At 67.6% G+C, this 40,561-nt stretch carries 36 protein-coding genes and 2 pseudogenes; 14 read left to right on the top strand and 24 right to left on the bottom strand.

Annotation, left to right across the window (positions count from 1 at the left end; genetic code table 11):
* The first annotated feature begins 105 nt into the window (after window positions 1-105).
* The gene (locus ACTJJX_RS30665; protein ID WP_003121716.1) at window positions 106-1,287 is read left to right on the top strand and encodes an acetyl-CoA C-acetyltransferase; all 1,182 of its coding nucleotides are present in this window, start codon (window positions 106-108) and stop codon (window positions 1,285-1,287) included.
* 212 nt (window positions 1,288-1,499) lie between these two features.
* Window positions 1,500-2,924 (top strand): short-chain fatty acid transporter, encoded by a 1,425-nt coding sequence (locus ACTJJX_RS30660; protein ID WP_003100415.1) that lies wholly within the window; start codon window positions 1,500-1,502, stop codon window positions 2,922-2,924.
* Window positions 2,925-3,110: 186 nt separating this feature from the next.
* Here the strand turns inward: ACTJJX_RS30660 and bdhA are convergent, their stop codons facing one another.
* The 7 genes from bdhA to hmgA form a co-directional block, all read right to left on the bottom strand.
* Complete coding sequence (gene bdhA, locus ACTJJX_RS30655) at window positions 3,111-3,881, bottom strand: 3-hydroxybutyrate dehydrogenase (protein WP_003100413.1); 771 nt, start codon at window positions 3,879-3,881, stop codon at window positions 3,111-3,113.
* A gap of 33 nt (window positions 3,882-3,914) precedes the next feature.
* Window positions 3,915-5,306: a GntP family permease gene (locus tag ACTJJX_RS30650; RefSeq protein ID WP_003088575.1), complete on the bottom strand. Its 1,392-nt coding sequence runs from the start codon at window positions 5,304-5,306 to the stop codon at window positions 3,915-3,917.
* Window positions 5,307-5,567: 261 nt separating this feature from the next.
* The gene (hbcR, locus tag ACTJJX_RS30645; RefSeq protein WP_016851706.1) at window positions 5,568-7,013 is read right to left on the bottom strand and encodes a sigma-54-dependent transcriptional regulator HbcR; all 1,446 of its coding nucleotides are present in this window, start codon (window positions 7,011-7,013) and stop codon (window positions 5,568-5,570) included.
* 68 nt (window positions 7,014-7,081) lie between these two features.
* Window positions 7,082-8,434 carry an MFS transporter gene (locus tag ACTJJX_RS30640; RefSeq protein WP_016851705.1) on the bottom strand — a complete coding sequence of 451 codons (1,353 nt, stop codon included), beginning with the start codon at window positions 8,432-8,434 and terminating at the stop codon, window positions 7,082-7,084.
* An 84-nt stretch (window positions 8,435-8,518) separates the two neighbouring features.
* Window positions 8,519-9,157: a maleylacetoacetate isomerase gene (gene maiA / locus ACTJJX_RS30635; protein ID WP_003100402.1), complete on the bottom strand. Its 639-nt coding sequence runs from the start codon at window positions 9,155-9,157 to the stop codon at window positions 8,519-8,521.
* Window positions 9,154-10,452 carry a fumarylacetoacetase gene (gene fahA, locus ACTJJX_RS30630; protein WP_004343332.1) on the bottom strand — a complete coding sequence of 433 codons (1,299 nt, stop codon included), beginning with the start codon at window positions 10,450-10,452 and terminating at the stop codon, window positions 9,154-9,156. The genes maiA and fahA overlap by 4 nt, the downstream gene beginning before the upstream one ends.
* A 4-nt stretch (window positions 10,453-10,456) precedes the next feature.
* Entirely contained in the window at window positions 10,457-11,755 is a 1,299-nt protein-coding gene (gene hmgA / locus ACTJJX_RS30625; RefSeq protein WP_016851704.1) for a homogentisate 1,2-dioxygenase, read from the bottom strand.
* A gap of 160 nt (window positions 11,756-11,915) precedes the next feature.
* Here hmgA and ACTJJX_RS30620 point away from each other — a divergent pair, with 160 nt between their 5' ends.
* Window positions 11,916-12,719, top strand: a complete 804-nt coding sequence (locus ACTJJX_RS30620; protein ID WP_003111362.1) for an IclR family transcriptional regulator — start codon at window positions 11,916-11,918, stop codon at window positions 12,717-12,719.
* A 67-nt stretch (window positions 12,720-12,786) separates the two neighbouring features.
* On the opposite strand, the gene liuE is transcribed toward ACTJJX_RS30620, so the two are convergent.
* The 6 genes from liuE to liuR all read right to left on the bottom strand — a co-directional run bounded on the left by liuE (window position 12,787) and on the right by liuR (window position 19,831).
* On the bottom strand, window positions 12,787-13,689 hold the full coding sequence (liuE, locus tag ACTJJX_RS30615; protein ID WP_003100393.1) for a bifunctional 3-hydroxy-3-isohexenylglutaryl-CoA lyase/hydroxymethylglutaryl-CoA lyase: 903 nt from the start codon (window positions 13,687-13,689) through the stop codon (window positions 12,787-12,789).
* A gap of 20 nt (window positions 13,690-13,709) precedes the next feature.
* On the bottom strand, window positions 13,710-15,677 hold the full coding sequence (gene liuD, locus ACTJJX_RS30610) for a methylcrotonyl-CoA carboxylase subunit alpha (RefSeq protein ID WP_016851703.1): 1,968 nt from the start codon (window positions 15,675-15,677) through the stop codon (window positions 13,710-13,712).
* On the bottom strand, window positions 15,674-16,471 hold the full coding sequence (locus ACTJJX_RS30605) for a gamma-carboxygeranoyl-CoA hydratase (protein WP_003088598.1): 798 nt from the start codon (window positions 16,469-16,471) through the stop codon (window positions 15,674-15,676). The genes liuD and ACTJJX_RS30605 overlap by 4 nt, the downstream gene beginning before the upstream one ends.
* A gap of 13 nt (window positions 16,472-16,484) precedes the next feature.
* The gene (gene liuB, locus ACTJJX_RS30600; RefSeq protein WP_003100387.1) at window positions 16,485-18,092 is read right to left on the bottom strand and encodes a methylcrotonyl-CoA carboxylase subunit beta; all 1,608 of its coding nucleotides are present in this window, start codon (window positions 18,090-18,092) and stop codon (window positions 16,485-16,487) included.
* 122 nt (window positions 18,093-18,214) lie between these two features.
* Complete coding sequence (gene liuA, locus ACTJJX_RS30595) at window positions 18,215-19,378, bottom strand: isovaleryl-CoA dehydrogenase (protein WP_016851702.1); 1,164 nt, start codon at window positions 19,376-19,378, stop codon at window positions 18,215-18,217.
* Window positions 19,379-19,426: 48 nt separating this feature from the next.
* Window positions 19,427-19,831, bottom strand: coding sequence for a liu genes transcriptional regulator LiuR (gene liuR, locus ACTJJX_RS30590; protein WP_003124726.1), 405 nt, complete (start codon window positions 19,829-19,831; stop codon window positions 19,427-19,429).
* 192 nt (window positions 19,832-20,023) lie between these two features.
* Here liuR and ACTJJX_RS30585 point away from each other — a divergent pair, with 192 nt between their 5' ends.
* Window positions 20,024-20,953 (top strand): SdiA-regulated domain-containing protein, encoded by a 930-nt coding sequence (locus ACTJJX_RS30585; RefSeq protein ID WP_003088602.1) that lies wholly within the window; start codon window positions 20,024-20,026, stop codon window positions 20,951-20,953.
* 22 nt (window positions 20,954-20,975) lie between these two features.
* Here the strand turns inward: ACTJJX_RS30585 and ACTJJX_RS30580 are convergent, their stop codons facing one another.
* From ACTJJX_RS30580 to mexX, 3 genes are read right to left on the bottom strand one after another with little or no spacing between them, the layout of a single operon-like run.
* On the bottom strand, window positions 20,976-21,194 hold the full coding sequence (locus tag ACTJJX_RS30580) for a hypothetical protein (protein ID WP_003113507.1): 219 nt from the start codon (window positions 21,192-21,194) through the stop codon (window positions 20,976-20,978).
* Window positions 21,194-24,331 (bottom strand): multidrug efflux RND transporter permease subunit MexY, encoded by a 3,138-nt coding sequence (mexY, locus tag ACTJJX_RS30575; RefSeq protein WP_016851701.1) that lies wholly within the window; start codon window positions 24,329-24,331, stop codon window positions 21,194-21,196. Before mexY ends, ACTJJX_RS30580 begins: the two co-directional genes overlap by 1 nt.
* Window positions 24,332-24,346: 15 nt before the next feature.
* Window positions 24,347-25,537: a multidrug efflux RND transporter periplasmic adaptor subunit MexX gene (gene mexX / locus ACTJJX_RS30570; protein ID WP_003118551.1), complete on the bottom strand. Its 1,191-nt coding sequence runs from the start codon at window positions 25,535-25,537 to the stop codon at window positions 24,347-24,349.
* Between the two features lie 164 nt (window positions 25,538-25,701).
* Between mexX and mexZ the strand changes: the two genes are divergently transcribed.
* Entirely contained in the window at window positions 25,702-26,334 is a 633-nt protein-coding gene (gene mexZ, locus ACTJJX_RS30565) for an efflux pump transcriptional repressor MexZ (RefSeq protein WP_003088626.1), read from the top strand.
* Between the two features lie 5 nt (window positions 26,335-26,339).
* Here the strand turns inward: mexZ and ACTJJX_RS30560 are convergent, their stop codons facing one another.
* Window positions 26,340-26,564 carry a DUF3203 family protein gene (locus tag ACTJJX_RS30560; RefSeq protein WP_003100372.1) on the bottom strand — a complete coding sequence of 75 codons (225 nt, stop codon included), beginning with the start codon at window positions 26,562-26,564 and terminating at the stop codon, window positions 26,340-26,342.
* Between the two features lie 153 nt (window positions 26,565-26,717).
* Between ACTJJX_RS30560 and ACTJJX_RS30555 the strand changes: the two genes are divergently transcribed.
* Together ACTJJX_RS30555 and galU are read left to right on the top strand one after the other, a co-directional pair.
* The gene (locus tag ACTJJX_RS30555; RefSeq protein ID WP_016253509.1) at window positions 26,718-28,079 is read left to right on the top strand and encodes a UDP-glucose 6-dehydrogenase; all 1,362 of its coding nucleotides are present in this window, start codon (window positions 26,718-26,720) and stop codon (window positions 28,077-28,079) included.
* A gap of 47 nt (window positions 28,080-28,126) precedes the next feature.
* Window positions 28,127-28,966 carry a UTP--glucose-1-phosphate uridylyltransferase GalU gene (galU, locus tag ACTJJX_RS30550; RefSeq protein ID WP_003088639.1) on the top strand — a complete coding sequence of 280 codons (840 nt, stop codon included), beginning with the start codon at window positions 28,127-28,129 and terminating at the stop codon, window positions 28,964-28,966.
* Between the two features lie 180 nt (window positions 28,967-29,146).
* On the opposite strand, the gene ACTJJX_RS30545 is transcribed toward galU, so the two are convergent.
* Complete coding sequence (locus ACTJJX_RS30545; protein WP_003100368.1) at window positions 29,147-29,569, bottom strand: VOC family protein; 423 nt, start codon at window positions 29,567-29,569, stop codon at window positions 29,147-29,149.
* 144 nt (window positions 29,570-29,713) lie between these two features.
* Here ACTJJX_RS30545 and gorA point away from each other — a divergent pair, with 144 nt between their 5' ends.
* Window positions 29,714-31,069 carry a glutathione-disulfide reductase gene (gorA, locus tag ACTJJX_RS30540; protein ID WP_395549453.1) on the top strand — a complete coding sequence of 452 codons (1,356 nt, stop codon included), beginning with the start codon at window positions 29,714-29,716 and terminating at the stop codon, window positions 31,067-31,069.
* A gap of 54 nt (window positions 31,070-31,123) precedes the next feature.
* Here gorA and ACTJJX_RS30535 read toward each other — a convergent pair whose 3' ends face one another.
* Entirely contained in the window at window positions 31,124-32,125 is a 1,002-nt protein-coding gene (locus tag ACTJJX_RS30535) for a bile acid:sodium symporter family protein (protein ID WP_003100363.1), read from the bottom strand.
* 153 nt (window positions 32,126-32,278) lie between these two features.
* Window positions 32,279-32,671, bottom strand: a complete 393-nt coding sequence (locus ACTJJX_RS30530) for a hypothetical protein (protein WP_003088646.1) — start codon at window positions 32,669-32,671, stop codon at window positions 32,279-32,281.
* A gap of 132 nt (window positions 32,672-32,803) precedes the next feature.
* Here ACTJJX_RS30530 and ACTJJX_RS30525 point away from each other — a divergent pair, with 132 nt between their 5' ends.
* Both ACTJJX_RS30525 and ACTJJX_RS30520 read left to right on the top strand, forming a co-directional pair.
* Window positions 32,804-33,277, top strand: a complete 474-nt coding sequence (locus tag ACTJJX_RS30525) for an Lrp/AsnC family transcriptional regulator (protein WP_003100361.1) — start codon at window positions 32,804-32,806, stop codon at window positions 33,275-33,277.
* A gap of 23 nt (window positions 33,278-33,300) precedes the next feature.
* Window positions 33,301-33,600, top strand: coding sequence for a winged helix-turn-helix domain-containing protein (locus ACTJJX_RS30520; RefSeq protein WP_003118549.1), 300 nt, complete (start codon window positions 33,301-33,303; stop codon window positions 33,598-33,600).
* Between the two features lie 74 nt (window positions 33,601-33,674).
* On the opposite strand, the gene ACTJJX_RS30515 is transcribed toward ACTJJX_RS30520, so the two are convergent.
* Together ACTJJX_RS30515 and ACTJJX_RS30510 are read right to left on the bottom strand one after the other, a co-directional pair.
* Complete coding sequence (locus ACTJJX_RS30515) at window positions 33,675-33,932, bottom strand: hypothetical protein (RefSeq protein WP_016851700.1); 258 nt, start codon at window positions 33,930-33,932, stop codon at window positions 33,675-33,677.
* A complete protein-coding gene (locus tag ACTJJX_RS30510; RefSeq protein WP_003100355.1) occupies window positions 33,929-34,183 on the bottom strand; it encodes a DUF1127 domain-containing protein in 255 nt (84 codons plus the stop codon). The genes ACTJJX_RS30515 and ACTJJX_RS30510 overlap by 4 nt, the downstream gene beginning before the upstream one ends.
* 179 nt (window positions 34,184-34,362) lie before the next feature.
* Between ACTJJX_RS30510 and ACTJJX_RS30505 the strand changes: the two genes are divergently transcribed.
* From ACTJJX_RS30505 to ACTJJX_RS30495, 3 genes are all read left to right on the top strand, one after another.
* Complete coding sequence (locus tag ACTJJX_RS30505; RefSeq protein ID WP_003100354.1) at window positions 34,363-35,787, top strand: aminotransferase-like domain-containing protein; 1,425 nt, start codon at window positions 34,363-34,365, stop codon at window positions 35,785-35,787.
* A gap of 134 nt (window positions 35,788-35,921) precedes the next feature.
* Window positions 35,922-36,830: a siderophore-interacting protein gene (locus ACTJJX_RS30500; RefSeq protein WP_003100352.1), complete on the top strand. Its 909-nt coding sequence runs from the start codon at window positions 35,922-35,924 to the stop codon at window positions 36,828-36,830.
* On the top strand, window positions 36,830-37,504 hold the full coding sequence (locus ACTJJX_RS30495) for a class I SAM-dependent methyltransferase (protein ID WP_003100350.1): 675 nt from the start codon (window positions 36,830-36,832) through the stop codon (window positions 37,502-37,504). Before ACTJJX_RS30500 ends, ACTJJX_RS30495 begins: the two co-directional genes overlap by 1 nt.
* Before the next feature lie 7 nt (window positions 37,505-37,511).
* Here the strand turns inward: ACTJJX_RS30495 and ACTJJX_RS30490 are convergent, their stop codons facing one another.
* Window positions 37,512-39,170, bottom strand: coding sequence for a thiamine pyrophosphate-binding protein (locus tag ACTJJX_RS30490; protein ID WP_016851699.1), 1,659 nt, complete (start codon window positions 39,168-39,170; stop codon window positions 37,512-37,514).
* 734 nt (window positions 39,171-39,904) lie between these two features.
* Here ACTJJX_RS30490 and ACTJJX_RS30485 point away from each other — a divergent pair.
* A pseudogene (locus tag ACTJJX_RS30485) lies at window positions 39,905-40,036 on the top strand (hypothetical protein); the annotation flags it as partial.
* A gap of 7 nt (window positions 40,037-40,043) precedes the next feature.
* Here ACTJJX_RS30485 and ACTJJX_RS30480 read toward each other — a convergent pair.
* Window positions 40,044-40,561, bottom strand: a pseudogene (locus tag ACTJJX_RS30480) (IS3-like element IS222 family transposase); the annotation flags it as partial.

Below are 40,561 nucleotides of genomic sequence, written 5' to 3'. Positions count from 1 at the left end.
CGCGGACCGTCCTTTCCAGAGGGCGTAGGATAGGAGCCTGTCGCACCGCCTACGTCCACCCGCAGCGATTCGGCCCGGCCACGGGCGAATCCAGGAGAACCATCCATGCAAGACGTCGTCATCGTCGCCGCTACCCGTACCGCCGTCGGCAGCTTCCAGGGCTCGCTGGCCGGCATTCCCGCCCCCGAGCTGGGCGCCGCGGTGATCCGCCGCCTGCTCGAACAGACCGGTCTCGATGCCGGCCAGGTCGACGAAGTGATCCTCGGCCAGGTGCTCACCGCCGGGTCCGGGCAGAACCCGGCGCGCCAGGCGGCGATCAAGGCCGGCCTGCCGGTCGGCGTGCCGGCCATGACCCTGAACAAGGTCTGCGGCTCCGGCCTCAAGGCCCTGCACCTGGGCGCCCAGGCGATCCGCTGCGGCGACGCCGAGGTGATCGTCGCCGGCGGCCAGGAGAACATGAGCCTGGCGCCCTACGTCATGCCCGGCGCCCGCACCGGCCTGCGCATGGGCCATGCGAAGCTGGTCGACAGCATGATCGAGGACGGCCTGTGGGACGCCTTCAACGACTACCACATGGGCATCACCGCCGAGAACCTGGCGGAGAAGTACGGCCTGACCCGCGAGGAGCAGGACGCCTTCGCCGCCGCTTCGCAGCAGAAGGCCATCGCCGCCATCGAGGGCGGGCGCTTCCGCGACGAGATCACGCCGATCCAGGTCCCGCAGCGCAAGGGCGAGCCGCTGAGCTTCGATACCGACGAGCAGCCGCGCGCCGGCACCACCGTCGAGGCCCTGGCCAAGCTCAAGCCGGCCTTCAGGAAGGACGGCAGCGTCACCGCCGGCAACGCCTCCAGCCTCAACGACGGCGCCGCCGCGGTATTGCTGATGAGCGCAGCCAAGGCCAAGGCCCTGGGCCTGCCGGTGCTGGCGCGGATCGCCAGCTACGCCAGCGCCGGGGTCGACCCGGCGATCATGGGCATCGGCCCGGTCTCCGCCACCCGTCGCGCGCTCGACAAGGCCGGCTGGAGCCTGGAGCAACTGGACCTGATCGAGGCCAACGAGGCCTTCGCCGCGCAGTCCCTGGCGGTGGGTCGGGAACTGGGCTGGGATGCCGCCAGGGTCAACGTCAACGGCGGCGCCATCGCCCTTGGCCACCCGATCGGCGCGTCCGGCTGCCGGGTGCTGGTGACCCTGCTGCACGAGATGATCCGTCGCGACGCGAAGAAGGGCCTCGCCACCCTGTGCATCGGCGGCGGGCAGGGCGTCGCCCTGACCCTGGCCCGCGACTGATCCATCGACCTGCCGCTCGCGGCGTGATCGCGCCATGTCCTTTCGCGGGGGCATGGCGCGCTCGTGTCCAGGGAACGAGCGGCGGACGGCCTTGACCGTCCGACCGGCCCCGTACCGTTCCGCCCCTCGGGACGGCCGGGTGCCCAGGGAGCCGTAGCACACACAGGCGGCCCCGTAGTCGCCGAATAACAATAAAACCGAGAGAATCCGCGATGACCGCTATCCTTCCCATCCAAGAAAGCCGCTCCGCGCGCTTCGCCATGCGTTGCTCGAACTGGGCCGAGCGCTGGTTTCCCGACTCCTGGGTGTTCGCCGCCCTGGCCATCCTCATCGTCAGCCTGGCCGCGCTGGCCATGGGCGCCGGACCGACCGCCACGGCGAAAGCCTTCGGCGACGGTTTCTGGAGCCTGATCCCGTTCACCATGCAGATGGCCTTCGTGGTCATCGGCGGCTATGTGGTGGCCAGTTCAGGCCCCGCCTCGCGTCTCATCGACCTGCTCGCGCGGGTGCCGAAGAATGGCCGCTCGGCGGTCTGCTGGGTGGCGCTGGTGTCGATGCTCGCCTCGCTGCTCAACTGGGGCCTCAGCCTGGTCTTCGGCGGCCTGCTGGTACGCGCCCTGGCGCGCCGCAGCGACCTGCGCATGGACTACCGCGCCGCCGGCGCCGCGGCCTACCTCGGGCTGGGCGCGGTGTGGGCGCTGGGCCTGTCGTCGTCGGCCGCGCAGTTGCAGGCCAACCCGGCCAGCCTGCCACCGTCGATCCTGGCGATCACCGGGGTGATCCCGTTCACCGAGACCATCTTCCTCTGGCAGTCCGGGGTCATGCTGCTGGCGCTGATCCTGGTCTCGCTGGTGATCGCCTACATGACCGCGCCGAGCGCCGCCAGCGCCCGCGACGCCAAGGATTGCGGGGTCGACGTGAGCTTCACCGCTCCGGCCAGGCTGGCGCCGACCCGGCCCGGCGAGTGGCTGGAGCACAGCCCGTTGCTGATCATCCTGCTGGTACTGCTGGCCGGCGGCTGGCTGGTCCACGAGTTCTCGACCAAGCCGGCGATCCTGGCGATCTCCGGGTTGAACACCTATAACCTGCTGTTCCTGATGCTCGGCGCGTTGCTGCACTGGCGCCCGCGCAGCTTCCTCGACGCGGTGGCGCGCGCGGTGCCGACCACCACCGGGGTGCTGATCCAGTTCCCGCTGTACGGCTCGATCGCGGCGATCATGACCACGGTCAACGGCAGCGACGGCGAGACCCTGGCCCACCATATCTCGACCTTCTTCGTACAGATCGCCTCCCACGACACCTACGCGCTGCTGATGGGCGTGTACTCGGCGGTGCTGGGCTTCTTCATTCCCTCCGGCGGCGGCAAGTGGATCATCGAGGCGCCGTACGTGATGCAGGTGGCCAACGAGCTGCAATACCACCTCGGCTGGGCGGTGCAGATCTACAACGCCGCCGAGGCGCTGCCGAACCTGATCAACCCGTTCTACATGCTGCCGTTGCTCGGCGTGCTGGGGCTGAAGGCGCGCGACCTGATCGGCTTCTCGTTCGTCCAGTTGCTGGTGCACATCCCGCTGGTGCTGGGTCTGCTCTGGGCCCTGGGCAGCACCCTGGCGTACATCCCGCCGGTGATGCCGTAGCGCATCGCCCCCCCGATAACTTCCTCTCCCTTCAGGGAGAAGGTTGGGGCGAGGGTAGCCGCGCCGGGAAACGAGGTATCGGCGGANGCCTGTGGCGTTATCCGCCCTACGCAATGGGGCGGGCGAACTCCGGATGGTTCCCTCTCCCTTCAGGGATAGGGTCTGGGGAGAGGCAGGCCGCCCCGGCTACTGCGCCACCCAGCCGCCATCCATGTTCCAGGCCGCGCCGCGCACCTGGTCGGCGGCTTCGCTGCAGAGGAACAGCGTCAGCCCGCCGAGTTGCTCGGGGGTGACGAAGGCCAGCGAGGGTTGCTTTTCCGCCAGCAGGTCGTGTTCCGCCTGTTCGGGCGAGACGCCCTCGGCGATGCGCGCGTCGATCTGCTTCTGCACCAGCGGGGTCAGCACCCAGCCGGGGCAGATGGCGTTGCAGGTCACCGGCGTGCGCGCCGTTTCCAGCGCCACACTCTTGGTCAGGCCGAGCACGCCATGCTTGGCGGCGACGTAGGCGCTCTTCCCGGCCGAGGCGACCAGGCCGTGGGTCGAGGCGATGTTGACGATCCGCCCCCAGCCGCGCGCGAGCATGCCCGGCAGGGCCAGGCGGGTGGTATGGAACACTGAGGACAGGTTGATCGCGATGATCGCGTCCCAGCGTTCCGTGGGGAATTCCTGCACCGGCGCCACGTACTGGATGCCGGCGTTGTTGACGAGGATGTCGACGCCGCCGAAGGTCCGCTCGGCGAAGGCCATCAGTTCGCCGATCTGCTCCGGGCTGGAGAGGTCGGCCGGGTGGTGCTCTGCGCGCACGCCGCGGGCGCGGACCTGCGCCAGTGCCGCGTCGACCTCGCCGAAGCCGTTGAGGAGCAGGTCGGCGCCGGCCTCGGCCAGGCTCAGGGCGATGCCCAGGCCGATGCCGCTGGTGGAACCGGTGACCAGGGCGGTCTTGCCTTTCAGGGTCATGCTGTTTCTCCCGCTGGATGAAAAAAGGGCGGATCAGACCAGGCCGGTGGCGTAGAACAGCCCGATGACGAAGAACACCGCCAGGGTCTTGATCAGGGTAATACCGAAAATGTCCTTGTACGCCTCCCGATGGGTCAGGCCGGTGACCGCCAGGAGGGTGATCACCGCGCCGTTGTGCGGCAGGGTATCCATCCCGCCGCTGGCCATGGCGGCGACCCGGTGGAGGACTTCCAGGGGGATCTGCGCGGCGTTGGCGGCGGCGATGAAGGTATCGGACATCGCCGCCAGGGCGATGCTCATGCCGCCCGACGCGGAACCGGTGATGCCGGCCAGCAGGGTGACGGTGATCGCTTCGTTGACCAGCGGATTGGGAATGCTCTTGAGCGCGTCGGCCAGCACCAGGAAGCCCGGCAGCGAGGCGATCACCGCACCGAAGCCGTATTCCGAGGCGGTGTTCATCGCCGCCAGCAGCGAGCCGGCCACCGCGCTGCGGGTGCCTTCGGCGAGGCGGCTGCGGATCGCCGCGAAGCCGCTCGCCAGCACCAGCAGGATGCCCAGCAGCAGGGCCGCCTGCACTGCCCAGATCGCGGTGAGCTTGCCGACCTCGGTCTGCAACGGCGTGGCCATGCCGGCCAGTTGCAGGGTATGGACCTGGCCGTACCATTGCGGGATCCAGTGGGTGAACAGCAGGTTGGCGACCCCGACCAGCACCAGCGGCGAGAGCGCCAGCCAGGGATTCGGCAGGCGCAGGTCATCGGCGGTCTCCGGCTCGTTGCGCAGGTCGCTGCCGTAGCCTTCGCCGTTGCGCCGCGCCTTGTTCGCCTGGCGTCGCAGGTAGAGCATGCCCACGGCGAAGACGAACAGCGCGCCGAGGGTGCCGAGCCAGGGCGCGGCCCAGGCGTGGGTGCCGAAGAAGGTCGAGGGGATGATGTTCTGGATCTGCGGGGTGCCGGGCAGCGCGTCCATGGTGAAGGAAAACGCGCCGAGGGCGATGGTCGCCGGAATCAACCGCTTGGGGATGTCGCTCTGGCGGAACATCTCCGCGGCGAACGGGTAGACCGCGAACACCACCACGAACAGCGAGACGCCGCCGTAGGTGAGCAGCGCGCAGACCAGTACGATCACCAGCATCGCCTGGCGGGTGCCGAGCAGGCGGATCGCCGCCGCGACGATGGAACGGGAGAAGCCGGCCAGCTCGATCAGCTTGCCGAACACCGCGCCAAGCAGGAATACCGGGAAGTAAAGCTTGATGAAACCGACCATCTTCTCCATGAACACCCCGGTGAAGGTCGGCGCGACCGCGCTGGGATCGGTGAGCAGGACGGCGCCGAGGGCGGCGAGGGGGGCGAACAGGATGACGCTGTAGCCCCGGTAGGCGGCCAGCATCAGCAGGCCCAGGGCGGCAAGGGCGATGATCACGCTCATCGGGCATATCTCCACGGCGCTGCGGGGCGCGCTTCGCATGGGGAAGGCGCTCCGGGCCTGTTTCTTGTTGTCGAACGGTGCGGGCAACGGCGTGACGGCCTGGAACGGGGCAGGGCCGTCGGAAAGGCACGTTGCGATAACCGTGCCAGGCCCCAGAATCGCGGTTTTCGTGGGCTGCGGCGAGACGAAGGGGAGCGTGGGGAATAGCGTTGTCTCAAAATGGAGACGTAATCGAGCGAAAGTTCCGTGGCTATGCAGGTCTCAGTTCGTCTCTATTTCGAGATGAGTCCCGCTATCGAGACGCATGCCCAGCGCCACGATCTTCTTGTACAGGGTCGAGCGACCCAGGCCCAGGCGTTTCGCCGCTTCCACCACATTGCCGGCACTCTGCGCCAGGGCCCGTCCGATCAGGTCGCGCTCGAAGGCTTCGCGGGCCTGTTGGAAATCCCCGACCGGCCTGTCGTCCGCCGCTCGAGGCAGCTCCGGCAGCGGTTGCAGGGGCCCCAGCGCCGCGCCGAGGGCGGCGGCGTCCAGCAACCGTTGGTCGGCCAGCAGCAGCGCGCGTTCCAGCACGTTGCGCAGTTCGCGGACGTTGCCCGGCCAGGCATGCCGGGCGAGCAGCGCCAGGGCGTCGCCGCCGAGTTCGTGGAGACGGCCGTGGTCGAGGCTGTCGAGGATCGACTCGCAGAGCGCCGGGAGGTCGTCCAGGCGCTGGCGCAACGGCGGGATCTCGATCGGCAGGACGTTCAGCCGGTAGTAGAGGTCAGCGCGGAAACGGCCTTCGCGCATCGCCTGCTGCAGGTCGATGGAAGTGGCGGCGACCAGGCGGATGTCGCTGCGGATCACTTCGTTGGAACCCACCGCTTCGAACTCTTTCTCCTGTAGCACGCGCAACAGCTTACCTTGCAAGGCCAGCGGCATGTCGCCGATCTCGTCGAGGAACAACGTGCCGCCCTGGGCCACCTGCAACTTGCCTGGCCGGCCCTTGCGCTCGGCACCGGTGAAGGCCCCCGGGGCGGTACCGAAGAATTCGGCCTCCAGCAGGCTTTCCGGGATCGCCGCGGCGTTCACGCTGACGAAGGCCTTGTGCGCCCGCGGCGAAGCGCTGTGGATGGCGTGGGCGAGCAGTTCCTTGCCGGTGCCGGTCTCGCCGAGCAACAGCACCGGCGCTTCGCTGGCCGCGCCACGACGGGCGCGACGCTTGACTTCCAGGCTGACCGGACTGGTGCCGACGAAGTGGCTGAAGCTGTACTTGGCCTGGCGCGCCTGCAATTGCGAGCGGGTCGAGGCCAGTTCGCGCTGCATGCTCAGGTAGCGGGTCACCAGCGGCGACAGCGAACGCAGTTCGTCGAGCAGGGCGAAGCCGATGGCGCCGATCACTTCGCCGGCGTCGTCGTGGATCGGCAGGCGCATCACCACCAGCGGGTCCTTCGCGCTGTCCATCATGTCCAGCAGGATCGGCTTGCCGCTGCCTACCACTTCGCGCAGCAGGCTACCGGGGATCACGCTTTCGCAGGGCCGGCCGATGGCCTGCGCCGGGTCGGCGAGGCCGAAACGCTGGGCGTAGCGCTGGTTGATCCAGACGATGCGGGCCTCGCGGTCGACGATCACCGTGCCTTCGCTGGAGCCTTCGACGATCTCGAACAGCGAACGGATCGCCTGCTGGCGCACGCGTTGGTAATCCTGGAGGCTGTCGGCGTCGTTCATCGGCGGCTCCTGCGGCGGACGGCGAAACGGCCCGCCACTGTAGCCGGGAAGCCGCTCGCGGTGAAGGCTCAGGATTCCTCGACGGCCAGCGCGGCGGCGCTTTCCCGCTGCGCCTGGGCGGCGGGCGAGCGGACCTGGAGGATCAGTAGCGCGGCGAGCCCGGCGGGAAACGCCGCAAGCATGAAGATGTTCTCCACGGATATGTGCATGCCCAGCAGCAGGCTGCCGAACAGTGGGCCGAGGATCGAACCGAAGCGGCCCACGCCCAGCGCCCAGCCGGTGCCGGTGGCGCGTACCTGGGCCGGGTAGAAGTTGCTGGCGAAGGCGTTCAGGGTCAACTGCCCGCCGATGATGCAGAAGCCGGCGGCGAAGACGAACGCCAGCAGCCAGCGCGGCTGGTCGTGGTTGAGGCCGAGGAGCAGGGTGAATAGCGCGGCGCCGGCGAGAATCGCCGCCAGCAGGCGGACCTTGCTGCGCAGGCGGTCGGCGAGCCAGGCCAGGAGCATCGCGCCGAGGGTGCCGGCGAAGAGGAACATCGAGGTCGCCAGGTTCGCCGCATTGCGTGTCAGGCCGCTTTCCTGGAGCAGCGAGGGCAGCCAGCTGACCATGAAGTAGAGCAGGATCAGGCTGACGAAGAAGGTCGCCCAGAGCAGCAGGGTCGGCCGCGCGTAACCGTGGCGGAACAGCTCCAGCACGGTCAGGCTTGCCGCCGGCTCGGCGTCGGCCTCTGCCGGCGGCGGCTGCCAGCCCGGCGCCATACGCTCGCTGAGCTGGCGCAGGCGGGCATAGGGCGGTGCGTCGCGGAGCAGGCGCGGCAGCGACTCCGGGAGGAACAGGAGGAGGAAGGGGAACAGCAGCAACGGGGTGACGCCGCCGGCGAGGAACACCGCCTGCCAGCCGAAGCCGTCCATGAAGGCGGCGGCGACGAAACCGCCGGCGGCGCCGCCGAAGGAGAAACCGCAGGCCGCCAGGGTGACCATCAGGGTACGCAGGCGCGGTGGCGAATACTCGGCCATCAGCGCCATGGCGCTGGGCATCGCCCCGCCCATTCCGATGCCGCAGACGAAGCGCGCCAGCATCAGGCTTTCCAGGGAACCGGCGAAGACCATCAGGACGGTCAGGCTGGCGTAGATCAGCACGCAGCAGAGCAGCACCCGGCGGATGCCGAAGCGGTCAGCCAGCGGCGTCACCAGCAGCGAACCGACGGTCAGGCCGAACAGGTTGGCGCTGAACACCGGGCCGAATGCGGCCTTGTCCAGGCCCCATTCCTGGGCCAGGGTCGGCACCACGTAGCCGAGCACCTGGGCATCGTAGCCATCGGTGACCAGCAACAGGGCGAGGAGCAGCAGCAACAGCCACTGGTAGCGGGACACGGGGCGCGCGTCGAGCGCCGCGCGAAAGCTGGCGATCTGGTTGTGCATCGCAAGGTACCTGAGGTTCTTATTGGTGATGGGGCGTCCGGCGGACGCCCCCCTTTATCTTCAGGAGCGGGACTCTGCGGTCCCTCAGGCGGCCGGGGTGTCCGGCTGGTTGGCCGGATGGGCCTGGCGGAACGCCGGATGGGCGGCGGCCAGGTCGGCGACCCGGCGGATCCGTGGCCAGGCGTCCAGCGCCACGCCGAAGCGCTCGGCGGCGTAGAGCTGCGGGACCAGGTAGACGTCGGCCAGGCCCGGCCGGTCGCCGAAGCACCAGCCCTGGTCGCCGATCAGTTGCTCGACGGCGGCGAGACCCTGGCCGACCCAGTGGCCGATCCACTGCCGGACCTGCTCTTCGTCGTGGCCCCACTGGCGCAGCAGGTTGAGCACGCTGGCGTTGTGCAACGGGTGGATGTCGCAGCCGACCAGCGCCGCGACTCCGCGCTCGCGGGCGCGGCGCAGCGGATCGCTGGAGAGCAGGGCGGGTTGCGGGTAGCGCTCCTCGAGGTACTCGATGATCGCCGGCGACTGGATCAGCAGCTCGCCCTCGTCGACCTGCAGGGCCGGTACGCGGCCCTGCGGGTTGAGCGCCAGGTAGGCGGGTTGGCGGTGTTCGCCGCCGTCGCGGACCAGGTTGACCGGCAGCGACTGGTAGTCCAGCCCCTTCAGCGCCAGGGCGATGCGCACCCGGTAGGAGGAGGTGGAACGGTAGTAGGTATAGAGCTTCATCCGCGCGCCCCCGGAAGGGCCGCGAGCACCTTGCCGCGACATTCGCCGAAACCGATCGAGACATGTCCCTCGCGCTTGCAGCGAGCGCGGAGGATGACCTCGTCGCCGTCCTCGAGGAAGCGCCGGGTCTCGCCGGAGGCTAGTTGCACCGGCTGCTTGCCGCCAGCGGTGATCTCCAGCAGCGAGCCGAACTGGCCGGGCTCGGCGCCGGACAGGGTGCCGGAGCCGAACAGGTCGCCGGGCTGCAACTGGCAGCCATTGACGCTGTGGTGGGCGACCATCTGCGCCACCGTCCAGTACATGCTCAGGCTGTTGCTCAGGGTCAGGCGCTGCGGCGGCAGGCCTTTCTCGCGCAGGCCCTCGGTGAGCAGCAGGACCTCCAGCTCGATGTCGAAGGCGCCGTGGGCCTGGTCGTTGTCGTCGTAGAGATACGGCAGCGGCCGCGGGTCGCCTTCGGGGCGCGCTGGCTGGGCACGGCGGAACGGCTCCAGGGCTTCGGCGGTGACCACCCAGGGCGAGACGCTGGTGATGAAGCTCTTCGACAGGAACGGGCCGAGCGGTTGGTATTCCCAGGCCTGGATGTCGCGCGCCGACCAGTCGTTGAGCAGGCAGAAGCCGGCGATGTGCTCGGCGGCGCGGGAAACCGGGATGGCTTCGCCGAGGGCGTTGCCCTGGCCGATCCAGATGCCCAGCTCCAGTTCGTAGTCCAGGCGCGCGCAGGGGCCGAACACCGGCTCGCTGGCGCCGGCCGGCAGGGTCTGGCCGTTGGGCCGGCGCACTTCGCTGCCGGAGACGCGCACGGTCGAGGCGCGGCCGTGGTAGCCGATGGGCACGTGCTTGTAGTTGGGCAGCAGTGGGTTGTCCGGGCGGAACAGCTTGCCGACGTTCTCGGCATGGCGGATGCCGACGTAGAAGTCGGTGTAGTCGCCGATCCTGGCCGGTAGGTGCATTTGGCACTCGGCGGCCGGATGGAGCAGTTCCGGGCGCTCCGCGGCGCCTTCGCCGAGCAGCTCCAGCAGGCGCTGGCGCAGCGCCACGCGGGCCGGCTTGCCGAGGGCGAAGAAGGCGTTCAGCGCGCCGCCGCGGGTGGCTTCGGCGGCTACGCCGGCGGCACCCTCGAACAGCCCGGCGGCCAGCGCCGCGTCCAGGTCGAGGATCGAGTCGCCGATGGCCACGCCGCAACGCGGGCTCAGGCCGGCACGGCTGAAGATGCCCAGCGGCAGGTTTTGCAGGGGAAAGTCGGCATGCCCATTGGCGGAGGCGACCCAGCTACGAGTGGGGGTTGGCTGGTTCATGGGGTTATCTCCGTTGCGGGTTGAAGGTGGATACGAGCGACGCCCAGCAGGCATCGTAGTCATTCTGCAGGGCCGGCGTCTCGAGGGCGGCACGGCTCGGCCGGAGGACCTGGCTGGTCTCGAACATGAAGGCCATGGTCTGGTCGATCCTGTGCGGCTTGAGGTCGGCGGCGATGGCCTTGTCGCAGCTTTCCGCGTCCGGGCCGTGGGCGCTCATGCAACTGTGCAGCGAGGCGCCGCCGGGCACGAAGCCGCCGGCCTTGGCGTCATAGGCGCCCTGGATCAGGCCCATGAATTCGTTCATCAGGTTGCGGTGGAACCATGGCGGACGGAAGGTGTTCTCGGCCACCATCCAGCGCGGCGGGAAGATCACGAAGTCGATGTTGGCCAGGCCATGGACGCTGGTGGGGGAGGTCAGCACGGTGAAGATCGACGGGTCCGGGTGGTCGAAGCTGACCGTGCCGATGGTGTTGAAGCGGCGCAGGTCGTACTTGTAGGGCACGTTGTTGCCGTGCCAGGCGACCACGTCCAGCGGCGAGTGGTCAAGCTCGCAGGCCCACAGCTCGCCGAGGTATTTCTGCACCAGTTGCAGCGGCTGGCGGCTGTCTTCGTAGCGCGCCACCGGGGCCAGGAAGTCGCGCGGATTGGCCAGGCCATTGCTGCCGATCGGGCCGAGGTCGGGCAGGCGCAGCGGCGCGCCGTGGTTCTCGGCGATATAGCCGCGTGCCTCGCCGTCGAGCAGCTCGACGCGGAACTTCATCCCGCGCGGGATCACCGCGATCTCCAGCGGTTCGACCTGCAGCGCGCCGAGTTCGGTGCACAGGCGCAGGCGGCCCAACTGCGGGACCAGCAGCAGTTCGCCGTCGGCGTCGTAGAAGCAACGCTCCATCGAGCGGTTGGCCAGGTACTGGTAGATGCTCACGCCGGCGGGCTTGTCGCCGGGCGCGTTGGCGGCCATGCGCAGCAGGCCGTCGAGGAAGTCGGTGGGCTGCTCGGGCAGTGCCAGCGGATCCCAGCGCAGGCGGTTGGGGGTCGGCGCATCCAGTTCGGCACCGGCGATCTGTCGTTTCAGGCGGCGGAACGGCGGATGCTTGGCCGACGGCGTGATGCGGTATAGCCAGGTGCGCCGGGCCTCGCTGCGAGCCATGGTGAAGGCGGTGCCGGAGAGCAGTTCGGCGTACAGGCCGTAGGGCGCTTTCTGCGGGGAGTTCTGGCCGACCGGCAGGGCGCCGGGGAGCGCTTCGCTGCTGAATTCGTTGCCGAAGCCCGATTGATAGGCGAGGGCAGTGGAGTCGAGGTTCATCTGAGGCCTCCGGGGAGTGGGGGCAGCTTGCCGCCGATCCGCCGGGGACCTGGCACGCTGGCTGCGTTATTTTTATCGTAATTCAATTACGCATAACGTAATTTGAGTGGAAAGCAGCGTCAAGCTATAACGTCGGCCCCGCCCGCAGGAACCCGCGTCCATGGAAAAGAACAGCAGTCCCGCCGAAACCTCCGGCAAGCAGAAGGTCCGCTCCGCCGAAGTCGGTACCGATATCCTCAAGGCCCTCGCCGAACTCTCCCCGGCGACCTCGCTGTCGCGCCTGGCGGAGCATGTGGGGATGCCGGCGAGCAAGGTCCATCGCTATCTGCAGGCATTGATCGCCAGCGGCTTCGCGGTCCAGGACGCCTCCACCAATCATTACTCGCTGGGGCGCGAGGCCCTGCGCGTGGGCCTGGCGGCGCTGGACAGCATGGACGTGCTGAAGAGCGCCGCCGCGCCGCTGGCCGAGCTGCGCGACGTGCTCAACGAGACCTGCTTCCTCGCCGTCTGGGGCAACCGTGGCGCCACCGTGGTACAGGTGGAACAGGCGGTGCGCGCGGTGACGGTGGTCACCCAGGTCGGCTCGGTGCTGCCGCTGCTCGGTTCGTCCACCGGCCTGGTGTTCGCCGCGTTCCTGCCGGAACGCGAGGTGGCCGAGCTGCGCGAGGAAGAGTTGGCTGGGCGCGCCGACCATCCGCTGGCCGACCCGGCGGCCTACGCGGTGCTGCTGGAGGGCATCCGCGCGCGCGGCCTGCATGCGATCCATGGGCTGCTGATGCCTGGGGTGGAGGCGCTCTCGGCACCGGTGTTCGACGCCCGCGGGCGGGTGGCGGCGGTGCTCACGGTGGTCGGCCCGGCGAGCATCTTCCAGGCCGAGGAGCAGGGGCCGGCGGCGGAACGGCTGCTTGCGACGACTCGGGCTATCAGTTGGCGGATGGGGTATGACGGCACCCAGGGTGGATGATGCAGTCTCCGAGCCTGAGGGTGATGTCAGGTAGGGCGGATAACCGCCCGCGGTTATCCGCCGCTTCTCAGGCCTTGGCCAGCAACGCCTTCGCCGCTCGCGATCCGTTGCTCTTGCCGAGCACCGCGCAGATGCGCTGGCCGGCGTCGACCAGGGCGTGCATGTCGACCCCGGTATGGATCTCCAGGCCGTTCAGCAGGTAGAGGACGTCTTCGCTGGCGACGTTGCCGGTGGCGCCCTTGGCGTAGGGACAACCGCCGAGGCCGGCCACCGAGCTGTCGAATACCGCGACGCCTTCCAGCAGGCTGGCGTAGATGTTCGCCAGGGCCTGCCCGTAGGTGTCGTGGAAGTGCCCGGCGAGGCGCTCGCGGGGAACCTCGCTGGCCACCGCCTCGATCAGCCGGCGGGTGGCACCGGCGGTGCCGACGCCGATGGTGTCGCCCAGGGACACTTCGTAGCAGCCCATCTGCTGGAGTTCGCGGGCGACCCAGGCGACCTGGCGCGGATCGACATCGCCGTCGTAGGGACAGCCGAGCACGCAGGAAATGTAGCCGCGCACCCGCACCTGGTGCTGGCGCGCCGCCTCCAGCACCGGTACGAAGCGCTCCAGGCTGTCCTTGATCGAGCAGTTGATGTTGCGCTGGGAGAAGGCTTCCGACGCGGCGGCGAACACCGCCACTTCCTTCACCCCCGACTCCAGCGCCGCCTCGAAGCCTTTCAGGTTCGGCGCCAGCGCCGCGTAGGTCACGCCGGGACGCTGGCGGATGCCGGCGAACACCTCGGCCGAGCCGGCCATCTGCGGCACCCACTTGGGCGAGACGAAGCTGCCCACTTCGATGTAGTCCAGGCCGGCGGCGCTCAGGTCATCGACCAGGCGGATCTTGTCGGCCACCTCGATCGGCTGTTTCTCGTTCTGCAGTCCGTCGCGCGGACCGACTTCCACCAGGCGGACCTTCTTCGGCAGGTTCATGCTGTTCCTCGTCTTGGCTGTCAGGCCTGGTTCTCGTCCAGCTCCACCAGCGGCGTGCCTTCCTCTACCAGTTCGCCCTCGCTGCAATACAGCGCCTTCACTACCCCGGCGTGGGGCGCGCGGATGCTGTGTTCCATCTTCATCGCCTCCAGCACCACCAGGGCGGTGCCGGCTTCGACCGTCTGGCCGGGCTCGACCAGGACCCGCACGATACTGCCGTTCATCGGCGCGCTCAAACCACCCTGGTGGGCATGGGCGGCCTCGGCTTCGGCGATCGGGTCGACGGCTTCGATGGCCAGCAGTTCGCCCTCCCATTCGAGGAACAACTGGCGTCCGCGGCGCAACGCCGCCGAGCGACGGGTGACACCGTCCACCCGGCTGACCAGGTCGTCGCCGTCCAGGCGATACTGGCTGGGGCTGGCGTGGCGCAGGCGGACGCAGCGGCGTTCGTCGCGGCAGCGCAGCATCAGGTCGGCCTCCCGCGCCAGGGCGCTGCGCCAGCCGTCGTTGCGGCTCCACGGCGAATGCGGGTCGTCGTCGCGACGGTGGCCCGGTTCGCTCTGCAGCCAGGCTTCGGCGGCGGCTTGCCAGAAATGCTCCGGCAGCGCTTGCGGCGCCGGCAGCAGGTCGTCTTGGTGGCGCGCGATGAACCCGGTGTCCAGTTCGGCGGCGGCGAACGCCGAATGGCCGAGGATGCGGCGGAGGAACGCCAGGTTGGTGCGCAGGCCGCCGACCGAGGTTTCCGCCAGCATCGCCAGCAGGCGCTGGCGGGCTTCCTCGCGGGTTTCGCCCCAGGCGATCAGCTTGGCCAGCATCGGGTCGTAGAACGGCGAGACCTCGTCGCCTTCGCGTACCCCGCTGTCGACCCGCCGGCCGGGGCCGGCGGGCGCTTCGCGGTACAGCGCCAGGCGGCCGCTGGCGGGGAGGAAGCCGCCCTCGGGGTCTTCCGCGTAGAGCCGCACTTCGATGGCGTGGCCGTTCAGCGGCACCTGTTCCTGTGTCAGCGGCAGCGCCTCGCCGCGAGCGACGCGGATCTGCCAGGCGACCAGGTCGAGGCCGGTGATGGCCTCGGTGACCGGGTGTTCCACCTGCAGGCGGGTGTTCATTTCCATGAAGAAGAACTGGCCGCGTTCGTCGAGGAGGAATTCGACGGTACCGGCGCCGACGTAGCCGATCGCCTGCGCCGCGCGTACCGCGGCCTCGCCCATGGCCCGGCGCAGTTCCACACCGAGACCGGGGGCGGGGGCTTCCTCGACGACCTTCTGGTGGCGGCGCTGGATCGAACAGTCGCGTTCGTTGAGGTACAGGCAGTGGCCATGGCGGTCGGCGAATACCTGGATCTCCACGTGGCGCGGCTTCAGCAGGTATTTCTCCACCAGCATCCGCGCGTCGCCGAAGGCGGCCTTGGCCTCGCGCTGGGCGGAGGAAAGGGCCTCGGCCAGCTCGGCCTCGCGCTCCACCACCTTCATGCCCTTGCCGCCGCCGCCAGCGGCGGCCTTGAGCAGCACCGGGTAGCCGATGCGCCCGGCTTCCCGGCGGAAAGTCTCGAGGTCCTGGGCTTCGCCGTGATAGCCGGGCACCAGCGGCACGCCGGCTTCTTCCATCAGCGCCTTGGCCGCCGACTTGCTGCCCATGGCGTCGATGGCCGCCGCCGGCGGTCCGAGGAAGAGCAGGCCGGCTTCCTCGCAGGCGCGGGCGAAGTCGGCGTTCTCCGAGAGGAAGCCGTAGCCGGGGTGGATCGCCTGGGCGCCGCTGGCGAGGGCGGCGGCGATGATCCTGTCGCCGCGCAGGTAGCTGTCGACGGGCTTGGCGCCGCCCAGGTCGACGGCGATGTCGGCTTCGGCGACGTGGCGGGCGTGGCGGTCGATGTCGCTGTGCACGGCGACGCTGCCGATGCCGAGGGCGCGCGCGCTGCGCATCACCCGGCAGGCGATCTCGCCGCGGTTGGCGACCAGGAGGCGCTGGATGCTGCGGTAGTCCGGGTTCATGCGTCGTTTCTCCAGGCGGGCGTGCGTTTCTCCAGGAAGGCGCGCAGGCCTTCCTGGCCTTCCGGGCTGATGCGGATGCGGGCGATGGCCGCCTCGGTGTAGCGGCGCAGCGCCGGGCTCAGCTCGGCGGCCTCGACCTCATGGTAGAGCGCCTTGCAGGCGACCAGGGCGCGCGGGCTGTTTTGCAGCAGGTTGGCGATCCAGGCCTCGGCCTGGCTTTCCAGTTCGGCGGCGGGACAGCTTTCGCTGAGCAGGCCCAGTTCGCTGGCGCGGCGTCCGTCGAAGCGCTCGGCGGTCAGCGAATAGCGCCGCGCGGCGCGCTGGCCGATGGCCTTGACCACGAACGGGGCGATGGTCGCCGGGATCAGGCCGATGCGTACCTCGGACAGGCAGAAGGTCGCGTCGTCGCTGCCGATGGCCATATCGCAGCAACTGACCAGGCCGACCCCGCCGCCGAACACCGCGCCCTGGACCACCGCCAGGGTCGGCTTGGGCAGGTTGTAGAGATGGGTCATGAGTTCGGCGATGCGCTGGGCGTCGGCCAGGTTGCCCTGGTAGTCGAGGTCCACCGACTGCTGCATCCAGGCCAGGTCGGCACCGCCGCAGAAGTGCCGGCCACGGCCGCGCAGCACCAGCAGGCGGACCTGCGGGTCGCTGCCGACGCGATCGATGGCCTGCAACAGTTCGTCGATCACGACGGCATTGAAGGCGTTGTTCTTTTCCGCCCGGTCCAGCCACAGGGTGGCTACGCCGCGCGGGTCGATCTCAAGCTGGATGGTCTGGAATTCGCTCATGCTGGTCTGCTCGTCACATGCGGAACACGCCGAAGGCGGTCGGCTCGATGGGGGCGTTGAGGGCGGCGGAAAGCGCCAGGGCGAGCACCTCGCGGGTCTGCGCCGGATCGATCACGCCGTCGTCCCACAGTCGCGCGCTGGAGTAGTAGGGATGGCCCTGGTGCTCGTACTGCTCGAGGATCGGCGCCTTGATCTTCGCCTCCTCTTCGACGCCGAGCTGCTGGCCGGCGCGCTCGGCCTGCTCGCGCTTGACCTGGGCGAGCACCCCGGCGGCCTGTTCGCCGCCCATCACGCCGATCCTCGCGTTCGGCCACATCCACAGGAAGCGCGGGTCGTAGGCGCGTCCGCACATGCCGTAGTTGCCGGCGCCGAAGCTGCCGCCGATCAGCACGGTGAACTTCGGCACCCGCGCGCAGGCCACCGCGGTCACCAGCTTGGCGCCGTGCTTGGCGATGCCGCCAGCCTCGTACTTCTGGCCGACCATGAAACCGGTGATGTTCTGCAGGAACAGCAGCGGGATGCCACGCTGGCAGGCCAGTTCGATGAAGTGCGCGCCTTTCTGCGCAGCCTCGGCGAAGAGGATCCCGTTGTTGGCCAGGATGGCGATCGGATAGCCGTGCAGGTGGGCGAAGCCGCAGACCAGGGTGGTGCCGAACAGCGCCTTGAACTCGTCGAACTCGGAGCCGTCCACCAGTCGTGCGATCACTTCGCGCACGTCGTAGGGCTGCTTGCTGTCGGCGGGAATCACCCCGTACAGCTCCTCGGCGGGGTACAGCGGCGCGCGCGGTGCACGGCATTGCAGCTGGCCCTGCTTGCGCCAGTTGAGGTTGGCGACGCAGCGGCGGGCGATGGCCAGGGCATGGTCATCGTCCTCGGCATAGTGGTCGGCGACCCCTGAGACCTTGCAGTGCACGTCGGCGCCGCCAAGTTCCTCGGCGCTGACCACCTCGCCGGTAGCGGCCTTCACCAGCGGCGGCCCGGCGAGGAAGATGGTGGCCTGTTCGCGCACCATCACGGTTTCGTCGGACATCGCCGGCACGTAGGCCCCGCCGGCGGTGCAGGAGCCCATGACCACGGCGATCTGCGGGATGCCGCGGGCACTCATGTTGGCCTGGTTGAAGAAGATCCGGCCGAAGTGCTCGCGGTCGGGGAACACCTCGTCCTGGCGCGGCAGGTTGGCGCCGCCAGAGTCCACCAGGTAGATGCATGGCAGGCGGTTCTCCAGGGCGATGGCCTGGGCCCGCAGGTGCTTCTTCACGGTCAGCGGATAGTAGGTGCCGCCCTTCACCGTGGCATCGTTGCCGACGATCATGCATTCCACCCCTTCGACCCGGCCGATCCCGGCGACGATGCCGGCGGCGGCGACCTCTTCGCCGTAGACTTCGTGGGCGGCGAGGGCGGAAAGCTCGAGGAACGGCGAGCCGGGGTCGAGCAGGCGGTTGATGCGTTCGCGCACCAGCAGCTTGCCGCGCGCGCTGTGCCGGGCCTGGGCGGCGCTACCGCCGCCTTCGTGGATGCGGCCGAGGAGGGTGCGCAGGGCGTTGACCTGTTCCAGCATGGTCGCGGCGTTGGCCGCGAACTCGGCGGAGCGTGGATTGATCTGGGTGTGCAGGATGGCCATGGCGGTGGCTCCGTGTCGAGGTGGGCGGAAGCGGTTGGCGCCCGCTCCCGACCTGGCGATGCGCCTGTCGATGCAATGGAATGCCCTCTCCCTGGCGGAAAAGGGCCGGGAAGAGCGAGGCTTCAGCGGGTTTCGTTGAACAGCTCGCGGCCGATCAGCATGCGGCGGATCTCGCTGGTGCCGGCGCCGATCTCGTAGAGCTTGGCGTCGCGCAACAGGCGGCCGGTGGGAAACTCGTTGATGTAGCCGTTGCCGCCGAGGATCTGGATCGCGTCCAGGGCCATCTGGGTGGCGCGCTCGGCGCTGTAGAGGATCACCCCGGCGGCGTCCTTGCGGGTCGTCTCGCCGCGGTCGCAGGCGGCGGCCACGGCGTACAGGTAGGCGCGGCTGGCGTTGAGGGCGGTGTACATGTCGGCCACCTTGCCCTGGACCAGCTGGAATTCGCCGATGCTCTGGCCGAACTGGCGGCGGTCATGGATGTACGGCACCACCACGTCCATGCACGCCTGCATGATTCCCACCGGGCCGCCGGAAAGCACCACGCGCTCGTAGTCGAGGCCGCTCATCAGTACCTTGACCCCGCCGTTGACCGCGCCGAGGACGTTCTCCTCGGGTACCTCGACGTCCTGGAAGATCAGTTCGCAGGTGTTCGAGCCGCGCATGCCCAGCTTGTCCAGCTTCGGCCCGCGACTGAAGCCTTTCCAGTCGCGCTCGACGATGAACGCGGTGATCCCGTGCGCGCCCTTGTCCGCGTCGGTCTTGGCGTAGATCACATAGGTATGGGCGTCGGGACCGTTGGTGATCCACATCTTGCTGCCGTTGAGAACGAAGCGGTCGCCGACCCGGTCCGCGCGCAGCTTCATCGAGACCACGTCGGAGCCGGCGTTGGGTTCGCTCATCGCCAGCGCACCGATGTGTTCGCCGGATACCAGGGCCGGCAGGTAGCGGGCCTTCTGTTCGGCGTTGCCGTTGCGCTTGATCTGGTTGACGCAGAGGTTGGAATGCGCGCCATAGGAGAGCGCCACCGAGGCCGAGGCCCGGCTGATCTCTTCCATGACCACGGCGTGGGCCAGGTAGCCCAGCGCCGAACCGCCGTACTCCTCGTCGACGGTGATGCCGAGCAGGCCCATCTCGCCGAACTTGCGCCACATGTCCATGGGGAACTGGTTGTCCTGGTCGATCTGCGCGGCGCGCGGCTGTAGTTCGGCGTTGACGAAGCCGCGGACCTGGTCGCGGAGCATGTCGATGGTTTCGCCGAGGGCGAAGTTGAGGCTGGGATAGGTCATGCTTTCACCTGTAATTGTGCTTGTCCGGTTTAAAGCTTCGAATTAGGTTTATGTTGCAACTGTTTGTTTGTTATAGCTTTTGATCAGCGCCGCTCGACAGCGCTCCTCGGCAGTATCCAGTTCCAGCTGCATCTGTTCGATGTCCAGCAACTGTTGTTCCAGCTGGGCGCGGCGCTCGGCGATCTTCTCCAGCATGGTGTTCAACTGCTTCTGGTTGCCGCTGCTCGGGTCCGGGTCGTAGAGCTCGATCAGTTCGCGGCATTCGGCGAGGGAAAAACCGATGCGCTTGCCGCGCAGGATCAGCTTCAGGCTGACCTTGTCGCGCGGCGAATAGATGCGTTCCTGGCCGCGTCGCTCGGGGGAGAGCAGGCCTTGCTCCTCGTAGAAGCGGATGGCGCGGGTGGTGATGTCCAGTTCGCGGGCGAGATCGGAGATGGTGTAGGTGATGGACATGCGCTGGCACCTGCTTGTTTACCTTTACGTTAACGTAAAGCTGCGCCGAAATCCTGTCAACGCCTGGAACGGGGGAAAAATGACAGCCGTGAAAGATGCTTGTCAGAAAGATTTAATCGGCGCCTCATGAAAGGGCGCGGATGGCTCTGTTCTGCTTCGCCGAACACTGTGTTTCTCGGAGGAGTCGTAACGATGAGTCGGCTGATGACCTACAGGACGCTGCTGGCTTGCCTGCTCGCCGCGTTGCTTGCGCTGCTGGTGGCGGGCCAGCAGCAGCGCGCGTTCGAGCGAATCTGGTTCAAGCTGGAGCAGCGCTACGGCGGCGATGTTGCGCGCGAGAACGCCCTGCGCCTGGCCGACTATCGAGTCGATATCGAAGCCCGCGTGCTGGGCGCGGAGTCCAACGTGTCGGCGCTGTCCTTCGACCCCAGCCGGCGCAGCCTGGTCAGCGTGACCAACCAGGACCCGCATTTCCTCGAGCTGTCGCTGGACGGCGAATTGCTGCGACGCATCCCCCTGCGCGGTTTCCAGGATCCGGAGGCTATCGAGTACATCCGGCCCGGCGTCTACGTGGTCGCCGAGGAGCGTCGCCAACGCCTGGTGGAGATCCATGTTGACGCCGACACCCGGGTGATCGACATCGACGATCCGCGCAACGCCCGGAAGTTCTCCCTGGGCAGTGCAAACAAGCGCAACAAGGGCTTCGAGGGGTTGGCCTACGACCCGCTGCGCGAGCGCCTGTTCGTGGCCCGGGAAAAGGCGCCGGTGGGCATCATCGAGGTAAACGGCTTCTTCAACGACCGCGGCGAGGCGCTCGACCTGAGCGTCGGCGGCGACCCGCAGCGCGATCGCGGGTTGTTCCTCACCGATCTGTCGAGCCTCTACTACGACAAGGCCAGCGATCACCTGCTGGTGCTTTCCGACGAGTCGCGGGTGGTCATCGAACTGGATCGCGCCGGGGATCCGCTCGGCAGCCTGACCCTGCGTGGCGGCAACCATGGCCTGACGGACGACGTGCCGCAGGCCGAAGGGTTGGCGATGGACGACCGGGGCAGCCTGTACGTGGTCAGCGAGCCGAACCTGTTCTACCGCTTCAGCCGAGCGCTGCCAGCGGCCGACTAGGGTGGGAAAAGGACGGCGGAATTCAGGCTTGCGCGCCGGATAGCGCCGGCGCGTAGCCGATCATCTGTCGCAGCAGCGGGTCGGTGAACTGCTGTTGCCAGTCGTCCAGCTTGCCCCGAAGGTCGGGGCCGCTGGCCGGAACGATGGGGGCCGCGCGCGGCTGGCGAGGCGTCGGCGGGCAGGCGCCGAGCAGCCCGACGCACAGTGCCAGGGTGGGGAGCGAGAGTTTCGCTAGGGGCATCAGGCTTGCTCCGTGGGGATCTGGGGCGAGTTGCCGGTGCGCGGCGCCTTGCGCAACCGGAACAGGCGCCCGACCACCAGGAAGAACAGCGGTACCAGGAACACCGCGAGTACCGTGGCGGTGACGATCCCGCCGAGCACCCCGGTGCCGATGGCGACCTGGGCGCCGGAACCGGCGCCGCTGGAGAGCGCCAGCGGGACCACGCCGAAACCGAACGCCAGCGAGGTCATGACGATCGGTCGCAGGCGCAGGCGCGCGGCCTCCAGGGTCGCCTGCAGCAGGCTCATGCCTTCCTGGTAATGGTCCTTGGCCACCTCGATGATGAGGATGGCGTTCTTCGCCGAGAGGCCGATGATGGTGATCAGGCCGACCTTGAAGTAGATGTCGTTGGGCAGACCGCGCAGGCTCACCCCGAGCAGTGCGCCGAGTACGCCCAGCGGCACCACCAGGATCACCGCCAGCGGGATCGACCAGCTTTCGTAGAGGGCGGCCAGGGCGAGGAACACGATCAACACCGAGAGGGCGAACAGCGCCGGCGCCTGGGCGCCGGACAGGCGTTCTTCGAAGGACTGGCCGGACCACTCGTGGGCGATGCCCTCGGGCAGGCCCTGCATCAATTCCTCCATCGCCTGCATGGCTTCGCCGCTGCTGTAGCCCGGCGCGGCCTGGCCCTCGAGGTTGAACGAGGGATAGCCGTTGTAGCGGGTCAGTTGCGGCGGGCCGAGGGTCCAGGCGGCCTTGGCGAACGTCGCCAGCGGCACCATCTCGCCCTGCTCGTTGCGCACGTGAAGCCGGCCGATGTCGTCGATGCCCAGGCGCTTGGCGCCGTCGGCCTGGACCACCACCTTGCGCACCTGGCTGCCGTGCATGAAGTCGCCGATGTAGTCCGAGCCGAACATCACCGCCAGGGTGGTGTTGATCTCGTCCATGCTCACGCCAAGGGTCTCCGCCTTGCGCCGGTCGATGTCCAGGCGGATCTGCGGCGCCTCGCCCTGGCCGGCGAACATCACGTTGGCCAGACGCGGGTCCTCGGCGGCGCGCGCCAGCAACTGGTCGCGGGCCTTGACCAGGGCCTCGTAGCCAACCCCGCCACGGTCCTGCAGGCGGAAGTCGAAGCCGCTGGTGGAACCCAGGTCCGGCAGCGGCGGCGAGTTCATCGCATACACCGTACGGTTGGGCAGGCCGGCGAAGCGCTGGTTGATGCGCTCGACGATGGCGCCGACGTGCTGGCTGGCCTCCCGGCGTTCCGACCAGTCCTTCAGGGTGGCGAAGATCATCGCCGAGCTGGTGCCGTCGCCGTACAGGCTGAAGCCGCCGACCGCATAGGCGTAGGCCACCGGTTCGTGCTCCGCCAGGTAGCGCTCGACGTCGCCGACGTTGGCCATGGTCTCCGCCATCGGCGTGCCTTCGGGCTGCATCACCATGATCATGAAGTCGCCCTGGTCCTCTTCCGGCAGGAACGCCTGCGGCAGGCGCACGAAGAGCAGGGCGACCACGCCGATGACCAGGGCGTAGACCAGCATCCAGCGGATCGGCCGGGCGAGGATGCCGGCCACCGCGTTGCGGTAGCGTCCGGTCAGGCGCAGGAAGGCGCGGTTGAACCAGCCGAAGAAGCCGCGCTTCTCATGGTGGTCGGCGTCGATCGGGCGCAGCAGGGTGGCGCACAGGGCCGGGGTCAGCGACAGCGCGAGGAACGCCGAGAAGCCGATGGAGACCGCCAGGGTCACCGCGAACTGGCGGTAGATGTTGCCCACCGCGCCGCTGAAGAACGCCATCGGCACGAACACCGAGACCAGCACCACGGTGATGCCGACGATGGCCCCGCTGATCTGGCGCATCGCCTTGACCGTGGCGTTGTGCGGCGACAGGCCTTCCTCGGCCATCAGCCGCTCGACGTTCTCCACCACGATGATCGCGTCGTCCACCAGGATGCCGATCGCCAGGACCATGCCGAACATGGTCAGCACGTTGATCGAGAAGCCCAGGCCGAGCATCACCGTGAAGGTGCCCAGCAGGGCCACCGGCACCACCAGTGTCGGGATCAGGGTGGCGCGGAAGTTCTGCATGAACAGGTACATCACGGCGAACACCAGCAGCATCGCCTCGAGCAGGGTGCTGACCACCTTCCTGATCGAGATCTCGACGAACGCCGAGGTGTCATAGGGGATGTTGTAGCTCACGCCCTCCGGGAAGTAGCGCGACAGCTCGTCGAGGGTGGCGCGGATGCGCTTGGCGGTGGCCACCGCGTTGGAGCCGGGCGCCATCTTCACCGCCAGGCCGGTGGCGGTCATCTGGTTGACCCGCGAGACGAAGCCGTACTCGCTCTGGCCGAACTCGACGCGGGCCACGTCGCGCAGGCGGATCGCGCCGCCGTCGGCGCGGATGCGCAGCGGAATCTCGCCGAACTGCTCGGGCGTCACCAGGGTGTCGTCGACCTTCACCGTGGCGCTGATCGGCGCCGAGTCGGGGACCCCGAGGTTGCCGATGTCGCCCACGGTGAGGCGGGCGTTGTGCCGGCGCACGGCGTTGACCAGGTCGCTGGCGCTGAGGTTCATCGAGGTCAGCTTGGCCGGGTCGGGCCAGATGCGCATGGCGTACTCGGCGCCCCAGGTCTCGACCTTGCCCACGCCCTCCACCCGGCGCAGCGCCTGCAACACGTTGGACGAGGCGATCTCGCCCAGTTCCATGGCGTCGTAGCGGCCGCTGGAGGAGGTAAGGGTAACGATCAGCTGGATGCTGTCCGCCGCCTTCTCCACATAGATGCCGTCGCGCCGCACCGACTCGGGCAGGCGCGACTCGACGATCTTCAGGCGGTTCTGCACTTCCACCGCGGCGAGGTCGGCGTTCACGCCCTGGCGGAAGGTCAGGGTCAGCGAAGCCTGGCCGGTGCTGCTGGTGGCCTTGGTGTAGAGCAGGCCGGGCGCGCCGTTCATCTCGCGCTCGATGATCGCGGTCACCGCTTCCTCGACCACCTTGGCCGAGGCGCCGGGATAGCTGGCGCTGACGTTGACCACCGGCGGCGCGATGTCCGGGTACTGGGCGACCGGCAGGAAGCGGATCGCCAGGACCCCGGCGAGCACGATCAGCAGGGAGATCACCCAGGCGAAGACCGGCCGGTCAATGAAGAAACGAGCCATTCGTAGCGTTCTCCGTCACTGGCCCGCCGGCGACGCGGCCAGCGGTGAGGGGGCGTCGGCGCTGGCCGGCTGGCGGACCACCGCCTGGACGCTGGAGCCGGCGGCATGCTGGGCGGCGTTCTCGACGATCACCCGCTCGCCGCCCTTGAGCCCGCGGCTGATGATCCAGTCACGGCCCTGCAGGGTGTCGGCGCGGACCTCCACGTCTTCCACCACGCCCTGTGGGTTGACCACCTTGACCACGGCGGACTGGGCGGTACGGATCAGCGCGTCGCGCGGGACGGTGATCGCCTGCGGGTTCACCGCGCGCTGCAGGCGCACCTGCACGTAGCCGCCGGGCAGCAATTCGCGATGCGGATTGCGGAACAGGGCACGCATGGCGATGGTGTCGGTGCCGGGGTCGACCGCCAGGTCGGAGAACAGCAGCTCGCCGGCCAGCGGGTACTCGCTGCCGTCGGCCAGGACCAGGCGCACGGCGATGTCCTTGTCGGCGACACCCTTCACCTGGCCTTCGCGGATCGCCCGCTGCATGGCGGCGACTTCGCCGGCCGGCTGGGAGAAGTTCACGTAGATCGGATCGATCTGCTCGACGCGGGTCAGAGGTGTCGGCGAGTCCTCGCCGACCAGCGCGCCTTCGGTGACCAGCGCACGCCGCGCGCGGCCGTCGATCGGCGCGGTGACCGTGGCGTAGCCCAGGCGCAGGCGGGCCTGCTCCAGTTCGGCCTTGGCCGAGGCGATCTGCGCCAGGGCCTGGCGCGCGTCGGTCTGCGCTTCGGTGTACTCGCGTTCGCTGATGGCGCGGTCCTTGATCAGGTCGGCGTAGCGCTTGAGCTTGTCGGCCGCCGCCGCGTGGCTGGCCTCGGCCCGGGCCAGGGCGCCGCGGCTGATGTCCAGGGCCGCCTTCAAGGGCGCAGGGTCGATCTGGAACAGCACGGTGCCGGCGCGGACGTCCTGGCCTTCCTCGTACAGGCGACGGGTGACGATGCCGGCGACGCGCGCCCGCACTTCAGCCTGGCGGTACGCTTCCAGGCGTCCGGGCAGCTCGCTGGTGATGCCGATAGGCGCCGGCCTGGCGACGATCACGCCGACCTCGGCGGGGGCCTCCGCAGTCTTCCCGGCGTCCGCTGCTTCTTCGCAGCCCAGCAGGAATAGGGCGACCAGGGCCGCCAGCAGCCCGCGCAGCGAGCCGGTCCATTGGATGTGCATGGGTGTCCCTCGATTCGTGAACTCGCGAGCTTGCCCGGGAAAGGGCACCGCAACTCACGAGCGGCGCGACAGTAGCATATAATCAATCATGAGTGATTAATTAATTGGCGTTTCTGTAACATATCCTTATGATCTGCGGCGCCTTTCCCTTGTGAGGACGTTCAGTGGCCAGGAAAACCAAAGAGGAATCCCAGAAAACCCGCGACGGCATACTCGATGCCGCCGAGCGGGTTTTCCTGGAAAAGGGCGTGGGCACCACTGCCATGGCCGACCTGGCGGACGCCGCCGGGGTTTCTCGCGGTGCGGTCTACGGCCACTACAAGAACAAGATCGAGGTCTGCCTGGCGATGTGCGACCGCGCCTTCGGCCAGATCGAGGTACCCGACGAAAACGCCAGGGTGCCGGCGCTGGATATCCTCCTGCGCGCCGGCATGGGCTTTCTCCGCCAGTGCTGCGAGCCCGGTTCGGTGCAGCGGGTGCTGGAGATCCTCTACCTCAAGTGCGAACGCAGCGACGAGAACGAGCCGCTGTTGCGCCGCCGCGAGCTGCTCGAGAAGCAGGGGCAACGCTTCGGCCTCCGGCAGATCCGCCGGGCGGTGGAGCGCGGCGAACTGCCGGCGCGGCTGGACGTCGAGCTGGCCAGCATCTATCTGCAATCGCTCTGGGACGGCATCTGCGGCACCCTGGCCTGGACCGAGCGCCTGCGCGACGATCCCTGGAACCGCGCCGAACGCATGTTTCGCGCCGGACTCGACAGCCTGCGCAGTTCTCCCTACCTGTTGCTGGCGGACGCCTGAGGGCGTCAATCGTCCGCCATCAGGTGCCTGCGCTGGTCCTCGGCGCCGGCGACCACCAGCCGCTGGGCGTCTTCCTCGCTGATGTGCAGGCGCTTGCCGTCGATGTAGAGCACCGACAGGCGCGCCTCGGCGTCGGTACCGATGCGCAGGCTGTCGACCGGCGCGCGATGCCGGCTGCCTTCGATCTCCACGCTGCAGACGCCTTGTTCCGAATCGATTTCGATGGACATGGGAGCCTCCTGTTTTTTCCGCCTACCTTGGGTGGACCCCAGGCATCCGCGCGGGTTCTGTCACGGTAGCTTCACGCCAGCGTCACGCGCCTGCCACCGCGCTTGGCTGCAATCGTCCGCAGAGAGAGGGCGAGGCCAGCGGAGGACGACGCCATGCGGCTATGCGTGATTGGTGCGGGCTATGTGGGACTGGTGACGGCGGCCTGTTTCGCCGAGATGGGCAACCAGGTGCGTTGCGTGGAGCGTGACCGCGAGCGGGTCGCGCGGCTGAGACGCGGCGAGATGCCGATCTACGAACCGGGCCTGGAAAGCATCCTGCGCGATCAGCTGGACGCCGCCCGCCTGACCTTCACCGCCAGCCTGGCGGAAGGCCTGGCCGACGCCGAAGTGGTGTTCATCGCCGTCGGCACGCCGTGCGGCGAGGACGGCTCGGCCGACCTCAGCCACGTGCTGGCGGTCGCCGAGCAACTTGGCGCGCAACTGCGCCAGGCCTGCATCGTGGTCAACAAGTCGACCGTGCCGGTGGGCACCGCCGAACGGGTCGAAGAGATCATCCGCCTGGGCCTGGCGCGCCGGCGCAAGCGCTTCCGGGTGGCGGTGGCGAGCAATCCGGAGTTCCTCAAGGAAGGCTCGGCGGTGGACGACTTCAGGCGCCCGGACCGGGTCATCATCGGCAGCGCCGAGACGCAGGCCGGGGAAACCCTGCGCCAGCTCTACGCGCCGTTCCTGCGCAATCACGAACGGGTCCTGCTGATGGGGCGCCGCGAGGCCGAGTTCAGCAAGTACGCGGCCAATGCCTTCCTCGCCACCAAGATTTCCTTCATGAACGAGATGGCCGGGCTGTGCGCCCTCACCGGCGTCGACATCGAGGACGTGCGCCGCGGCATGGGTAGCGACAAGCGCATCGGTACCCATTTCATCTACGCCGGCTGCGGCTACGGCGGCTCGTGCTTTCCCAAGGACGTCCGCGCGCTGATCCGCAGCGCCGAGCAACAGGGCTTCGACAGCCAGATACTGCGTGCGGTGGAAGCGCGCAACGCGCGGCAGAAGGAACTGCTCTTCGAGACCCTCGGCGAACTGTTCCAGGGACGCTGGCAAGGGCGCACGGTGGCGCTCTGGGGGCTGGCCTTCAAGCCGGGTACCGACGACCTGCGCGAGGCGCCGAGCCTGGTCCTGCTGGAGGCGCTGCTGCGCCACGGGGTGCGGGTCAGGGCCCATGACCCGGTGGCCAACGCCGGGGTCGCGGCACGCTATCCGGACGCGCTGGCGTGCGCCCAGTTGACGCTCCACGACTCGCCCTACGCGGCCGTCGAGGGCGCCGATGCCCTGGTGCTGGTGACCGAGTGGAAACAGTTCCGCCAGCCGGACTTCCAGAAAATCCGTGGATCCATGCGAACTCCCCTGTTGGTCGACGGTCGGAATCTCTACGCACCGGCGCGGATGGCGGAACTGGGCTTCATCTACCAGGGCATAGGACGTCCAAGGGCCGGGCATTGTAAGGCGAGCGCAGCCTGATTAGACTGCGCGCCATCCGCATACTTCGTCCATGTCGAAGGATTCTCATGATCAAGAAATGTCTTTTCCCGGCCGCCGGTTACGGCACTCGTTTCCTCCCGGCCACCAAGGCCATGCCCAAGGAAATGCTGCCGGTGGTGAACAAGCCGCTGATCCAGTACGCGGTGGAGGAGGCGCTGGAAGCCGGCCTTTCCGAGATCGGCATCGTCACCGGCCGCGGCAAGCGTTCGCTGGAAGACCACTTCGACATCAGCTACGAGCTGGAACACCAGATCCGCAACACCGACAAGGAAAAGTACCTGGTCGGCATCCGTCGGCTGATCGACGAGTGCACCTTCGCCTACACCCGCCAGGTGGAGATGAAGGGCCTCGGCCACGCCATCCTCACCGGTCGTCCGCTGATCGGCGATGAGCCGTTCGCCGTGGTCCTGGCCGACGACCTGTGCCTGAACCTCGAAGGCGACAGCGTGCTGAAGCAGATGGTCAAGCTGTACAACCAGTTCCGCTGCTCCATCGTGGCGATCCAGGAAGTGCCGCCGGAAGAGACCAACAAGTACGGCGTGATCGCCGGCGAGATGATCCGCGACGATATCTTCCGGGTGAACACCATGGTCGAGAAGCCGAAGCCGGAAGAGGCGCCGTCGAACCTGGCGATCATCGGCCGCTACATCCTGACCCCGGACATCTTCGACCTGATCGAGCAGACTGAACCGGGCAAGGGCGGCGAGATCCAGATCACCGATGCCCTGATGAAGCAGGCCCAGGACGGCTGCGTGCTGGCCTACAAGTTCAAGGGCAAGCGTTTCGACTGCGGCAGCGCCGAGGGTTACATCGAGGCGACCAACTTCTGCTACGAAAACCTCTACAAGACCGGCAAGGCTCACTGAGCCTCGCCGTTCCCGATGAAGAACGCCGCGTCCCCGATGGGGGCGCGGCGTTTTTCGTATGGGGCGAACGGCCATGGGGGGTATCCGCCCTACCTGAGCTGTCGGCGGGCGTGGCGTTGTTGGCGTCGGGCGAATAACCCCGCCAGCCTGGCCTGGGCCACGCGGCGCCTCCGTGCCCGGTCAGGGAATCGGCAGCGCCTCGGAACCCGGCCCCAGCGGCTGGCCGTAACTGAACTCCACATAGTTGCCCGCGGGATCGCGCAGGCCGCAGTAGTAGCCGACCGGATAGGGCTCGTCGCGCGGCGCCCAGACCAGGCAGCCGGCGGCCTCGGCGCGGCGCGCCAGATCGTCTACCGCGGCGCGGCTGGAGAGGGCGAAGCCGAAATGACTGTAATCGTCGCTGGCCAGGTTGCGCGGCTGGCCGCCGGGCATGATGACGAAGATGAAGCGTTGTTCCTGGCCGGGTTCGGCCATCCAGACGATCTGCGAGCCTTTGCCGGGGCGCCGGTGGATCACCCGCATGCCGCAGAAGGTTTCGTAGAAGGCGATGCAGGCGTCGAGGTCGGGGACGTGCAGCGCCAGGTGGGTGAGGGTGGGGGACATCGCGCTTACCTCCACGGACAAGCATAGCCCATCGCCTGCCAGGCCCTGCGCTGAGCCGTTTCGACAGGTTTCTGCGTCGATCCGGCGGGAGCCGACGCTGGTGAATGGGTTATGCTGGAACGCATCTGATCCAGGAGTAGGAACATGTCTTTCGATTTCGATCTGTTCGTCATCGGCGCCGGCTCCGGGGGCGTACGCGCCGCCCGCTTCGCCGCCGGCTTCGGTGCCCGTGTCGCGGTGGCGGAGAGTCGCTACCTGGGTGGCACCTGCGTCAACGTCGGCTGCGTGCCGAAGAAGCTGCTGGTCTATGGCGCGCATTTCAGCGAGGACTTCGAGCAGGCCCGGGCCTATGGCTGGAGCGCCGGCGAGGCGCAGTTCGACTGGGCGACCCTGATCGGCAACAAGAACCGCGAGATCCAGCGGCTCAACGGGATCTACCGCAACCTGCTGGTGAACAGCGGGGTGACCTTGCTCGAAGGTCACGCCCGTCTGCTCGATGCGCACAGCGTCGAGGTGGACGGCCAGCGCTTCAGCGCCAAGCACATTCTCGTCGCCACCGGTGGCTGGCCGCAGGTGCCGGACATTCCCGGCAAGGAACACGCGATCACCTCCAACGAAGCGTTCTTCCTCGAGCGCCTGCCGCGCCGCGTGCTGGTGGTCGGCGGCGGCTACATCGCCGTCGAGTTCGCCTCGATCTTCAACGGGCTCGGCGCCGAGACCACCTTGCTCTACCGTCGCGACCTGTTCCTGCGCGGCTTCGACCGCAGCGTCCGCGAGCATCTGCGCGACGAATTGGGCAAGAAGGGCCTGGACCTGCAGTTCAACAGCGAGATCGCCCGTATCGACAAGCAGGCCGATGGCAGCCTGGCCGCGACCCTCAAGGACGGCCGGGTGCTGGAGGCGGACTGCGTGTTCTACGCCACCGGGCGACGGCCGATGCTGGACGACCTGGGCCTGGAAAACACAGCTGTGAAGCTGACCGACAAGGGCTTCATCGCGGTCGACGAGCACTACCAGACCAGCGAGCCGTCGATCCTCGCCCTCGGCGACGTGATCGGTCGCGTCCAGTTGACCCCCGTGGCGCTGGCCGAGGGCATGGCCGTGGCGCGGCGATTGTTCAAGCCGGAGGAGTATCGCCCGGTGGACTACAAGTTGATTCCCACCGCGGTGTTCAGCCTGCCCAACATCGGCACCGTCGGCCTGACCGAGGAGGAGGCGCTGAGCGCCGGGCACAAGGTGAAGATCTTCGAGAGCCGCTTCCGGCCGATGAAGCTGACCCTTACCGACGACCAGGAAAAGACCCTGATGAAGCTGGTCGTGGATGCCCACGACGACAGGGTGCTGGGTTGCCACATGGTCGGCGCCGAGGCCGGCGAGATCCTCCAGGGTATTGCGGTGGCGATGAAGGCCGGGGCGACCAAGCAGGCGTTCGACGAGACCATCGGCATCCACCCGACCGCGGCGGAAGAGTTCGTCACCCTGCGCACGCCGACGCGCTGAGCCGCGTCTGAACGAAGAAGCCGGCCCCTGGGCCGGCTTCTTTCATTTTCGCGCTCAGCGCGAGGGGGCCTCGGCCAGCGCCGCCGCTGCGTCGTCGCGGCGCCTGGCGTAGCGTTGCGCGAGTACCGCGCAGACCATCAGCTGGATCTGGTGGAACAGCATCAGCGGCAACACCATCGGTCCCACCGCACTGGTGGCGAACAGCACCTTGGCCATGGGCACGCCGGTGGCCAGGCTCTTCTTCGAACCGCAGAAGACGATGGTGATCTCGTCTTCCTTGCTGAAGCCCAGGCGTCGCGCCAGCACCGTGGTCAGCACCAGGGCCAGGGCGAGGATCACGCAGCAGGCGACGGTCAGGCCGAGCAGCGCCAGCCAGGGTACTTCGTGCCACAGGCCCTGGATCACCGCGGCGCTGAAGGCGGTGTAGACCACCAGCAGGATCGAGCCCTGGTCGACATAGCGCAGCACCGGCTTGTTGCGCTCCACCCAGGCGCCGATCCAGCGCCGCAGGACCTGGCCGGCGATGAAGGGTACCAGCAGTTGCAGGGTGATCTTGCCGATGGCGTCCAGCGCGTTGCCGGTCTCGCCTTCGGCGCCGAGCAGCAGCTTGACCAGCAGCGGGGTAAGGAATACGCCGAGCAGGCTCGACACGGAAGCGCTGCATACCGCTGCCGGCACGTTGCCGCGCGCCAGCGAGGTGAAGGCGATGGAGGATTGCACCGTGGCCGGCAGGGCGCAGAGGAACAGGATGCCGAGGTACAGCTCCGGGGTGACCATCGGCGACAGTGCCGGTTTCAGCGCCAGGCCGAGCAGCGGGAACATCACGAAGGTGCAGGCGAACACCAGCAGGTGCAGGCGCCAGTGGGTCATGCCGGCGATGATCGCCTGGCGCGACAGCTTGGCGCCGTGGAGGAAGAACAGCAGGCCGATGCCGATGTTGGTCACCCATTCGAAGACCACGGCGGTCTGGCCGCTGCAGGGCAGGAAAGTGGCGAGAAGGACGGTGGCGATCAGCGCCAGGGTGAAGTTATCCGGAAGGAAACGCGGTCGGGACATGGGCACGCTCTGCAGGATCGGGGGAACACATGGCAGTCTTCTGGCTGCCCGGCGAACCTGCACTGTAGCCATGGGCTGGGCGACCGGCTAACGCCAGAAGGCCAGCCGATGACGCCGAATGGACAGGGCGGCCGCCGCGCCGCCCCGAGGGGCTCAGACGACGCTGGCCAGCAGCGGCTCGCTGACGCTGGGACGGACCTTGCCGGCATGGGGAGAGAACTCCAGGCGGACGGCGAGCACGGTGACCAGCGAGCGCAGCTTCTCCGCGATCACGCTGGCGCGGTGCTGGCTGAGGCCGGGGAAGGTCAGCAGCAGGCGGATCTTGTGGTCCTCGCGGTCGGCGCGAACCCGCTCCGGGGTGAAGGATTGCACGGCGAATAGGTTGAGCACCCGGCACAGCAGGTCCGGATCGGCCATGCCCTCGATATGGAAGATCGACAGGGTCTCGGTATCTGCGCAGGAGGTTTCCCAGACGTTCGGGCGGATCACCTGGCGTTCTTCGCCGTCAGGGTGTTTGGCCAGGAAAAGGGGGGCGAGGGTTGACATGTGACGCTCCAGGCAGTGTTTCGACGAGAGAAATTCTCCCAGAGGCGTGCCGGATTTTTTCTCCTGTTTTTGCGTGATTTTGCGCTATATGTGCATACTTGATTCCTATATTTTTCTTTGTAGGGAATATTTATGTCCATTCCATTGGATATCTACGATCAGCGTATTCTTGCGTTGCTGCAGGAGGAATCCTCGCTTTCCACCGCGGAGATCGCCGAGCGCATCGGACTTTCCCAGTCGCCCTGCTGGCGGCGCATCCAGCGCCTGAAGGAGGAGGGGGTGATCCGCAAGCAGGTGACCCTGCTCGACCGCAAGAAGATCGGCCTGAATACCCAGGTATTCGCCCAGATCAAGCTCAACGCCCATGGGCGCAAGAACCTCACCGATTTCGCCGAGGCGATGCACCAGTTTCCCGAGGTGCTGGAGTGCCACGTACTGATGGGCGCGGTGGACTTCATGCTGCGTATCGTCACCCGCGATATCGAATCCTACGAACGCTTTTTCTTCGAGAAACTGTCGGCGGTGCCGGGCATCCAGGAAGTGAACTCCATCGTCGCCTTGTCGGAAATCAAATCCACCACTACCTTGCCCCTGCTCGCTCCCTGAGCCTTCCCGGAGAACGCCTGCCCATGACCATCAGCAAGACCAAGTCCAGCTTCTACCGCCGCCTCTACGTCGCCTACCTGATCGACAGCGGCACCGCCAGCGTGCCGGAGATCATGGCCGCCACCGGCATGCCCCGGCGTACCGCACAGGACACCATCGCCGCGCTGGAGGAACTGGACATCGTCTGCGAGTTCGAGCAGCGGGAGGGTGCGCGCAACCACCAGGGCGGCTATGTCATCCGCGACTGGGGGGCGGTACGGCGGGAGTGGGTGGTCGAGCAGCATCGGCGAATCGCGGCGGCGCTGGAGTATCCGGCGGAATGAGCCACGCGCTGGCGGCCACAGGCATATAAAAGAAGGAGGGGCTCAAACTGCCTCCCCTCCCGAGCATGCGTTCTTCAGATGCCGCTCTGTTCCAGGGTGGCCTGGCGGGCGCGCTGGGCCAGCTCCTCGGCGGGCTGGACGCTGCTGCCGGCGGTAGGCGGCGGTGCCGGCATATGCGGCTTGAGGTAGGCCGCCAGGCTGACGCCGCAGTAGACCAGCAGGGCCATGGCGATCAGCGCCTTGTATGGGTCGATGTCGGATCGGCGCTTGCAGACCATACAGATATGCCCTTCGCTGGCTGGGCGTTCGCCACAGTTGCGACAGCGGATCATGCCTTCCTCCCGCCGGATTTTCCCGCCTGCCAGAACGCCAGCGAGGCTTCCTCGCGGGCCTGCTCGGCGCTCAGGCCGATATCCTTCAGTTCCGCCGCTTCCAGGTCCAGCAGCGCGCGCCGGGTCAGCTGGCGTTGCCGGGCCAGGCGATAGCCGCGACGCAGGGCCTGCGCCAGGTTGTCCATCGCGGCGAGTGGGAAGGGGCCATCGAGGCGTTGGCGGCGCTCGGATTTCGCACTGAGTCGCGTCATGCTGCGTACTCCATATTGATCGGCTGGACGACGGAGATAGAATGGCCATCGCGCGCTGTTCCGTACAGGTCCAGAAAAGGTGGGTTGACTGCATACAGATCAAGCGCTCCCCGGCCTGAATGGTGGATTTCGCCACCATCTGTACCGGTCCCGCTTTCGCTCACCCTGGAGTCCCGCTCATGACCCTTTATCTGCAACTCGCCGAGACCCTCGGTTCGCGCATCGAACAGGGCCTCTACCGTCCGGGCGACCGGCTGCCCTCGGTGCGGGCCATGAGCATCGAGCACGGCGTCAGCCTGAGCACCGTGCAACAGGCATACAGGCTGCTGGAAGATCGCGGGCTGGCCGAGCCGCGGCCGAAGTCCGGCTATTTCGTACCGGTCGCGCGACAGATGCCGCCGCTGCCGGCGATCGCCCGCCTGGCCCAGCGGCCGGTGGAAATCTCGCAATGGGAGCAGGTGCTGGCCCTGGTCAGCACGGTACCGCGGCCGGACGTGGTCCAGCTCGGCCGCGGCATGCCGGACATCTCCAGCCCTTCGCTGAAACCGCTGACCCGCAGCCTGGCCCGGCTCAACCGCCACGCCGACGCCCGTGCGCTGGCCTACGACGGGATCCACGGCTCGCCGTTGCTGCGCGAGGAAGTCGCCCGCCTGTTGGTGGACTCCGGCTGTCGGGCCACCGCCAGCGACGTGGTGATCACCACCGGCTGCCACGAGGCCCTGTCGGTGAGCATCCGCGCGGTGTGCGAACCGGGCGACATCGTCGCGGTGGAGTCGCCGAGCTTCCATGGCGCCATGCAATCGCTGAAAGGCCTCGGCATGAAGGCCCTGGAGATCCCCACCGATCCGGTCAACGGCATCAGCCTGGAAGCCCTCGAACTGGCGCTGGAACAGTGGCCGATCAAGGCCATCCAGGTGACCCCGAACTGCAACAACCCGCTCGGCTACATCATGCCCGAGTCGCGCAAGCGGGCGCTGCTGGCCCTGGCCCAGCGCTACGACGTGGCGATCATCGAGGACGATGTCTATGGCGACCTGGCCTACACCTATCCGCGCCCGCGCACCATCAAGTCGTACGACGACGATGGCCGGGTGCTGCTCTGCGGGTCGTTCTCCAAGGTCCTGGCGCCGGGCCTGCGGATCGGCTGGATGGTACCCGGGCGCTACGCCGACCGCGTGCTGCACATGAAGTACATCAGTACCGGCGCCAGCGCCCTGCAACCGCAACTGGCGATCGCCGAATTCATCGGCAACGGCCACTACGAGCCGCACTTGCGGCGCATGCGCGCCCAGTACCAGCGCGGACGCGACCTGATGATCGACTGGGTGGCGCGCTATTTCCCGGAGGGCACCCGCGCCAGCCGGCCCCAGGGCGGTTTCCTGCTCTGGGTCGAACTGGACGAGGCGTTCGACACCCTGCGCCTGGACAAGGCCTTGCGCAACCGTGGCGTACAAGTCGCGGTGGGCTGCATCTTTTCCGCTTCCGGCAAGTATCGGAACTGCCTGCGGATGAACTACGCGGCGTTGCCGACCCCGGCCATCGAGCAGGCGGTCAGGCGAGTAGGGGAGAGCGCTTGCGAGCTGCTGGAGCCTTGCGAGGCCTGAGCGACAGTCGTGCTTTCGACGCAGTCGACGATTGCGAAAATAGCAAATGCTAATCATTCGCATTGTTTGCTAGAGTTGCCTGACGCATGCATCCGCCGGCTCCACTGGGCGCCGGTCACCAGGAGACCATCGTCATGTCGCAACCCGCCTATCGTCTGTTCAATGTCGAACTCAAGCGCCGTGAGCAACTCAGCCCGGCGCTGACCCGCTTCGTCTTCGGCGGTCCGGAGGTCGCCGAGATGAAGACCCTTGCCGCCGACCAGCGGATCAAGATCTTCTTCCCCGATGCCAGCGGCCAGCCGCCCAGCCTGCCCGGCGGCAGCGAGTGGTACCAGGCCTATCGCAGCGTCGAGCCGGCCCGCCGGCCGCCGATGCGTACCTACACCATCCGTGCGCTGCGCGCCGAGCAGGAAGAGGTCGACGTGGAGTTCGTCCTCCACGGCGAAAACGGCCCGGCCTCGGCCTGGGCGACCCACGCGCGGATCGGCGACCGCCTGCAACTGGCCGCGCCCAACCGGCAATACGGCGATGACCCCGGCGGCTACGAATGGAAACCGCCGGCTGGCGTCCGCCATATCCTGCTGATCGCCGACGAAACCGCCTTGCCCGCGGTGGCGGGAATTCTCGAGGAGCTGGCCGGCGAAACCGAGCCGCCGGTGGTCGAGGCCTTTCTCGAAGTGCCGGGAGAAGCCGACATCCTCGACCTGCCGGCGATTCCCGCTGCGCGCCTGCACTGGCTGCCGCGCCACCAGGCCGGTATCCATTCGCGCAACGGCGAGCGGATGATCGAGGCGGCGCGCCAGGCGCGGCTGCCGGAACGCGAGGTGGCGGGTGGTGCGGCCCAGGAACTGGAGGACATCGATATCGACGAGGAGATCCTCTGGGAACTGGCGAGCCCCGAGAGCGGCAGTTTCTACGCCTGGGTCGCCGGCGAGTCGGCGGCGGTGATGGCGATCCGGCGCTACCTGGTGCAGGAGCGCGGTATCGACAAGCGTCATCTGACCCTGATGGGCTATTGGCGCCTGGGCAAGGTGTTCGACTGATGGGCCGCTTCGTCGGGAAACAGGCGGACGGCTACGAGACGCGGATCGGCCGCCTGTTGCCGGGCTACGAGTTGCTGCACCTGCTCAGTCGCGCGCAGTTGCTGGCCCGTCTGCCGGAACGGGCGCGCCTGCTCAGCGTCGGCTGCGGCGCCGGCGGCGAGCTGGCGGAGCTGGCCGGGTTGCGTCCAGGCTGGCGTTTCGTCGCGGCGGACCTGTCGGCCGACATGCTCGCCCTGGCCCGCCAGCGCTGCGCCAGGCTCGGCCTGCTGGAGCGGATCGAGCTGCACTGCGGCGACGTCGCCGGGCTACCGCCTGCGCCGCCTTGCGATGCGGCGCTGGTTCTGCTGGTGCTGCATTTCCTGCGCGGCGACCAGGCCAAGCGGCGCTTTCTCGAGGCGGTCGCCGAGCGTCTGGCGCCAGCGGCGCCGTTGCTGCTGGCCAACCTGATGGAAGCCCGGGACGCCTTCGAACGTCCGGTGCAGGCCGAGGCCTGCCGCTTGGCCGGGCTTTCCCCGGAGGACAGCGACGGCATGCTGCAACGCTTGCGCGAGGATTTCGATCCGTTGTCCGAGCAGCGCCTCGGCGAACTGCTGGAAGACACCGGCTTCGTCCTGCCCAGCCGCTATTTCCAGGCCGTGGGCTACCAGGCCTGGATCGCCTTCCGCGCCGGCTGAGGATGCCTCAGGCGAGGCGCGCCTGCGGCGTGATCTGGCGTGGGTCGGTCAGCAGCTCCAGCAGCGCCGGGCGTCCGCTTTCGCGGGCGCGGCGGAACGCGGCGGGGAAGTCGGCGCTGCATTCCACTCGTTCGGCGTGGGCGCCGAAGGCTCGCGCCAGGGCGACGAAGTCGGGGTTGTCCAGGCGGGTGGCGGATACCCGCCCGGGATATTCGCGCTCCTGATGCATGCGGATGGTGCCGAGCATGCCGTTGTTGACCACGATCACCACCGGCGTCGCGCCGAACTGCGCGGCGGTCGCCAGCTCCTGCGGATACATCATGAAACAGCCGTCGCCGGCGAAGCACACCACGCTGCGCTGCGGATCGCGCAGGCTGGCGGCGATCGCGGCGGGCAGGCCGTAGCCCATGGCGCCGTTGGTCGGCGCCAACTGCGTGCGGGCCTGGCGATAGCGGTAGAAGCGATGCACCCAGACGGCATAGTTGCCGGCACCGTTGGCGATCACCGCGTCGTCCGGCAGGTTTTCGCTGAGGTACGCGACCACGGACGCCAGGTCGACGCCCTGGACGGCGGGGTCGCTCGCGGCCGGGGTCGAGTAGGCCAGGTAATCGGCATGGGCGGCTTCGCGCCAGTCCTGCCAGGTGCTCGAGGGCAACGGCGCGAGGTCGGCCAGGGCCTCGGCGAAGGCACACGGGGTGGCCTGGATCGGCAATCGCGCCAGGTAGACGCGGTTCAGTTCCGCGCTGTCCGGATGCACGTGGATCAGCGTCTGCGCGGGGGCCGGACTACGCACCAGGCTGTAGCCAGCGCTCGGCGTTTCGCCCAGGCGCGCCCCGACCACCAGCAGCAGGTCGGCCTGGCGCAGCCGCTCCAATAGCGCCGGCGCCGCGCCGAAGCCCAGTTGTCCGGCGTAGTGCGGGTCACGGTTGTCGAACAGGTCCTGGCGACGGAACGAGGTGGCCACCGGCAGGCCATTGGCCTCGACGAAGGCGCCTAGCCGTTTCCTGGCGGCACTGTCCCAGCCGCTGCCGCCAAGTACCAGCAGGGGGCGCCTGGCGTTCGCCAGCAGTTCGCGCAGTTCCGCCATCGCCGTGGCGCCCGGCCGCCCCGGAAGCACCCTTGGCTCCGGCGCATCGGCGACCTGCGCGAAACCGAAGAGGATTTCCTCGGGCAGGGCGACCACGACCGGGCCCGGTCGGCCCGAGGTGGCGACGCTGAAGGCGCGGCCGACGATCTCCGGGATGCGTTCGATACGGTCGATTTCCACGGCCCACTTGGCCAGGCCCGAGAACATCTGCACGTAGTCGACTTCCTGGAACGCCTCGCGGCCCTTGAAGGCGCTTTCCACCTGGCCGACGAACAGGATCATCGGCGTCGAGTCCTGCTGCGCCGTGTGCACGCCATTCGCCGCATGGGTGGCACCGGGGCCGCGGGTGACGAAGCAGATGCCTGGTCGGCCGGTCAGCTTGCCGTAGGCATCGGCCATGTTCGAGGCGGCACCCTCGTGGCGGGTGACGATGGTGCGGATGCCGTCGGCGTCGTACAGCGCGTCGAGCACCGGCAGGTAGCTTTCCCCGGGGATGCAGTAGACGGTATCGACGGCATTGCGCCGCAATGCCTCTACCAGGATCTGCCCGCCGTTGCGCTGGGGAAGGGAGTCGGACATGAGGGCCTCGCTGCGCACGTTGTGGTTGCCCCGATATTCGGCCCAAAGCGCGCCAGCGCCAAGCGACCTTTCTTCGCGAGTTCATTCCCGTGGCGCATGAACCCTCGTTCTTCGTTGCGGAGGAGGCCCCTTTCAGCGCTTCATCTGGACGAGAAGGGGCCTGGAGCGTCATCGCAACGGGTCTCCTCTAGGCGGATCGGAGAGCGCGGTTTTCCGTTCGTTTCTCCATCTTCTCCTCAACTATGTCTATGTAACTATTTCCTCTAGCAAAAAGGATTGTTCTTACATTATTTATAAATTTTCTTTGTTAGTTTTTCCTCGCGCCGTGTTGTTTGGCTGCTTCCTGAGGGGAAGATCTTTGCTGGGGCGCTGAGATAGAGGGCGAGTTGTTGTTTGGTTGTCGGCAAGTTTCGGCTTTTTATCTTTTAGTCCGATGGGCAAGGGTATCAATGAGCAGGGAGGTTTTTAGGGTGAAATTTTTATCCGGTTTCTGGGAACGCCGTCGTTCGAGTGGCACTCCTCTAGTGTGTATCGAAGAGCGTGGCAGTGGTGCAGGCGAATTCTCGTCGGTGTCCCGTAGGGTTGAAACTGCTCCTGACGTACGTAGCGTTGCGTCTGCAGATCCGGAGCAGTGGATACATTCCCAGGAGTACGAGCTTTCTTTCTGGAAGGATAAATGGCCCTATCGCCATCTGTCTGTCGAGGAACTACAAGAGGCCCGGCATAAGGATGCAATGTGGTTTCTTGGGAAGATGGGGTTCACGTACGGCTCCTCGCATTATCGCTACGAAGGTTTTGAAGGTAAGGTTTTGGAAGTAGGTAGTGGGCCGATCGGCTTTTTCGAGAAGGTCGAAGGCGTGACAGTTGTAGTGGTCAACCCATCCCGGACAGTGGGTTGAGTTTTTCTTCGGCCACCGCAGGTGGTAACCCGTCGTTGAATTGATGCGGCCTGATCCAGTTGTAGCGGTGCATCAAGTAATGACTGATGTCCCGTTGGGCCTCCTGCGCCGTCAGGTAACCCGTTGACGGGACCCACTCCGACTTCAGACTGCGGAACAGGCGCTCCATCGCCGAGTTATCCCAGCAATTCCCTCGGCGACTCATGCTCTGCTGCATCCGATAGCGCCAGAGCCGTTGCCGAAACAGGCGGCTGGCGTACTGGCTGCCCTGATCTGAATGGAACAGCACCTGCTGTGGCTTGCCGCGCTGTTCGTAGGCCATGTCCAGGGCCTTGATCACCAGTTCGGCATCCGGCTTGGCCGAGAACGCCCAGCCGATCACCCGCCGGGTATGCAGATCCAGCACCGCGGCCAGGTAGTGCCAACGGCCTTGCGCCCAGACGTAGGTGATGTCGCCACACCACACCTGATTGGGATGCTCGGTCGCGAATT

It is taken from the genome of Pseudomonas sp. 22490 (genome assembly GCF_052044465.1).
In the GTDB taxonomy this organism is placed as follows: domain Bacteria; phylum Pseudomonadota; class Gammaproteobacteria; order Pseudomonadales; family Pseudomonadaceae; genus Pseudomonas; species Pseudomonas aeruginosa.
The sequence above is the reverse complement of the archived record's forward strand: the minus strand, read 5'-3'. Positions and strand labels throughout refer to the sequence as shown.

Bases quoted from the DNA above. Each gene is read 5' to 3' on its own strand.
- ACTJJX_RS30665 (WP_003121716.1), top strand. From the start codon at position 106: ATGCAAGACGTCGTCATCGTCGCCGCTACCCGTACCGCCGTCGGCAGC.
- ACTJJX_RS30660 (WP_003100415.1), top strand. From the start codon at position 1,500: ATGACCGCTATCCTTCCCATCCAAGAAAGCCGCTCCGCGCGCTTCGCC.
- bdhA (WP_003100413.1), bottom strand. From the start codon at position 3,881: ATGACCCTGAAAGGCAAGACCGCCCTGGTCACCGGTTCCACCAGCGGC.
- ACTJJX_RS30650 (WP_003088575.1), bottom strand. From the start codon at position 5,306: ATGAGCGTGATCATCGCCCTTGCCGCCCTGGGCCTGCTGATGCTGGCC.
- hbcR (WP_016851706.1), bottom strand. From the start codon at position 7,013: ATGAACGACGCCGACAGCCTCCAGGATTACCAACGCGTGCGCCAGCAG.
- ACTJJX_RS30640 (WP_016851705.1), bottom strand. From the start codon at position 8,434: ATGCACAACCAGATCGCCAGCTTTCGCGCGGCGCTCGACGCGCGCCCC.
- maiA (WP_003100402.1), bottom strand. From the start codon at position 9,157: ATGAAGCTCTATACCTACTACCGTTCCACCTCCTCCTACCGGGTGCGC.
- fahA (WP_004343332.1), bottom strand. From the start codon at position 10,452: ATGAACCAGCCAACCCCCACTCGTAGCTGGGTCGCCTCCGCCAATGGG.
- hmgA (WP_016851704.1), bottom strand. From the start codon at position 11,755: ATGAACCTCGACTCCACTGCCCTCGCCTATCAATCGGGCTTCGGCAAC.
- ACTJJX_RS30620 (WP_003111362.1), top strand. From the start codon at position 11,916: ATGGAAAAGAACAGCAGTCCCGCCGAAACCTCCGGCAAGCAGAAGGTC.
- liuE (WP_003100393.1), bottom strand. From the start codon at position 13,689: ATGAACCTGCCGAAGAAGGTCCGCCTGGTGGAAGTCGGTCCGCGCGAC.
- liuD (WP_016851703.1), bottom strand. From the start codon at position 15,677: ATGAACCCGGACTACCGCAGCATCCAGCGCCTCCTGGTCGCCAACCGC.
- ACTJJX_RS30605 (WP_003088598.1), bottom strand. From the start codon at position 16,471: ATGAGCGAATTCCAGACCATCCAGCTTGAGATCGACCCGCGCGGCGTA.
- liuB (WP_003100387.1), bottom strand. From the start codon at position 18,092: ATGGCCATCCTGCACACCCAGATCAATCCACGCTCCGCCGAGTTCGCG.
- liuA (WP_016851702.1), bottom strand. From the start codon at position 19,378: ATGACCTATCCCAGCCTCAACTTCGCCCTCGGCGAAACCATCGACATG.
- liuR (WP_003124726.1), bottom strand. From the start codon at position 19,831: ATGTCCATCACCTACACCATCTCCGATCTCGCCCGCGAACTGGACATC.
- ACTJJX_RS30585 (WP_003088602.1), top strand. From the start codon at position 20,024: ATGAGTCGGCTGATGACCTACAGGACGCTGCTGGCTTGCCTGCTCGCC.
- ACTJJX_RS30580 (WP_003113507.1), bottom strand. From the start codon at position 21,194: ATGCCCCTAGCGAAACTCTCGCTCCCCACCCTGGCACTGTGCGTCGGG.
- mexY (WP_016851701.1), bottom strand. From the start codon at position 24,331: ATGGCTCGTTTCTTCATTGACCGGCCGGTCTTCGCCTGGGTGATCTCC.
- mexX (WP_003118551.1), bottom strand. From the start codon at position 25,537: ATGCACATCCAATGGACCGGCTCGCTGCGCGGGCTGCTGGCGGCCCTG.
- ACTJJX_RS30560 (WP_003100372.1), bottom strand. From the start codon at position 26,564: ATGTCCATCGAAATCGATTCGGAACAAGGCGTCTGCAGCGTGGAGATC.
- ACTJJX_RS30555 (WP_016253509.1), top strand. From the start codon at position 26,718: ATGCGGCTATGCGTGATTGGTGCGGGCTATGTGGGACTGGTGACGGCG.
- galU (WP_003088639.1), top strand. From the start codon at position 28,127: ATGATCAAGAAATGTCTTTTCCCGGCCGCCGGTTACGGCACTCGTTTC.
- ACTJJX_RS30545 (WP_003100368.1), bottom strand. From the start codon at position 29,569: ATGTCCCCCACCCTCACCCACCTGGCGCTGCACGTCCCCGACCTCGAC.
- gorA (WP_395549453.1), top strand. From the start codon at position 29,714: ATGTCTTTCGATTTCGATCTGTTCGTCATCGGCGCCGGCTCCGGGGGC.
- ACTJJX_RS30535 (WP_003100363.1), bottom strand. From the start codon at position 32,125: ATGTCCCGACCGCGTTTCCTTCCGGATAACTTCACCCTGGCGCTGATC.
- ACTJJX_RS30530 (WP_003088646.1), bottom strand. From the start codon at position 32,671: ATGTCAACCCTCGCCCCCCTTTTCCTGGCCAAACACCCTGACGGCGAA.
- ACTJJX_RS30525 (WP_003100361.1), top strand. From the start codon at position 32,804: ATGTCCATTCCATTGGATATCTACGATCAGCGTATTCTTGCGTTGCTG.
- ACTJJX_RS30520 (WP_003118549.1), top strand. From the start codon at position 33,301: ATGACCATCAGCAAGACCAAGTCCAGCTTCTACCGCCGCCTCTACGTC.
- ACTJJX_RS30515 (WP_016851700.1), bottom strand. From the start codon at position 33,932: ATGATCCGCTGTCGCAACTGTGGCGAACGCCCAGCCAGCGAAGGGCAT.
- ACTJJX_RS30510 (WP_003100355.1), bottom strand. From the start codon at position 34,183: ATGACGCGACTCAGTGCGAAATCCGAGCGCCGCCAACGCCTCGATGGC.
- ACTJJX_RS30505 (WP_003100354.1), top strand. From the start codon at position 34,363: ATGACCCTTTATCTGCAACTCGCCGAGACCCTCGGTTCGCGCATCGAA.
- ACTJJX_RS30500 (WP_003100352.1), top strand. From the start codon at position 35,922: ATGTCGCAACCCGCCTATCGTCTGTTCAATGTCGAACTCAAGCGCCGT.
- ACTJJX_RS30495 (WP_003100350.1), top strand. From the start codon at position 36,830: ATGGGCCGCTTCGTCGGGAAACAGGCGGACGGCTACGAGACGCGGATC.
- ACTJJX_RS30490 (WP_016851699.1), bottom strand. From the start codon at position 39,170: ATGTCCGACTCCCTTCCCCAGCGCAACGGCGGGCAGATCCTGGTAGAG.